General features: G+C 65.7%; 67 protein-coding genes (2 of these 67 running past the window's edge). 29 read left to right on the forward strand and 38 right to left on the reverse strand.

Translation table 11 applies throughout. The features are described from left to right. The 9 genes in view from ACZYZF_RS28535 to ACZYZF_RS28575 are tightly spaced (at most 54 nt apart) and all read right to left on the reverse strand, a layout consistent with a single transcriptional unit that may run on beyond the window. Window positions 1-716 carry the 5' portion of a PIG-L deacetylase family protein gene (locus ACZYZF_RS28535; protein ID WP_463837478.1) on the reverse strand. 64 nt of this gene lie to the left of the window's left edge, so the window shows 716 of its 780 coding nt (coding positions 1-716); it begins with the start codon at window positions 714-716; its stop codon lies beyond the left edge, outside the window. Next, window positions 713-1,666 (reverse strand): acyl-CoA dehydrogenase, encoded by a 954-nt coding sequence (locus tag ACZYZF_RS28540; RefSeq protein WP_463837480.1) that lies wholly within the window; start codon window positions 1,664-1,666, stop codon window positions 713-715. Before ACZYZF_RS28540 ends, ACZYZF_RS28535 begins: the two co-directional genes overlap by 4 nt. Beyond that, window positions 1,663-2,412 (reverse strand): glycosyltransferase family 2 protein, encoded by a 750-nt coding sequence (locus ACZYZF_RS28545; protein WP_463744659.1) that lies wholly within the window; start codon window positions 2,410-2,412, stop codon window positions 1,663-1,665. The genes ACZYZF_RS28540 and ACZYZF_RS28545 overlap by 4 nt, the downstream gene beginning before the upstream one ends. Window positions 2,413-2,466: 54 nt before the next feature. Continuing rightward, entirely contained in the window at window positions 2,467-2,985 is a 519-nt protein-coding gene (locus ACZYZF_RS28550; protein ID WP_463744660.1) for a PH domain-containing protein, read from the reverse strand. Window positions 2,986-2,994: 9 nt separating this feature from the next. Next, window positions 2,995-3,795, reverse strand: a complete 801-nt coding sequence (locus ACZYZF_RS28555; RefSeq protein ID WP_463744661.1) for a biotin--[acetyl-CoA-carboxylase] ligase — start codon at window positions 3,793-3,795, stop codon at window positions 2,995-2,997. Between the two features lie 39 nt (window positions 3,796-3,834). Next, entirely contained in the window at window positions 3,835-4,965 is a 1,131-nt protein-coding gene (locus ACZYZF_RS28560) for a Rieske 2Fe-2S domain-containing protein (RefSeq protein WP_463744662.1), read from the reverse strand. Beyond that, a complete protein-coding gene (locus tag ACZYZF_RS28565) occupies window positions 4,962-6,551 on the reverse strand; it encodes an FAD-binding protein (protein ID WP_463837481.1) in 1,590 nt (529 codons plus the stop codon). Before ACZYZF_RS28565 ends, ACZYZF_RS28560 begins: the two co-directional genes overlap by 4 nt. Next, window positions 6,548-8,206, reverse strand: coding sequence for a steroid-22-oyl-CoA synthetase (casI, locus tag ACZYZF_RS28570; protein WP_463837483.1), 1,659 nt, complete (start codon window positions 8,204-8,206; stop codon window positions 6,548-6,550). Before casI ends, ACZYZF_RS28565 begins: the two co-directional genes overlap by 4 nt. After that, on the reverse strand, window positions 8,199-8,759 hold the full coding sequence (locus ACZYZF_RS28575) for a nuclear transport factor 2 family protein (RefSeq protein WP_463837484.1): 561 nt from the start codon (window positions 8,757-8,759) through the stop codon (window positions 8,199-8,201). The genes casI and ACZYZF_RS28575 overlap by 8 nt, the downstream gene beginning before the upstream one ends. Window positions 8,760-8,988: 229 nt before the next feature. Between ACZYZF_RS28575 and ACZYZF_RS28580 the strand changes: the two genes are divergently transcribed. Then, on the forward strand, window positions 8,989-9,870 hold the full coding sequence (locus tag ACZYZF_RS28580) for a hypothetical protein (RefSeq protein WP_463744666.1): 882 nt from the start codon (window positions 8,989-8,991) through the stop codon (window positions 9,868-9,870). Window positions 9,871-9,901: 31 nt separating this feature from the next. Here the strand turns inward: ACZYZF_RS28580 and ACZYZF_RS28585 are convergent, their stop codons facing one another. The 4 genes from ACZYZF_RS28585 to ACZYZF_RS28600 form a co-directional block, all read right to left on the reverse strand. After that, a complete protein-coding gene (locus ACZYZF_RS28585) occupies window positions 9,902-11,044 on the reverse strand; it encodes a PucR family transcriptional regulator (protein WP_463744667.1) in 1,143 nt (380 codons plus the stop codon). Window positions 11,045-11,078: 34 nt separating this feature from the next. After that, window positions 11,079-12,068 carry a GDP-L-fucose synthase family protein gene (locus tag ACZYZF_RS28590; RefSeq protein WP_463837485.1) on the reverse strand — a complete coding sequence of 330 codons (990 nt, stop codon included), beginning with the start codon at window positions 12,066-12,068 and terminating at the stop codon, window positions 11,079-11,081. Window positions 12,069-12,070: 2 nt separating this feature from the next. Further along, window positions 12,071-13,096, reverse strand: coding sequence for a GDP-mannose 4,6-dehydratase (gene gmd, locus ACZYZF_RS28595; RefSeq protein WP_463745275.1), 1,026 nt, complete (start codon window positions 13,094-13,096; stop codon window positions 12,071-12,073). A 68-nt stretch (window positions 13,097-13,164) separates the two neighbouring features. After that, window positions 13,165-14,625: a sugar transferase gene (locus ACZYZF_RS28600; RefSeq protein WP_463744669.1), complete on the reverse strand. Its 1,461-nt coding sequence runs from the start codon at window positions 14,623-14,625 to the stop codon at window positions 13,165-13,167. 309 nt (window positions 14,626-14,934) lie between these two features. Here ACZYZF_RS28600 and ACZYZF_RS28605 point away from each other — a divergent pair, with 309 nt between their 5' ends. Both ACZYZF_RS28605 and ACZYZF_RS28610 read left to right on the forward strand, forming a co-directional pair. Next, window positions 14,935-15,327: a hypothetical protein gene (locus tag ACZYZF_RS28605; RefSeq protein ID WP_463837487.1), complete on the forward strand. Its 393-nt coding sequence runs from the start codon at window positions 14,935-14,937 to the stop codon at window positions 15,325-15,327. Next, complete coding sequence (locus ACZYZF_RS28610) at window positions 15,324-15,713, forward strand: hypothetical protein (RefSeq protein ID WP_463837488.1); 390 nt, start codon at window positions 15,324-15,326, stop codon at window positions 15,711-15,713. The genes ACZYZF_RS28605 and ACZYZF_RS28610 overlap by 4 nt, the downstream gene beginning before the upstream one ends. A 9-nt stretch (window positions 15,714-15,722) precedes the next feature. Here the strand turns inward: ACZYZF_RS28610 and ACZYZF_RS28615 are convergent, their stop codons facing one another. Genes ACZYZF_RS28615 through ACZYZF_RS28640 form a run of 6 tightly spaced genes read right to left on the reverse strand, consistent with a single transcriptional unit; the run spans window position 15,723 to window position 21,859 of the window. Next, window positions 15,723-16,286: a YdcF family protein gene (locus ACZYZF_RS28615; protein ID WP_463837490.1), complete on the reverse strand. Its 564-nt coding sequence runs from the start codon at window positions 16,284-16,286 to the stop codon at window positions 15,723-15,725. An 8-nt stretch (window positions 16,287-16,294) separates the two neighbouring features. Continuing rightward, window positions 16,295-17,461 (reverse strand): glycosyltransferase, encoded by a 1,167-nt coding sequence (locus tag ACZYZF_RS28620; RefSeq protein ID WP_463837491.1) that lies wholly within the window; start codon window positions 17,459-17,461, stop codon window positions 16,295-16,297. Then, complete coding sequence (locus ACZYZF_RS28625; protein WP_463837492.1) at window positions 17,454-18,830, reverse strand: MATE family efflux transporter; 1,377 nt, start codon at window positions 18,828-18,830, stop codon at window positions 17,454-17,456. Before ACZYZF_RS28625 ends, ACZYZF_RS28620 begins: the two co-directional genes overlap by 8 nt. A gap of 1 nt (window position 18,831) precedes the next feature. After that, on the reverse strand, window positions 18,832-20,079 hold the full coding sequence (locus tag ACZYZF_RS28630) for a hypothetical protein (protein ID WP_463837494.1): 1,248 nt from the start codon (window positions 20,077-20,079) through the stop codon (window positions 18,832-18,834). After that, window positions 20,076-21,320 (reverse strand): WcaI family glycosyltransferase, encoded by a 1,245-nt coding sequence (locus ACZYZF_RS28635; RefSeq protein WP_463837496.1) that lies wholly within the window; start codon window positions 21,318-21,320, stop codon window positions 20,076-20,078. Before ACZYZF_RS28635 ends, ACZYZF_RS28630 begins: the two co-directional genes overlap by 4 nt. Beyond that, window positions 21,311-21,859, reverse strand: a complete 549-nt coding sequence (locus ACZYZF_RS28640; RefSeq protein ID WP_463837497.1) for an LbetaH domain-containing protein — start codon at window positions 21,857-21,859, stop codon at window positions 21,311-21,313. Before ACZYZF_RS28640 ends, ACZYZF_RS28635 begins: the two co-directional genes overlap by 10 nt. A gap of 439 nt (window positions 21,860-22,298) precedes the next feature. Here ACZYZF_RS28640 and ACZYZF_RS28645 point away from each other — a divergent pair, with 439 nt between their 5' ends. From ACZYZF_RS28645 to ACZYZF_RS28670, 6 genes are all read left to right on the forward strand, one after another. Continuing rightward, window positions 22,299-23,057 (forward strand): acyltransferase, encoded by a 759-nt coding sequence (locus tag ACZYZF_RS28645; protein ID WP_463837499.1) that lies wholly within the window; start codon window positions 22,299-22,301, stop codon window positions 23,055-23,057. 127 nt (window positions 23,058-23,184) lie between these two features. Further along, window positions 23,185-24,813, forward strand: a complete 1,629-nt coding sequence (locus ACZYZF_RS28650) for an acyl-CoA carboxylase subunit beta (RefSeq protein WP_463744679.1) — start codon at window positions 23,185-23,187, stop codon at window positions 24,811-24,813. Next, window positions 24,810-25,079, forward strand: coding sequence for an acyl-CoA carboxylase subunit epsilon (locus tag ACZYZF_RS28655; protein WP_463744680.1), 270 nt, complete (start codon window positions 24,810-24,812; stop codon window positions 25,077-25,079). Before ACZYZF_RS28650 ends, ACZYZF_RS28655 begins: the two co-directional genes overlap by 4 nt. 32 nt (window positions 25,080-25,111) lie before the next feature. Next, complete coding sequence (locus ACZYZF_RS28660; protein ID WP_463837500.1) at window positions 25,112-25,750, forward strand: Maf family protein; 639 nt, start codon at window positions 25,112-25,114, stop codon at window positions 25,748-25,750. 93 nt (window positions 25,751-25,843) lie between these two features. Next, window positions 25,844-25,990, forward strand: coding sequence for a hypothetical protein (locus ACZYZF_RS28665; protein WP_463744682.1), 147 nt, complete (start codon window positions 25,844-25,846; stop codon window positions 25,988-25,990). A gap of 192 nt (window positions 25,991-26,182) precedes the next feature. Further along, a complete protein-coding gene (locus ACZYZF_RS28670) occupies window positions 26,183-26,410 on the forward strand; it encodes a hypothetical protein (RefSeq protein WP_234927067.1) in 228 nt (75 codons plus the stop codon). Window position 26,411: 1 nt separating this feature from the next. Here ACZYZF_RS28670 and ACZYZF_RS28675 read toward each other — a convergent pair whose 3' ends face one another. Continuing rightward, window positions 26,412-27,152 (reverse strand): DUF6199 family natural product biosynthesis protein, encoded by a 741-nt coding sequence (locus ACZYZF_RS28675; protein WP_463837501.1) that lies wholly within the window; start codon window positions 27,150-27,152, stop codon window positions 26,412-26,414. Window positions 27,153-27,255: 103 nt separating this feature from the next. Here ACZYZF_RS28675 and ACZYZF_RS28680 point away from each other — a divergent pair, with 103 nt between their 5' ends. From ACZYZF_RS28680 to ACZYZF_RS28700, 5 genes are all read left to right on the forward strand, one after another. Beyond that, window positions 27,256-28,152: a sulfurtransferase gene (locus ACZYZF_RS28680; RefSeq protein WP_463744684.1), complete on the forward strand. Its 897-nt coding sequence runs from the start codon at window positions 27,256-27,258 to the stop codon at window positions 28,150-28,152. Beyond that, window positions 28,149-28,568, forward strand: a complete 420-nt coding sequence (locus ACZYZF_RS28685) for a SufE family protein (protein ID WP_463744685.1) — start codon at window positions 28,149-28,151, stop codon at window positions 28,566-28,568. The genes ACZYZF_RS28680 and ACZYZF_RS28685 overlap by 4 nt, the downstream gene beginning before the upstream one ends. A gap of 529 nt (window positions 28,569-29,097) precedes the next feature. Beyond that, window positions 29,098-30,894: an acetyl/propionyl/methylcrotonyl-CoA carboxylase subunit alpha gene (locus tag ACZYZF_RS28690; RefSeq protein ID WP_463744686.1), complete on the forward strand. Its 1,797-nt coding sequence runs from the start codon at window positions 29,098-29,100 to the stop codon at window positions 30,892-30,894. A 91-nt stretch (window positions 30,895-30,985) separates the two neighbouring features. After that, window positions 30,986-31,318, forward strand: a complete 333-nt coding sequence (locus ACZYZF_RS28695; RefSeq protein ID WP_166903207.1) for a hypothetical protein — start codon at window positions 30,986-30,988, stop codon at window positions 31,316-31,318. Beyond that, the gene (locus ACZYZF_RS28700) at window positions 31,315-32,304 is read left to right on the forward strand and encodes a malate dehydrogenase (protein WP_463837503.1); all 990 of its coding nucleotides are present in this window, start codon (window positions 31,315-31,317) and stop codon (window positions 32,302-32,304) included. Before ACZYZF_RS28695 ends, ACZYZF_RS28700 begins: the two co-directional genes overlap by 4 nt. A 3-nt stretch (window positions 32,305-32,307) precedes the next feature. Here ACZYZF_RS28700 and ACZYZF_RS28705 read toward each other — a convergent pair whose 3' ends face one another. Continuing rightward, the gene (locus ACZYZF_RS28705) at window positions 32,308-32,853 is read right to left on the reverse strand and encodes a nucleotidyltransferase family protein (protein ID WP_463744688.1); all 546 of its coding nucleotides are present in this window, start codon (window positions 32,851-32,853) and stop codon (window positions 32,308-32,310) included. Window positions 32,854-33,049: 196 nt separating this feature from the next. Here ACZYZF_RS28705 and ACZYZF_RS28710 point away from each other — a divergent pair, with 196 nt between their 5' ends. Beyond that, entirely contained in the window at window positions 33,050-33,472 is a 423-nt protein-coding gene (locus tag ACZYZF_RS28710) for an STAS domain-containing protein (protein WP_463837505.1), read from the forward strand. On the opposite strand, the gene ACZYZF_RS28715 is transcribed toward ACZYZF_RS28710, so the two are convergent. Both ACZYZF_RS28715 and ACZYZF_RS28720 read right to left on the reverse strand, forming a co-directional pair. Beyond that, window positions 33,443-34,165: an RNA polymerase sigma factor SigF gene (locus ACZYZF_RS28715; RefSeq protein ID WP_463745276.1), complete on the reverse strand. Its 723-nt coding sequence runs from the start codon at window positions 34,163-34,165 to the stop codon at window positions 33,443-33,445. The genes ACZYZF_RS28710 and ACZYZF_RS28715 overlap by 30 nt on opposite strands. 26 nt (window positions 34,166-34,191) lie before the next feature. Next, window positions 34,192-34,626: an ATP-binding protein gene (locus tag ACZYZF_RS28720; RefSeq protein WP_463744690.1), complete on the reverse strand. Its 435-nt coding sequence runs from the start codon at window positions 34,624-34,626 to the stop codon at window positions 34,192-34,194. Between the two features lie 215 nt (window positions 34,627-34,841). On the opposite strand from ACZYZF_RS28720, the gene ACZYZF_RS28725 reads away from it, so the two are divergent. Further along, on the forward strand, window positions 34,842-35,387 hold the full coding sequence (locus tag ACZYZF_RS28725) for a DUF6328 family protein (RefSeq protein ID WP_463837506.1): 546 nt from the start codon (window positions 34,842-34,844) through the stop codon (window positions 35,385-35,387). Here ACZYZF_RS28725 and ACZYZF_RS28730 read toward each other — a convergent pair. After that, entirely contained in the window at window positions 35,355-36,341 is a 987-nt protein-coding gene (locus ACZYZF_RS28730; RefSeq protein ID WP_463744692.1) for an LLM class F420-dependent oxidoreductase, read from the reverse strand. The genes ACZYZF_RS28725 and ACZYZF_RS28730 overlap by 33 nt on opposite strands. Before the next feature lie 97 nt (window positions 36,342-36,438). Here ACZYZF_RS28730 and ACZYZF_RS28735 point away from each other — a divergent pair, with 97 nt between their 5' ends. Further along, window positions 36,439-36,735 carry a hypothetical protein gene (locus ACZYZF_RS28735; RefSeq protein ID WP_463837507.1) on the forward strand — a complete coding sequence of 99 codons (297 nt, stop codon included), beginning with the start codon at window positions 36,439-36,441 and terminating at the stop codon, window positions 36,733-36,735. A 30-nt stretch (window positions 36,736-36,765) separates the two neighbouring features. Here the strand turns inward: ACZYZF_RS28735 and usfY (ACZYZF_RS28740) are convergent, their stop codons facing one another. From usfY (ACZYZF_RS28740) to ACZYZF_RS28755, 4 genes are all read right to left on the reverse strand, one after another. Beyond that, window positions 36,766-37,074, reverse strand: coding sequence for a protein UsfY (gene usfY, locus ACZYZF_RS28740; RefSeq protein ID WP_463744694.1), 309 nt, complete (start codon window positions 37,072-37,074; stop codon window positions 36,766-36,768). A 188-nt stretch (window positions 37,075-37,262) separates the two neighbouring features. Then, the gene (locus ACZYZF_RS28745; protein ID WP_463744695.1) at window positions 37,263-37,520 is read right to left on the reverse strand and encodes a DUF7218 family protein; all 258 of its coding nucleotides are present in this window, start codon (window positions 37,518-37,520) and stop codon (window positions 37,263-37,265) included. 44 nt (window positions 37,521-37,564) lie between these two features. Then, a complete protein-coding gene (locus tag ACZYZF_RS28750; protein WP_463744696.1) occupies window positions 37,565-37,720 on the reverse strand; it encodes a hypothetical protein in 156 nt (51 codons plus the stop codon). A 7-nt stretch (window positions 37,721-37,727) separates the two neighbouring features. Further along, window positions 37,728-37,961 carry a hypothetical protein gene (locus tag ACZYZF_RS28755; RefSeq protein ID WP_463837509.1) on the reverse strand — a complete coding sequence of 78 codons (234 nt, stop codon included), beginning with the start codon at window positions 37,959-37,961 and terminating at the stop codon, window positions 37,728-37,730. 134 nt (window positions 37,962-38,095) lie between these two features. Between ACZYZF_RS28755 and ACZYZF_RS28760 the strand changes: the two genes are divergently transcribed. Continuing rightward, the gene (locus ACZYZF_RS28760) at window positions 38,096-38,719 is read left to right on the forward strand and encodes a maleylpyruvate isomerase family mycothiol-dependent enzyme (RefSeq protein WP_463837511.1); all 624 of its coding nucleotides are present in this window, start codon (window positions 38,096-38,098) and stop codon (window positions 38,717-38,719) included. A gap of 185 nt (window positions 38,720-38,904) precedes the next feature. After that, the gene (locus tag ACZYZF_RS28765) at window positions 38,905-39,333 is read left to right on the forward strand and encodes an STAS domain-containing protein (RefSeq protein WP_463744699.1); all 429 of its coding nucleotides are present in this window, start codon (window positions 38,905-38,907) and stop codon (window positions 39,331-39,333) included. Here ACZYZF_RS28765 and ACZYZF_RS28770 read toward each other — a convergent pair. Continuing rightward, window positions 39,330-39,692, reverse strand: a complete 363-nt coding sequence (locus ACZYZF_RS28770; protein ID WP_463837512.1) for an anti-sigma factor — start codon at window positions 39,690-39,692, stop codon at window positions 39,330-39,332. The two genes, ACZYZF_RS28765 and ACZYZF_RS28770, sit on opposite strands and share 4 nt — an antisense overlap. A 199-nt stretch (window positions 39,693-39,891) precedes the next feature. Between ACZYZF_RS28770 and ACZYZF_RS28775 the strand changes: the two genes are divergently transcribed. The 7 genes from ACZYZF_RS28775 to ACZYZF_RS28805 all read left to right on the forward strand — a co-directional run bounded on the left by ACZYZF_RS28775 (window position 39,892) and on the right by ACZYZF_RS28805 (window position 44,829). After that, window positions 39,892-40,932: a DNA topoisomerase IB gene (locus tag ACZYZF_RS28775; protein ID WP_463837513.1), complete on the forward strand. Its 1,041-nt coding sequence runs from the start codon at window positions 39,892-39,894 to the stop codon at window positions 40,930-40,932. Between the two features lie 28 nt (window positions 40,933-40,960). Then, complete coding sequence (locus tag ACZYZF_RS28780) at window positions 40,961-41,185, forward strand: hypothetical protein (protein WP_463744702.1); 225 nt, start codon at window positions 40,961-40,963, stop codon at window positions 41,183-41,185. 11 nt (window positions 41,186-41,196) lie between these two features. After that, complete coding sequence (locus ACZYZF_RS28785) at window positions 41,197-41,670, forward strand: hypothetical protein (RefSeq protein WP_463744703.1); 474 nt, start codon at window positions 41,197-41,199, stop codon at window positions 41,668-41,670. Next, window positions 41,670-42,899: an Nramp family divalent metal transporter gene (locus tag ACZYZF_RS28790; RefSeq protein ID WP_463744704.1), complete on the forward strand. Its 1,230-nt coding sequence runs from the start codon at window positions 41,670-41,672 to the stop codon at window positions 42,897-42,899. Before ACZYZF_RS28785 ends, ACZYZF_RS28790 begins: the two co-directional genes overlap by 1 nt. Further along, a complete protein-coding gene (locus tag ACZYZF_RS28795; protein WP_463744705.1) occupies window positions 42,896-43,261 on the forward strand; it encodes a PRC-barrel domain-containing protein in 366 nt (121 codons plus the stop codon). The genes ACZYZF_RS28790 and ACZYZF_RS28795 overlap by 4 nt, the downstream gene beginning before the upstream one ends. Then, a complete protein-coding gene (locus tag ACZYZF_RS28800) occupies window positions 43,248-43,586 on the forward strand; it encodes a hypothetical protein (protein WP_463744706.1) in 339 nt (112 codons plus the stop codon). The genes ACZYZF_RS28795 and ACZYZF_RS28800 overlap by 14 nt, the downstream gene beginning before the upstream one ends. Window positions 43,587-43,809: 223 nt before the next feature. Next, window positions 43,810-44,829, forward strand: a complete 1,020-nt coding sequence (locus ACZYZF_RS28805) for an iron-containing redox enzyme family protein (protein WP_463745277.1) — start codon at window positions 43,810-43,812, stop codon at window positions 44,827-44,829. Here ACZYZF_RS28805 and ACZYZF_RS28810 read toward each other — a convergent pair. Then, on the reverse strand, window positions 44,809-45,015 hold the full coding sequence (locus ACZYZF_RS28810) for a CDGSH iron-sulfur domain-containing protein (RefSeq protein ID WP_463744707.1): 207 nt from the start codon (window positions 45,013-45,015) through the stop codon (window positions 44,809-44,811). The genes ACZYZF_RS28805 and ACZYZF_RS28810 overlap by 21 nt on opposite strands. Further along, entirely contained in the window at window positions 45,012-45,689 is a 678-nt protein-coding gene (locus tag ACZYZF_RS28815; protein WP_463744708.1) for a HemK2/MTQ2 family protein methyltransferase, read from the reverse strand. The genes ACZYZF_RS28810 and ACZYZF_RS28815 overlap by 4 nt, the downstream gene beginning before the upstream one ends. Before the next feature lie 129 nt (window positions 45,690-45,818). Here ACZYZF_RS28815 and mbp1 point away from each other — a divergent pair, with 129 nt between their 5' ends. After that, window positions 45,819-46,061, forward strand: coding sequence for a microaggregate-binding protein 1 (gene mbp1, locus ACZYZF_RS28820; protein ID WP_064928832.1), 243 nt, complete (start codon window positions 45,819-45,821; stop codon window positions 46,059-46,061). 87 nt (window positions 46,062-46,148) lie between these two features. Here the strand turns inward: mbp1 and usfY (ACZYZF_RS28825) are convergent, their stop codons facing one another. The 4 genes from usfY (ACZYZF_RS28825) to ACZYZF_RS28840 are packed head-to-tail and all read right to left on the reverse strand — an operon-like array spanning window position 46,149 to window position 48,089. Next, on the reverse strand, window positions 46,149-46,457 hold the full coding sequence (gene usfY / locus ACZYZF_RS28825; protein ID WP_463744709.1) for a protein UsfY: 309 nt from the start codon (window positions 46,455-46,457) through the stop codon (window positions 46,149-46,151). Window positions 46,458-46,469: 12 nt separating this feature from the next. Beyond that, window positions 46,470-47,087, reverse strand: coding sequence for a flavodoxin family protein (locus tag ACZYZF_RS28830; protein ID WP_463837514.1), 618 nt, complete (start codon window positions 47,085-47,087; stop codon window positions 46,470-46,472). Window positions 47,088-47,100: 13 nt separating this feature from the next. Continuing rightward, window positions 47,101-47,343 (reverse strand): hypothetical protein, encoded by a 243-nt coding sequence (locus ACZYZF_RS28835; protein ID WP_463744711.1) that lies wholly within the window; start codon window positions 47,341-47,343, stop codon window positions 47,101-47,103. Window positions 47,344-47,402: 59 nt separating this feature from the next. Further along, complete coding sequence (locus ACZYZF_RS28840; protein WP_463744712.1) at window positions 47,403-48,089, reverse strand: PAS and ANTAR domain-containing protein; 687 nt, start codon at window positions 48,087-48,089, stop codon at window positions 47,403-47,405. Between the two features lie 72 nt (window positions 48,090-48,161). On the opposite strand from ACZYZF_RS28840, the gene ACZYZF_RS28845 reads away from it, so the two are divergent. Next, complete coding sequence (locus ACZYZF_RS28845; protein WP_463744713.1) at window positions 48,162-48,749, forward strand: restriction endonuclease; 588 nt, start codon at window positions 48,162-48,164, stop codon at window positions 48,747-48,749. Here the strand turns inward: ACZYZF_RS28845 and lat are convergent. Together lat and ACZYZF_RS28855 are read right to left on the reverse strand one after the other, a co-directional pair. Further along, window positions 48,746-50,080: an L-lysine 6-transaminase gene (gene lat, locus ACZYZF_RS28850; protein WP_463837515.1), complete on the reverse strand. Its 1,335-nt coding sequence runs from the start codon at window positions 50,078-50,080 to the stop codon at window positions 48,746-48,748. The two genes, ACZYZF_RS28845 and lat, sit on opposite strands and share 4 nt — an antisense overlap. 52 nt (window positions 50,081-50,132) lie before the next feature. Then, entirely contained in the window at window positions 50,133-50,597 is a 465-nt protein-coding gene (locus ACZYZF_RS28855; protein WP_463744715.1) for an Lrp/AsnC family transcriptional regulator, read from the reverse strand. Window positions 50,598-50,639: 42 nt separating this feature from the next. Between ACZYZF_RS28855 and amaB the strand changes: the two genes are divergently transcribed. Continuing rightward, complete coding sequence (amaB, locus tag ACZYZF_RS28860; RefSeq protein WP_463744716.1) at window positions 50,640-52,190, forward strand: L-piperidine-6-carboxylate dehydrogenase; 1,551 nt, start codon at window positions 50,640-50,642, stop codon at window positions 52,188-52,190. On the opposite strand, the gene ACZYZF_RS28865 is transcribed toward amaB, so the two are convergent. Further along, a protein-coding gene (locus ACZYZF_RS28865; protein ID WP_463837516.1) for an amidohydrolase family protein crosses the window boundary here: on the reverse strand, window positions 52,158-52,916 show its 3' portion. 504 nt of this gene lie beyond the right edge of the window; only the last 759 of its 1,263 coding nucleotides appear in the window; its start codon lies beyond the right edge, outside the window; it ends in the stop codon at window positions 52,158-52,160. The genes amaB and ACZYZF_RS28865 overlap by 33 nt on opposite strands.

The raw sequence follows: 52,916 nt of genomic DNA on the forward strand, positions 1-52,916 counted from the left end.
TCCGCACCAGGTGCCGACGGGTGGAACTGACTGCGGAAGCATTGCGCGGCAACCTGCTTACGCCCCACAGCGGAGGCCGTCAATGGCACCGTAAGCGCCCGATTCCAGGGCACCGCGGGGTCTCCGGGCTCGGCCCAGTGCCACATCCACACCGGGTACTCGAGCAGGACCGCCGCGGTGCGCTGTACAGCCGTGGCGGCGGCCCGCCCGACGGCCTCGTGATCGGGATGCCCGTCGCCGCGCCACGTCGTTGCACACCAGGTGCCGGCCGGGCAAGCCTGGAGTGTCCCGGTCAGCAGATCGGTGATCGAGTCCTGGTGGTCGGCAAGTTCGCCGTCGGGTAATGCGAGGCTGGTCGGCTCGCCTACACCGAGAACCCTTGCCGCCTTTCTCAATTCGGTGCTCCTGGTGCGTTCCAATCGGAATCTGTCGAATGGGGTGAGATCGCCTTGAGCGGCCCCGCCGTCACTGACCGACACCACCTGGACATCGATACCCCACTCCGCCAGCAGCGCCATGGTCGCCCCGAAGCCAAGGGTCTCGTCGTCGGGATGCGGTGCGACCACCACCAGCGCCGGACACGTCGTCAGATCCAGTTCACCGAAGGAGCGGCCCCAGCTGGTCCAGACGTGACCGGGGGTGCCGCCGCAGCTCAGCGGCCGCGACCCGAACCGTGGTGCGTTGCCGCACGGTTCAGCGGACTCGGCGGCGGTCATTGACGCTCCCCCGCCAGCCTCCCGAGCACGGCGAGGTCACGCTCGGCGTGGCTCTGCCGCACGTAGATCGTCAGATCCGCGACGCAACGTGCGTGTCGGGCATCCTGACACAGCGACGCGGGCCCGAGTGCGCGGCCAGTACGGGTAATCGCCGCGTCGACAGCGGTTTCGACGACCGCGCGGGTTCTCCTCGCCAGCAACTGGGCGGACCCGAACCGGTCGAACGGGTCAGCGTCGATCGCGGCAGCCGCCGCGGCCAGCATCGCTTCGGCGGCCGCGATCGCAGCGTCGACAGCACCGAGGTGGGCGAGCGCGTGCTCGTCGGCATCGCCGCGGGCGACGCGGCTGTACAGGGGTGCGGCGACCGCGCGGGCGGCACCGAGCCAACACGCCGCGACGCCGATCGCACCATGCCAGAAGCCGGGACGATCCAGATAGTCGCCCGGATTGCCGACCGGTACCGCGTGCGCGCCGCTGAATTGGACTGCGCGGGTGTCACTGCCCGCCATGCCGGGATTCCTCCAGATACTGGGCAACGGCTGTACCCCGGCGCTGTCGGTCACCACCGCGTACAGCCCACGTCGGCCGTCGTCGCGGTGGGCCGTCACCAACGCGTGTGTGCAAAGCCCTGCCCCCGAGCACCACGGTTTGGTGCCCGACAGCCTCACCGTGTCCGTTTCGGGTTCTCCAGTGGTGTGCGCGTTGAGCACAGCGTCCGGGTCTTCGGCGGCCCACACCGCCCACAGCTCGCCGGGCGCAGGCGGTTTCGCACCAAGCTCGTCGAGGATCGCGGTTGCGTCGACGTGAGCCTCTGCGAGTCGCCCGGCTACGACGTCGATCTCCGTCAGCTCCGCAAGCCGCTGCCAGCGCCGCGCTGTCGCACCGGAGCCCGGCAGCGGCAACTCCAACCGGCCTGCCTCCAACCAGCTCCTAACCAAGGACGCCGTCATGCGGAATCCCGTTCGGCCGAAGGAAATACGGACCGCGACAAATCACGCAGGTAGCCGGCGAAGCCGCCGGGAGCCCGGCCGTTCCGGCGCGCTGAGGTGGTGACCGACAGCGTCGGGTCCCGTTGTATCCGGTAGCCGGCGGTCTCGAACCGTTCGACCAATTCGACATCCTCGCCGGTGGTCAGTGGGTGGAAGCCGCCAAGCCGCCAGTACGCGTCGGCACGGAAACCCATGTTGGCGCCGTGGATGTGGTTGTGACCGTTGGCGCCCCGCGTACCGGACTCGTACGCGTGCAGGTAGCGCTGGACCAGCGCGGCTGGGTGATGCCGCCAGTCGGCCACCCGCACCACGCCCAGCACCATATCGGCAGCGGCCGCGGTTTGGCGCAGCAGCCAGTCGGGGTCCACCCGGCTGTCGGCGTCGGTGGTGGCGTACCAGGCGCGGGAGTCGTCGACGTGGTTGCTCAGCGAGCGGGCATAGGTGAAACCGGCGGCCCGGCTCGCGCCTACGTTGCCCTCCTCGACGCTGACCAAGTGAACGTCGTGGCCGAACTGACCCGCCAACTCGGCACTGCCGTCGTCGCAGGAATCAAGGACGACGACGGTCAGCACCGGCATCGGCCAACAGGCCGCGGCGGCGGTGACCCCACGCAGGCAGCGAGGCAAGGATGCGGCTTCGTTGTGGGCCGGTATCACCACTATGGCGTGATCGAAGGCAGTCGCCAAGTGGTTCACCCGTGCGGTCATGGCTGATAGATAGCCAGTTTCACCGAATTCCACACCCGGCCGCGCGAAGGCGCGTCAGCTCGGTGACTCCTCGGACCCCAGCGTGTCGAAGACTTCGTGGTACAGAAGTGAATGCACCTGTTCCACGCGCGGAATGTCGTGGAATTCCAGGGGATCCTGTGATGCCGATTCGATGATCAAGGTGCCGGTGCGCATCAGCCGGTCGGTCAGCCCATGGCGGAATTCGACGCTGTTGATCCGCGCGAGCGGGATGTCGATGCCGGAGCGGGTCAGTAGTCCGTGCCGGAACATCACTCGCCGGTCGGTGATGACGAAATGCGTGGTCCACCAGTTCAGGAACGGCCAGACCGTCAGCCAACCGACCACGATCAGCCAGATCGCGCCGATCACGATGAACAGGACGTTCTTGGCGGTGGCCTGCCAGTCCATCGTGTTGACCACGGCAGCGACGAACGCCGATGCCGCGGTAGCCAGGATGAGAAGGAGGACCGGACCGATCAGGCGTTTCCAGTGCGGGTGCCGGTGCAGGACCACCTGCTCGTCCTTGGCCAGCACATTCTCCGGGTAGCCCACGGCAGCACTCTACGGCGCGTCGGGCCGCAAATGTGTGATGTCACCTGCCGACACCGTGACCTGCTCGGTGCCGGTGTCGATGATCAGGCGCCCGAGTTCGTCGACGTCGACGGCCGTGCCCACCAAGGTGTTGTCGCCCGGCAGGATCGCGCGGACCCGGCTGCCGATGGTGACGCTGCGTGCCCGGTAGTCGTCGGCGAGCGCGGGATCGCCGTTGCGCCAGCCGGTGATCCGGGCATCGAGATGACGCAGCAAGGCCCGCGCCAGCGGTGCACGGTCCGTGGTGGCCGTGCCGAGTTGGGTGAGTGAGGTGGCGCGCGGATCAGGCGCCTCCTCGGCGGTCATCGTCACATTCAGGCCGAGGCCGACGACGATGACCGGGGCGGGCGAGGCCACCTCGGCCAGGATGCCGGCCAGTTTTCCGCCCCCCGGTCCGACGAGAACGTCATTGGGCCATTTCAGGCCGACCCGTGTCCCGGCGACCTCCGCGACCGCGTCGACGATCGCCAGGCCCGTGGCGAGCGGCAGCCACCCCCACCGGTTCGGGGACACGGCGGACCCGTCGACACCGAAGGACACGATCACCTGCGAGCGCGGCGGTGCCGACCACTGCCTACCGTGGCGACCACGGCCGGCGTTCTGATGCTCGGCGAACAGCACCGCGCCGGCGATGTCCTCCCCTGCCGCCGCCCGCGCGAGTAGATCGGCGTTGGTGGATCCGGTCTCCTCGACGACGTCGACGCGCCGCCACGACAGCCCGTCGAGCCTGTCGCGCAAGGTCGTGACGTCCAGGGGTGGCCTTGTGTTCATCGCGGCCAGCTTACGGGTCGGGCTTGGAGGGCCGCCGCGTCAGCGGGCGACTTTGGCCGCGTCGATGGCTGCCAGGTTGTCGGCGACCTCCTGGTGCCAGAGCTCGTTGGCGTGCGTGGTGTCGACCTCTTGCTCGAAACGATCGGTCATGTCGGGGGTGACATCGGCAAGATCCACGTAGAACTGCTCGTACCACCGGCGATGGTGATAGACCGGCCCGTCCTCCTCGGTCAGCAACGGATTGTCGATGCGGGCCTTGTGTTTCCAGATCTCGACGTCCTCCATGAAGCCATCTCCGAAACTGCGACTCATCGTCGCCGCGAGTTTCTCGGCCTTCTCCGCGGGCATCGCCGGATTCTGCTGGACCGCGACTCCCCACTGCAGCACGAACGAGTCGTGGGTCACCGGGTAATGGCAGTTGATCAGCGCGATCTCGACGGTGAAATCCGGAGCGAGGTCGTTGTGCAGCCAGTTGATCATGTATGCGGGGCCGAAATACGTTGCCTCCGAACGCAGATAGGTGCCATCCCAGAGTTCTCTGGTGGCGTAGTCCGGACGCGGCTTGGACTCCATGAACTGGCTCGCGGTGTGGCCTTCGATGACGTTCTTGAAGAACGTCGGGTAGGCGTGGTGGATGTAGAAGAAGTGCGCCATGTCGACGTTGTTGTCGACGATCTCCCGGCAGTGCGATCCCTCGATCAGGATCGAATTCCATTGCCACGGTGACCAGATGCCGTCGTCGTAGCCCTCGATGGTGGGCGGGATCAGCTCAGCCGGTGGGGTCGAGCCTTCCGGGTCATGCCAGAGCAGCAGTTGACCGTTGACCTCACAGGTGTCCCATTTGCGGGTGCGGGCCAGCCGCGGCGTGCGTTTGGCGTACGGGACGAGCTTGCATTTTCCGTCGCCACCCCAGCGCCAGTCATGGAACGGGCAGGCGAGGTTGTCGTCCTTGACCGACCCCATCGACAGGTCGCCACCCATGTGCCTGCAGTACGAATCGAGCACGTGCAGGTCACCGGCGGAGTCTGCGTACACGACGAGCTTCGTACCGAAGGCCTCGATGCCGTGTGGCTGCCCGTCGCGGAACGATTCAGCGAGCCCGATGCAATGCCAGCCGCGTGCGAACCGCGTCATCGCAGTTCCGGCGTCGATTTCCCTTACGTCACTCATGCTTCTCCCCTTGGTTCTTCGCGCGAGCGCTCATCACCCCTGCCTAGCATGTCTTTGACCGCCAGGTGGCTGAACAGCATGCTGGTTCCGATCGGATTTCCGCCGCCCGGATACGCGGTGCCGCTCGGGGCGGCCATGGTGTTGCCCGCGGCGTACAGCCCGGCAATCACTCGACCGTCGGTGTCGAGTACCCGCGCAGCGGTATCGGTACGCAACCCGCCTTTGGTGCCCAGGTCGGAGATGCCGAACGCGGCGGCGTGGAACGGGCCCTTCTCGATCGCGACCAGCGGTGATGCCCCGCCGGAGAAGGCCCGGTCGTACGCCTCGTCGCCCCGTCCGAAATCCGCGTCCGTACCCGCGGTCACGAAGTCGTTGAACCGCTCCACGGTGGCGGCCAGGTTCTCGGCGGGCACGCCGATCTTGGCGGCCAGCTCTTCGAGGGTGTCGGCGGTGTGCCACAACCCGGCATCGATGTATTGCTGCGTGTCGACCATCGAGACGTTGGTGGCTTTGACGGGTGGAACTATTCCTTCTTCGCCGTCCCGATCATTGTCGTAGATCATCCAGTACGGCAACGTCATCGAACCGTCGGCCAGCCGCGGCAGGATGGCCCGGCCGATACGGTCGTAGGCCGCGGACTCGTTGACGAACCGCTGCCCGTTCTGGTCGACGAAGATGCCGCCGGTGAACCACAGTGCGAACGCCGAGCGGCCGTCGGGGTGCGTCAGGCCCGGCGACCACCAGGCCTGCTCCATCAGGTCGACGTCGGCGCCGACTGCCATCGCCGCCTGATGCGCTCGGCCCAGGTTCGCCGGCGGCCCCATGGTGTCGCGGGCGACGCCCGGCACGCCGTATTCACGGCGCATTTCGTCGTTGCCTTCGAAGCCACCCGCGGCGAGCAGTACGCCGCGTCGGGCCCGGATCGCGTGGCGCGCACCGTCGGATTCGACGATCGCACCGGTTACTGCGCCGTCTTCGACGACCAACTCCACGAGCGGGGTGTTGCGGCGCAGCGAGGTATTCGGGTATTGCTCAATGGCTTTCAGGAACCGGGCGATCAGTGCCCGGCCGCCGATGAAGTAGTCCTCGGGCTGTTCGGTGCCGAGCCGGTCGGCGTCGAGCGGCCCGCGCACCAGCTCGCGTAGATGCGGGGCCTTCTCCACCTTGAGCGGCCGGGCCGCGATGTGGCGTTGCCCGTCGGTCCGGGCCTTGGGCGCCTTGCCGAAGTAGTCGGGCCAGGGCATCGGCGCGAACTTCAGATTGTCGTCAGCCTCGAGGTACTCGATCAGACCGGCGCCGCCACGGACGTAGGTGTCCTGCAGTTCCCGCGGGGTCCGGTCGCCGACAACGGCGTGGTAGTACTCCAGCGCGTCCTCGATGGTGTCGTCGGTGCCGGCCCGCCTGAGCACGGGGTTGCACGGGAACCACACCCCGCCGCCACCGGAATACGCTGTGGTGCCGCCGAATTTGTCGCTGGCCTCGACCAGGATCACCGACAGCCCTTCGCGGGCCGCGGTGTAGGCGCCGGCCACGCCGCCACCGCCCGATCCGGCGACCAGGACGTCACACTCGTCATCCCACTTCATAGATAACGCTGCCTCCCGTGCTGCGTGAACTCGGCGTCCAACGACTGCTTGTCATCGTCGCCCATGGCCCGATACACCGGTTCTCCGCGTCCCGCCCACCGGTACACCACCTCGCCGGTGTGCCAGCGTTCCTGTTGCAGTTCACGTTTGAGCACCTTGTTGGAGCCGGTGACCGGCAGATTCTTCGACACCCGCAGGAACCGCGGAATTGCCTTGGCCCCCAGGTCATCCTGGTCGTTCAGGTAGGACACGAACGCCGCCGCGTCGAAGCCTGTGGGATCGGATACCTCGATCGCGGCCATCACCTGATCACCCGAGCGCGGATCGGGCACCGCGTAGACACCGGCGGCCACCACCTCGGGATGGCGGCGCAGGACCCGCTCGATGTTGAGCGCCGAGGTGTTCTCCCCGTCCACCCGGATCCAGTCGCCACGCCGACCGGCGAAGTAGATGAACCCCTGCTGGTCGAGATAGCCGAGATCACCCGTCCAATACCAGCCGTTGCGGATGCGTTCGGCGTTGGCCTCGTCGTTCTTGTAGTACCCCTCGAAGGTGCGGGTACCGAACTTGTCGACAATCTCCCCGACCGCGTCGTCCGGGTTGAGCACCCGGCCGTGCTCATCGAAAACCGCTGGCACACAGTCATTCAGTGACGTAGGGTCGACGATCGCCACCCCGTCGTGCGCTGGGCGGCCGAGCGCGCCCGGCGGCATGTCGGGGGCCAGCACCACTGCCCCACCGCCTTCGCTGGAGCCATAGCCCTCGAACAGTTGGGCGTCGAACCGGCGCCGGAACTCGTTCTGGTCGTCGGGTGAGGCCTCGGTACCGAAGCCGCGGACCAACGGGTTCTCGGCATCGTCGGGTTGTTCGGCGGTGGCCATCAGATAACCGAGCGCCTTGCCCACGTAGGTGAAGAAAGTGGCACCGAAATACCGGACGTCCGGCAGGAATCGGGACGCCGAGAACGACGGCGTCAGGCAGACGGTGGCACCGACCGACAGTGCCGGCGCCCACAACGCCATGATGGCGTTGCCGTGGAACAGCGGCATGCAGCAGTACTCCACGTCGTCGCGCACGTGGCCGAACTTCTCGGCGGCCGCATAGGCGATTCGGGCCAGCCGGCCCTGGCTGCAGATGACCGCCTTGGAGGCTCCCGTCGTTCCCGAGGTGAACAGCAGAAGCATCAGGGAGTCGTCGGTGACCCCGGGCGCGACCGCGGGGATGACGCGATGCGCGTCGAGTTGCGCCGCATAGTCCGGGCCGTCGACCACCAGGAACCGCTCGGGCGCCAGACCGAGGTCGAGGTTGCGCAGACGCTCCGCCCCCGCGGTGTCGGTGACGATCAATTGGCAATCAGCAAGCCGGATTTCGGCCGCCAGCTCAGCGGCACCGCGGGTCGGGTTGATCCCCACGATGGTCGCCCCGGCGAGCGCGGCCCCACCCAGCCAGAACACAAAGTCCGGCACGTTGTCCAGGAGCACGCCGATGTGCAGCGGGCCGTCCACCCGCATCGCCTGCGCCAGCGCGCCGCGCGCGGCGGATTCGGCGACCACCTCATCCCAGGTCCAGTCCCGGTCGCGGGTGCGCAGGCCGACGTGTTGGTCGCCGACCCGGTCGAGCAGCAGCGACGCGATGTCACTCCGAACGTCAGGCATGAGCTTGGGCGGCGCGCTTCTGGTCGACGTAGGCCTGCGGCAGGTCTTGCTGGCTCAACTTGGTCACGCTGACCGGGCCGGTCTGGTAAGCGTCCTCGCCGAGGATCAGCCCGTCGGCGTCGATGGGCCAGTTGATGAGCTGACGGAACAGCAACAGGTAGTCGCCGTCCGGGTCGTCCACCTCGACGCCGATCGCCTGGGCGGCCGCACCCGGATAGATCATCTTCATCCAGCCTTCGGTCATCACCAGATCATCGTCGACGGCGAGGCGATCGATCTCGAAAACGAGGTGGTTGGCGCCGCTGGCCACGAATGCCTCGTAATAGGCGCGCACACCCGCGGTGGTCTTGGGACCCATATCGGCATTGGCGTACCAGAAGTGATAGTCCGGGTTCGGAGCCAAGGTGGCCATCAGGCGTTCCATATCGGGCTCAGCCTCGGCCTTCATGTGCTCGAGAACGACGCTGAGTACCTGACGGTGCCGTTCGTCGGCGGTGACGGCGAGACGCTCTTCCACGGGGACCCAGGTCTTGGTCGGGTCGATGATGGCCATTTCGGCCTCCTTGTGTCGTTTGGGCTGCATCGCAATCTTCGCCAACGGGGCGACCGCCGTCAGCCGACGCGCGTCGGGCGATTCCGCGGATTCTCCCGACACTCGTCGACCCGCCCGGACCCGGATCGCCGAAACCAACGCTATGGTCGTCCATCGGCGCTGCGAACAGCCATAGCGTTGTTTTCGAGCGGCATAGGAGCGGGATCGCGTCGGCATACGTCCAACAGATGTGCGAGTTCCATTCCTCGGGAGCGAGGTCGTGGCGGCCGGCCACCTCACCAGGGCCCAGTTGCGCAGCCGGTATCGGCCGATCTATCGCGACGTCTACGTGCCCCGCGAGCATCGGCTGCGGCTGCGTGACAGGGTCGTCGGCGTTGCTCTCGGATCGCCCGGCGCGGTGATCGCCGGGCTGGCCGCCTCCGCGATGCACGGAGCGAAATGGGTCGACGACACTGTTCCGGTCGAGCTGATCGCAACCGCCCGGTGCCAGCGGGGCTTGATCGTCCGTCGGGAAACCCTGCACGAGGACGAGATCATGACCATCGCAGGCATTCGCGTGACCACGCCCGCTCGCACCATCTTCGACCTCGGCCGTCATCTGTCCAGGGACCGCGCTATCGAGCGAATGGACGCTCTGATGAACGTCTGCTCCGTCGACCTCGAGGACGTCGCGCTCATCGCGAAACGCCATGCAGGTGCGCGCGGCCTGCGACGGCTGAGGGTGGCGCTGCCACTCGCCGATGCGGGGGCCGAGTCGCTGCCGGAGACGCGGCTGCGATTGCTATTCGTCGATGCCGGACTTCCCCGTCCGACAACGCAGTTCGTGATCCTCGACGAATCCGGGCGTTACGTCCGTCGGATCGACATGTGCTGGGAGGAGTTCAAGGTCGGGGCCGAGTACGACGGGGAGCAGCACCTCACCAGCCGGCACCAGTATGTGCTCGATGTCCGGGTGAACCGAGTGCTGCAGCGGCTCGGCTGGCACGTCATCCACGTCATTAAAGAAGACCGAGGCGAGGACATCGTCGCCCAGGCGCGCGCCGCCCTGGTGTCTCGGGGCTGGCAGCCCGGTCCGCGAAAGCAACGCCATGGTCGTTCACGTGCCGCGTGAGCATCCATAGCGTTGTTCTGGGCGAGCACCCTTACAGCAGGTCCGCGTCGGCGAGCTCCGCCGATGACATCGCGATCCGCCGGACCATGAGCACCAGCGTGCCCAGAAAGCGATCCACCGGGTTCTCGAAATCCCACCCCATCGCGGCCTCCACGCGCTCCAACCGGGCGGCCACCGTGCTGTGGTGCACGTGCAGTTCAGCGGCGGTCCGTCGCAACGAGCCATAGACGAAGAACGCCTCGGCGGTCTGCACGTCGACATCCCCGGCAGGAGTTGACGCAATCTCGTTGATACGGGCCACATCTCGATTCCGTCGTACCCGGTCGATCGGCAGGTCGGCCAGCAGTTCCAGTGAGCTCAGCCGCTCGTATGCCACCACTCGCCTGCCGAATCCGGTCGATGAGGCAAACCGCAGCGCGCGGACGGCTTCATGCCATGAGGTCGACGCGCTGAATGCGTTGCCCACGGTCCCGATTCCGACCCACGGTCCCGACGCGGTGCCGATGTTCACGACTGTCGGGAACTGTTCGACGATGATGCGCTCGAGACGGTCCGAGAACTCGCGCATGTCGAACGACCCTTGGCACACAATGGCAGTCGCGTTGCCGATGACGGCGGACCGCACGGCCGGTGCGGGCAGTTCGCCGGTGATGAGGCGCACCGTCTCGCGGGGCGAATGCCCGGATGCCGCCAGCACGCATGTCGGCCTGGTCTCGTCGAGCCCCAACAGCCGGATGGCCCGGGCCCGGTCTTCGCGATGCTCCTTGGCCGACAGCACGACCTCGAGCAGTGCGGGGTCGCCGAGGTGCGGAGTCCCGCTCACGCCGGTCCGCGCCGCGACCCGACCCAGTACCCGTCGCAGCCGGTCCAGCAGCACTTCGTCCAGTGGATGTCCGGATCCGTCACGCTCCACCCAGACCACCGTCTCGTTGCGATCGGATGTCGGCACAGCCCTGTCGTCGACCGGATCGAGGTGCCCGGACGCGTCGTACCGGACGACGGTGCCCCCGGGCCATCGGACACCTACCGGGCACCCCGCTGTCAACGCGGCAAACCGCACGGCGGCGTCGGCGTTGACTTCCTGCTCCTCCAGCGCATCGAATTGCGCGATGAGCCGCAGCACCGATGCGGGATCGGTGCCCAGTTCGGACAGCACCAGCGGCCCGGTGGTCATGGTCGAGAGCGTATGCCCAGAGTTCGTCGGGCTCTCACGCGAGTGCCACCCGTCTGAGGTCCGCCCGATTCTGCCGGTACCACGCCAGGGTCTGCTCGATCCCGTCATGCAGCGAAATCGACGGTTGCCAACCGCTGTCCCGCAAGGTGCTGATGTCCAGCAGCTTGCGGGGCGTGCCGTCGGGCTTGCTGGTGTCCCAGGCTGTCTCGCCCTCGTATCCCACTGCGGCGGCGACGATCTGCGCCGTTTCTCGGATCGAATGGTCTATCCCGGTGCCCACGTTGACCTGCTGCGGCCCGTCGAACTGCTGAAGCAGATGTAAACAGGCGGACGCCATGTCGTCGACGTGCATGAACTCACGGCGCACGGTGCCGGTGCCCCAGTTCGTCACCTGGGACTCGCCCTTCTCGTGCGCTTCTTCGTACCGGTGGATCAAGGCCGGCAGGACGTGCGAGGTCGTCGGGGAGAAATTGTCCCCTGGCCCGTACAAATTCGTCGGCATCGCCGATATCCACGGCAAGCCGTACTGCCGCCGCACCGCCTGGACCGCCACGATTCCGGCGATCTTCGCGATCGCGTAGGCATCGTTGGTCTCCTCGAGGGAACCGGTCAGCAATGCATCCTCGGTAATCGGCTGTGCTGCCATCTTCGGGTAGATGCATGACGAGCCGAGAAAGAGCAGACGCTGGGTGCCGTATTTGAGCGCCGCGTCCATCACGTTGGTCTGGATCCGCAGATTCTCGGAGATGAAGTCAACCGGGTAGGTCTTGTTCGCCAGGATTCCACCGACCCGCGCAGCCGCCAAAATCACAACCGGTGGTTGCGTTTTCGCGAAGAACTCGAATGTCGCCGCCCGGTCGGTCAGGTCCAACTCGCTGTGCGACCGGCCGATGAGATCGGTAAATCCCTCCGATCGCAGCTTCCGGTGAATCGCCGACCCGACCATTCCCCGATGGCCGGCGATGTACGTCGGCGCCGCGGGGTCGAGCGGGTGTGTCGTGTTGACGCTGTCGTTCCCTAGCAATTTCAGCCCCACCCCGCCAAGACCGGCGTGTCGATCCACGGCTTGCCGAGGCATTCGAGCTGCGCGATGTCGGCCTCCACCATGATCTGCGCGAGTTGTGGCGTGCGGACCGTGGGGCTCCAGCCGAGCAGCCGGTCGGCCCTGGCGGCGTCGCCGACGAGCGCATCGACTTCAGTGGGACGAAGGTAGCGTTCGTCGAAACGGACGTGCCGTTCCCAGTCCAGACCCGCATGTTCGAATGCGGCGACGAGAAAGTCGCGCACGGTGTACCGGTCGCCGGTGGCGAGCACGTAGTCTTCGGGCTCATCGACCTGCAGCGTCCGCCACATCCCCTCGACGTATTCCGGTGCGTAACCCCAATCGCGGATCGCGTCCAGGTTGCCGAGATAGAGGTGCTCATCGATACCGGCTTTGATCCGCGCGGCGGCTCGGGTGATCTTCCTCGTCACGAAAGTCTCACCGCGGCGCGGTGACTCGTGGTTGAACAGGATGCCGTTGACGGCGAACATCCCGTAGGCCTCGCGGTAATTCCGGGTCATCCAGTAGGAGTAGACCTTGGCTGCGCCGTACGGCGAGCGCGGATAGAAGCTTGTCTGCTCGTTCTGCGGAGGGGGTGAGCCACCGAACATCTCCGAACTGGACGCCTGATAGAAGCGGCACGGAACCTTCGAGATCCGCACCGCCTCCAGCAATCGCGCAGAACCGATACCAGTGGTGTCACCGGTGTGTTCGGGTTCGTCGAAGCTGACCCGCACATGCGATTGTGCGGCCAGGTTGTACACCTCGTCCGGCTCGATGGTGCTCAACAGAGTCACCAGACGTGCGCCATCGCTGAGATCGCCGTAGTGCAAGAACAGTTGCGCGTGCGGATCGTGTGGATCGACGTACAGATGATCGATCCGGGCGGTGTTGAAGGACGAAGACCGACGAATCAGCCCATGCACCTCGTAGCCCTTGTTGAGCAGGAACTCGGTCAGGTAAGAACCGTCCTGACCGGTGATTCCGGTGATCAGGGCTTTCTTCTTCACCTGATTCACTGCGTCTTCTCCTTAATCTCGTACACCCGTAAAGCACTGGGTGGATTTGCTTTTGGAGATCAGTACGCTCCTTGGCTGAGCAGCACTGCCCGCACGGTCTTGGCGATGATGACCAGGTCGGCCACCATCGACCAGTTCTCGACATAGGAAAGATCTAGTCGCACCGATTCCTGCCAAGACAGGTCCGCCCGTCCACTGACCTGCCACAGGCCGGTGATACCCGGTTTGACCAGCAATCTGCGCTGGACGTCGCCATCGTAGGTTTCCACCTCCTGTCGCAGCGGTGGGCGGGGACCGACGACGCTCATTTCCTGCCGGAGCACGTTGACGAACTGTGGCAGCTCATCGATGCTGAACCGGCGGAGAACCTTGCCCACCGATGTGACGCGCGGATCGTCCTTGATCTTGAAGAGAACTCCGCCGGAGCTCTCGTTCAGGGTTTGCAGGCTCTCCAGTTGACGATCGGCATCCGTGACCATGGTACGGAACTTCAGCATTGCGAACGGCCGGCCGTCGATGCCGATGCGTTCGGCCGTATAGAACACCGGTCCCCGGCTGTCGAGCTTGATTGCGATCGCAGTAACCAGCAGGACCGGGGAGGCGACGACGAGTGCGGCCGCCGCGAAAACGAAGTCAAATGCCCGTTTCTCGAATCGTTTCGCGCCGTCGTACTGCGGCTTCTCGACATGTACCAGCGGGAACCCGGCTACCGGCCGCATCTCCAGACGCGCCCCGGAAACGTCCATCACGCCCGGCGACACCACGAGGTCGACACCCATCGCCTCCAGGTCCCACATCAGTTTCCGGATCCCCTCGTAGCCGAGATGTTCGACGCCCGTTACGGCTACCGTGTCGGCGCCGCATTCTCGTATGGCGTCCAGGACATACTCCTCACCACCCATGATCGGGATTTCCTGGTCGCCCACGGTGAGACGCTCGCCCGCGGGGGCGCCATAGCCGGGAATCCCCACTGCGACAACGTCGTATCCGGCGCGAGGATCACGGGTCAGCTCCTGCGCGAGATAGGTGACCGCGTCGGCGTCACCGATCGCCATCACCGCCGTCTGATAGCGCCCCTCCGCCCGCTTCTTGGCGAGATACCGACGCCACACCCATCTGGTCAGGCACAAGGCGACGGTGCCGGTGGGCAGCGCCACCGCAAGATAGCCCCGCGCAATCTCAAGCTGAAGCAGGAACGTGATTATCGCGATGCCCCCGAAGGTCCAGAACGACGCAGACGCAACGCGTTTGTACTCTTCGGCGCCCGCCCCGGTCACCCGCGGCGACCTGGTCCGACACAACGAGAGCGCACCCAACCAGATGGCGCCGAACAGAATCGAGACGGACGTGATGTAGCCGTCGGTGCCGGAAAGGTCCGGGGCCTGTCCGAAACGGACGTACTGCGCCAGCACCACCGCCGCGCACACCACGAGGACGTCGGTGATCAAAATGTTGACCAGGTACTGCCGTTGCCATCGAGTGCGCTTGAACACTTCGCGCGGCATCGTCACGACGGTCATTTTTTGTCGTGCACCTCCCCGGCCCATGGCCGGCGGGAATGCCTCGCAATCCGCTCAACGCGGCAACTGCGACAATCTTTGCAACAAAAACCGCGCGACCCTGGGCGTCGTACATCGATTATGCGGTCCGTCTGCAATCTAACAGCTCATCGACGTGGTCGGCCGGGCAGGTTTGGGCCAGACCCGCACGAAACGCGCACGATTCAGCTTGCTTTTCGATCGCACGCTGCGAAAACGCACACAGTGGCAACCGATGCTGTGACAACCCACACCGCGACGTTCGGCCAACCCCGGTTAACCTGATCAGCGATGGTGACCTCGAGTTCTGCCGGCAGTTGGCAGCTGCGCTGGATCATTGTGGGCGCCGCAGCCGGAGCCGTTGTGCGCCATCTCATAATCGGGAACTGGGGCACGCCCGCCGATCTGCTCGTGATCACCCTGATCGTAATGACCATCTCAGGGTCCGCGATGGGCACCGTCCTCACTTGGCCCGTGCGCCAACAGTTTCGGTCCGTCATCTGGGGCGCGGCCGGCGCAGCGGCCAGCCTCAGCGGCTATAGCGCGCTCGCGATCGACCAGCCCGCGCTGGGCGCACTCGCGATCCTGCTGCTGGCACCCGTGTGCGCGTTGGCGGGTCTGTGCGGCGGAGCAGCAGTGGGGTCCAGAATCGCCGCCGAGCGAGGCGAGGACACCCTGCCGTGATCACCGATCTGCTGCTGGTCGCGGCGGGGGCTGCGGTGGGCGCCCCGACCGCGGTCTACCTGTATCGCAATGCCGACAGATGGCGCATCATCGCGATCAACTCGGTGGTGTGTGCCCTGCTGGGCTGTCTCACCGCCCTGCAGTCCACAGTGGATTCGCCGCCGCCGGTCCTGCTCGTCGGTGAGGGACTGCTTGTGACGGCGGCGCCCATCACCACAGTGTTGCTCCCGCTGGCCGCGATCGACCCCCGCGAGTACCCCTGGCAGACGATCCGGCGGGCTGCGCGCACACTCGCGTTGACTGCCATGTACTGCAGCGCATTTGCCATGATCGGATATCTCAGTGTCTATGTATTCGCGGGTGTCCAGTACAAGCTGAAGTGGTGACTCACCGGCTCAGTCACACTTCTTCGACTCCATGACCGCCTTGCCCAACGCGAAGAACTGGTACAGGTAGGTGTACTCCCACGAGCCGGCAGACAGGCGGTATTCGCGCGGCACTGCGCGCATCACGGTGGAGTCTGCCGAGGGTGAAAAACAATGCTCGAAGATGAAGCGGGCCCGGGGCAGATGGTACTGCCAGGAGGCAACCACCACGGTGGTCCAACCCCTTTCGCGGGCCAACTGCCGAATCAGCTTCGCCTCACCGAGGGTGGTGGAGGGCTTGGGCGGCACGCACAGAACTTCGACACCTGGCGGATGCCGATTGCACGCTTTTTTCATCACCGGATCTGACGACCGATACGGGTTGGACAGCACCAACACTGGGGCGACGCCGTCGCGAACGAGTTGAAAGCCGTAATCCTCGCGGCCATCGTGCTCACCACCGAGCACGAATACTGCGTCGGCTTTACGCAAGTCGTCTTCCGGTGCGTAACGGAACACGACCGTGCCGACGGCAGCTACGAGCAGCAGGACCATCACCACGGCGGTGGCCACGATGGTCACGGCGCTACGCACATGCCGATTCAATCGTCCTCCGAACCCGCGTAGACGGCAGCGAGGTCGCGCGCGACGGCTTCCATGCTGAAGGCCGCGGCTGCCGTCTGCCGCGCGGCAGCGCTCATCTGCTCCCGCAGCCGTTGGTCGGTGATCAACGTGCGCATCGCCTCGATCAGAGCTTCCTCCGATTCGTCCACCACTATTCCGCTGCCAGACGCACGCACCGTTTCCGCGAGTCCACAGCTCTCGGTGATCACAACAGGCAGTCCAACCGACATCGCCTCGAGTACCGACATCGGGAAGGGTTCGTCGACTGACGGCAGTACGTAGATTGACGCGGCAGCCATCCGCGCCACAGTATGGTCCGGCGGCAATGCTCCCTCCCAACGGATCTCGTCGGACCGGGTATCGGATCCCATGATGGTATCGAGAACCTCGGCCCCCTCACCTTCGTCGGGACCGACCAGGGTGAACCGCGCATCGCACCCCGCGACCAGCAGGCGGGTGGCCGCTTTCGCGAAGAGGACGGGACGTTTTCGTGCCTGCAGCCGCGCCAGGTACAGCACCTCGACGCGTCCGGACGTCTGTTCGGCACGGGCCGCCGTGACTGCCCCTTCGTACCCGGGAACGCCGTTGCGAAGATGTCGCAGCGCGGCCTCGGGTTGCACCCGTCGCAGCGCGGCCCGCTCATCTTCGGTCAGATACAGAACAGCGGCTGCTCTGCGCAGAATCGGCCTGGTCAGAAGGCGATCCAGGATCGGCGCAATCGGATGGCTGCTGTCGGCGATCATTCCGTGGGTTTGCACGATCAGTCGCTTCCGCAGTATCAGCGCCATCACGGCCGCCGGCAGCGTGATCAGATCGCGCGCCAGGTGCACGTGGATCGCGTCGAAGGACTTGCGATTCCGCACGATCCAGCCGAGCAGTGCGGGAGCGACCAATCCGGAGAATCCCAGCCTGGGAATGATGCTGCGCGCCTTCGTGAGTCGGACTGGAACCCCGTCGAGCACGGTGGGGATCTCCCGATAGCCGCGTACCGCACCGGCGACCAGCGTTTGATGACCGTCCGCACGCAGTTGTCGGGATTGGTTGAACGCCACCCTGACCGGCCCGCCGTAGGCACCATCCGGCGTGATCAGCGTGACGACGTGAAGCACCGCCGGCTGAACCGCACGGCCGAACTCGTCACTCATCAGACCTGTGGCCTCTCATCTCAGCTTCGAGGACATCGACCTTCGGCCATGCAAACCCGGTCTCTTCCAACGGCTTTTGCAGCTCGACGGTATCGCCGCACCCCTCGGCAGCAGGGGGCACCTCAGTCGCGCCGTCCCGCACAACGCGCCGGGCGAGCACAACACCGACCAGAGCGGCGATAACGCCCGCCACGGCCAGGGAGATGGCGATGGCGACCGCTGTGCCCACTGCCAGTCCGGCGCACAGGCACAGACCTAGCTGCAGACAGATCTGAAACAGCTTGACCCGCAACACCGTCCTGCTCATGCCCCGCGCCTGGAAGAAGCTGTACACGCTGACCATCCAGCACATCGCCGCGCATTCGATCCCGAGATAGACGACGAGCGCCGAGGCATACGTCCAGGTGTCACCCAGGACGGCTGTGCCGAGCCGACTCGGGAGGACGGCCAGGCACAGGCCGGCCACCACGGTCAACCCCGACGTCGCGATGGATGTGTTGACGAGTACCCGCCACTGCTCACCGATCGATGACGCAGCACGGCGAACATGCGGAACGAACACCAACGGCAATGCTGACACCAGCATCGCAATCGGTCCGAACAGTGTCGCCGCACCGCGCAGCCCAGCCGCCGCGGTGCCGCTGATGACTACTGTCACGGTCAGCGTCACGAGGGTGGCACCAACCTGGTTGAGCGCATAGACAATTCCGAATCTCAGCCGGGCACGGTCATACGTGCGCCACCACCCGACGAGGCGATCGCCCCGTGGCGTGGTCCGCAGCACACGCATCAGCACCAGCGCAGAAACAAGTCCGCCCGCGCCCCACAGATACACCGTGCCCACTGCCGATATCCCGGAACCGATCAGGTTGATCAGGTAGACGGCCAGGATCCACGCCACCCAGAACCCATCGCAGATGGCCGCGACGAGTGGCCTGCCCCGTGCGATGGCGACGAATCGCAGCACATCCTGGGCCAGCACGGCGACCATGCTCACGGCGAACGCCACACCGATCCAGAACTGGCCGAAAACGCAGGACAGGACCAGCAATACGGCACCCGCGACGGCCGATGTCACCAACGACCAGCTGATCGCATACCCGCCTTCGGCCGATATCTCGCGTCGGTGCATGTTGCTGGTCAACAGCAGCGCGGTGCCCAGCGCCCCCCTGTTGAAGCCGATCCAGGTGGTGGCCACCGTGACGAGCAGAGCGACGATCCCGAACTGCTCGGCCGGTGAAACTTGGGCCACTGCAAAGACCATCAGCGCATTGCTGGCGCTCGACAACACCTGGTCGGCGGTGGTGATCACCCCGATCGAGCGTCCTTGGGGGCCGCGCTGCATCGACGATGTCGGTATCCGAGCCATCTCACCGCACCGCCCGACTGCTCGGTGACGCAATCTGGCCCATACGCATCAGCGGCGAATCCGCTGCCACGATCCGGTCGAGAACGGCGGTGACCTTTTCCGGGTCGAAGGTGCCGGCGTAGTACGACGCGGTGAGATGCAGCTCGGAGCCGACGCGGTTGATGGCCAACGAGATCTGGTTGGAGTAGCGCACCGGCGCCTTACGGACGAAGTGATGGCCGTCCGGTGTCTGAGCCCAGGAAATCTTGCTGCCGGCAGCCGAGTTGGCGTGGTCCGTCACCACAATCCGGGCCCGTCGGCTGTCCGTCTGCCAACGGGGAAGCTCAGCCGGGCGGGACCGGAGCCGCGCTGCATATGACATGCCGTACCGGACCAGTGCCCGGCCCCCGTGCGTGTACTCGCCTATCGCACCGGCCACCAGGGCCGGATCGTAGGGCGGCGCAACCCGTATGGGCGCGATGCCGACGAAGTTCGCCAGGGTGCCCGCCCCGGGCGGAAGGTACCGGCCCAGATCGACCAGGAGGCCGACCTCGTCTTCGGGTGTTATTCCGTGGCTGTGCAGTCCGTCCAGGAAGGCCGAGAGGATGATCGCCGCCAACGGCGCACGCGGCAGGCATCTGTCGCGGTTCGCCCGCACCGTTTCGAGGAAGCCGGGTCGGCTTCGGGCGTATGCCAACGATTCCCGCTCATCGAGTTGCCCGGTGGGAACGACGGCGGCGCCACGGCGCAGCGGTTCATCCAGGGCGCGCAGCAGACGCGTCGGTTCTTTGCGCACGGTGTGGGCAAACGCACGCAGGCCGGGATTGCCGGTCGTCGCAACGGGTGCGGGTGCGCTGAACCCCTGACCTTCGGCGCCGGCCGCCGCGATCACCTCACTGAACAGCCGTCCGCCACCGAGACCGTGGTCGAAATTCAAGAACAGCCAACGGTCGGCGACGTGGACGTGCAGGGTGGCCGGTGGAAGCGCCGGGCCACCCGCCAGCAGATCCAACATGGTCCCGGCAGGGACGGTCATGTCGGGGGCCGGGCCGCTGGTCACCACCACACCACCGCACGACGGGTCCCATTCCCAGTGCCGTGATGTGCGGCTCGGGCGCAGACCGAGGCGGTTCTGAGGCCCCGCCGCCGCGATGGTCCGCAGCCGCGCCTTGAGCAGGTCCGGCGGGAGCACCCGCTCCAGCGGGCCGACCAGATAGGTGACCGGCTGCCCGGCGTAGAAACAGTCGTTGCGACTTACCCGAGTATTCATGCCGGTAGCCCACGGGAGGCGGATGCCAACTCGCTGACCCACTTCTCATACTGCGCAACCGCGTTGGCCGCACCGAGGCGCTCGCGGGCATACCGCGCACCGCAGGAGCCGAATCGCTGCCGGCGCTCCTCGTCGGCAGCCAGCTGCCGCACTGACGCAACGAGGGCCTTTGGATCGCCCGGCGGAATGACAAGTCCGGCTCCGGATGCGCGTAGTTCTTCGGCACTCCCGCTGGTCGGCTCCGTGGCAGCGAGAATCGGCTTGGTCGCAACGAAGTACGACGTCAGCTTGCTCGGAACGGCCATCTCCCCCACACCGGGACGCTCGTTGACGAGCAGGATGTCGGCGGCCGCCAGCGCCGCGCGGAACTCGACATCGGGCAACGGGTCGATCAGTTGCACCGCTTCGGCATCCCGGGCGAGAGAGTCGAGCATGCGACGCTGGTTACCGTCGCCGATCAGGACAAAACGGATGTCTCGGTCGTCCTCGCCCGCTCCGCCGACGAGTTTCCCTGCGGCAACGACGTTTTCAAGACCTTGCTTGACACCCATATTGCCGGTGTGCAGCACGATGGTTTCGTTCGGCCGCCAACCGTACTTCTCTCGAACTGCCGCCGATCCGCTCGCCGGAGCATCACCGTCGATATGGGTCCAGTTTCGAATGACGGTCAGATCGTCGTTGTTCACGCCGATCTCGGCCAGCGAGTCGGCAAAGCGGGGATGAATCACCGCGACGCCGGTCGCCAACCGGAGGACCGTCGATTCCAGCCGTGCGGTCGCCGCGGCGGAGCGCCCCCCGACCGCCCCGGTTTCCACCACACCCTTGCTGTAGATGTCCTGCACGATGATCCCGACCGGGATTTTCGACAATCGGGCCCGCGCCACCGCCAGCGCGGCCGACAGCAGCGTCGGACTCACCGTGATGACGACGTCGGGATCATCCCAGGAGTGGGCGGCCGCGACAGATCCGAAGCTGGCCTCCATCCGGATTCGCCCCAGTGCGCTCTGTTCGTCGGGCACGTAGTGGCCGACGCGGTGCACAGTCACACCTCGCACCACCTCGGTACAGCGGCGTACGCCGCGGTACTCCTCGGCGATACGCCACTGGGGATAGTGCGGCAATCCGGTGATCACCGTGACGTCATGCCCACGCTCGGCCAGACCTTCGGCAATCCCGGTGGTGTATGGGGCTATTCCGGTCACTTCCGGCGCGTAGTTGATGCCGATGATCGTCACCCGCATGCGGCCCCCTTCGTCGGCCGCGGCGGAAACAGCGTGCCAGCTGCCGGAACATCCCGGGAGACAAGAGTGGTCGCGGCGATGGTCGCGCCGTCACCGATCCGCACTCCCCGCAACACAGTTGCGCGGGCAGCCACCCAGACCCGGTCACCTATCACGATGGGCCCGTTGTCGAACTCAAATGTCGGGCTGGACCGGTCGTGACCGCCGGCGCACAGCAGAACATCTTGGGAAACACACGAATTCGACCCGATCGTCACCGCCTCCAGGTTGAGAATCCACGCGCGTTCACCAATCCACGAACACTCACCCACTTCGAGCTTCCACGGCCAGTGGATCCTGACATCGTGGCGGATCAGCGCACCGGCACCGATCCTGGCGCCGAATGCGCGCAGTACGGCGATCCGTATCCGGTTCGGCATCCACCACCGGAACAGAACGGACCGCGAGACCGCCAGCCAAATGATCTGCAATGGCAGACTCCGACCACGGTCGTAGCCCTGCCCGGTGAAGCCGGAGAGCGAAAACTGATTGCCGGTCAATGGTGGTTCGCTCGATGACATTGATGACATTGGCGCGATCAGGTGAAAGCTCCCGTCCCCTTGGCGGCACATGGAGGTCCACAACAACAATTGCGCAATTACGCGACGTCACAATGTTCGCTTGTCGGACGTCCCCCGGCGCCGTACCGGCATTTTCATCACGATCCTGGTCACTGATCCAGGTCATGGGCACCCAGTGTTCGCAACACCGGCGTGACGTCCCGACCATACGCAACGACAAGCGATCTCGCACCCGCCACCTGTCAGAGCGTGGATCGACGCCTTCAGATCATCGCCCTGACCTACCGAATCAGCTGTGCCCACACGGATATCCGGCATGTACGTCATCTCGCGGCCTCCGTGATACGCCCCACAAACTGTCGTAGCGGTAAACGCGTGAGCGGTCCGGCGTCAGTAGATTCGGCAGTACCGACCGACGATGTCCGCCATGGGACCCCTGGTGGAGAAAGGCGTATCGATGCTGGAAATGCTTTGCTGGCTTCTACTTCCGCCGTCATCGTTCAAGAACCGTGTACTGAGGTTGTTCGGTCATCGAATCGCCGGCACCGCCAGAATCGGACCGACCGTCGTCCGCAACGTGGGGCGTTTCGAGCTTGGCGAAGGCGCGCGGATCGGAGCATTCAATGTGGTGCGTGGGCTGGGTTTGGTCCGTTTCGACGACTACGCAGCGATGGAGTCATGGAATTGGATTTCTGCGCACCCCGCCTTCCAGCGACTTGACACACAAGCCGGGACCTTGTTCCTCGGCTACGGCGCGAAGCTGGGCAGCAGACACTACGCGGACTGCTCCGGCACCATCGTCCTCCGCGCGTACGCCGCGGTCGGCGGAAACCGGTGCCTCCTGCAGACCCACGAGCCCGATTTCGCCCACAAGCGACAAACGGTGGGCCGAATAACCGTCGGACATCACTCGCTGGTCGGCAGCAGAGCCGTGATGCTGAAGGACAGTCACCTTCCCGATCAGTCGCTTCTGGCCGCCAATTCGACCATGACCCGCGGATCGACACCCGAGTCGAAGCGCGGGCTGTACGCCGGGTCGCCGGCCACCTGGAAGCGGGAGACACGAGGCGAGTACTTCGACCGCAACACACTCAGCATGACCGAACATGTGATCGACAGCCCCATGGGAGTGCTGCCCGAGGACCGTGCGCTCGACACCGGACTGTTCGGTCGCTGACCGGCCCGCACGCACCGCGAACTCATTTGCCCCACGCGTGGACACGTCTCAGTCCGGGCAGAACGTGACGCGCGCCACGCCCACCACTCTTAGACCAGTCTTAGGGTTACCGATAGCATCGTGACCCATGACGAGCGTTACCGAGCCGTCCGCCGAGCACCAGGTGGACATCCACACCACTGCAGGCAAGCTGGCTGATCTCAAGAGGCGGGCCGAGGAGACTCTGCATCCCGTCGGCGAGGACGCCGTTGAGAAGGTGCACGCCAAGGGCAAGCTGACCGCCCGCGAGCGCATCCTGGCCCTGCTCGACGAGGGTTCGTTCGTCGAACTCGACGCGCTGGCCAAGCACCGCAGCACCAACTTCGGCCTGGAGAACAACCGGCCGCTGGGCGACGGTGTGATCACCGGCTACGGGACGATCGACGGACGCGACGTCTGCATCTTCAGCCAGGACGCCACCGTGTTCGGCGGCAGCCTCGGCGAGGTGTACGGCGAGAAGATCGTCAAGGTCCAGGAGCTGGCGATCAAGACCGGGCGCCCGCTGATCGGCATCAACGACGGCGCCGGCGCCCGCATCCAGGAGGGTGTGGTCTCGCTCGGCCTGTACAGCCGGATCTTCCACAACAACATCAAGGCCTCGGGTGTCATCCCGCAGATCTCGCTGATCATGGGCGCCGCGGCCGGTGGACACGTCTACTCCCCCGCCCTGACCGACTTCATCGTGATGGTCGACCAGACCAGCCAGATGTTCATCACCGGCCCGGACGTCATCAAGACGGTCACCGGTGAGGACGTCACCATGGAGGAACTGGGCGGCGCCCACACTCACATGTCCAAGTCCGGCACCGCGCACTACGTCGCCTCCGGCGAGCAGGACGCCTTCGAGTACGTCCGCGATCTGCTGAGCTTCCTGCCCCCGAACAACTACGCCGAGCCGCCGCACTACCCGGTGGCCCCGACGCAGGGCTCGATCGAGGAGACCCTGACCGATGAGGACATCGAGCTCGACACGCTGATCCCGGATTCCCCGAATCAGCCGTACGACATGCACGAGGTCATCACCCGCCTCCTCGATGACGATGAGTTCCTCGAGGTGCAGGCCGGGTACGCCGGCAACATTCTGGTCGGCTTCGGCCGGGTCGACGGCCGTCCGGTCGGCATCGTGGCCAACCAGCCCACCCAGTTCGCCGGCTGCCTCGACATCAATGCGTCTGAGAAGGCCGCCCGGTTCATCCGGACCTGCGACTGCTTCAACATCCCGATCGTGCTGCTGGTCGACGTGCCCGGCTTCCTGCCCGGCACCGATCAGGAGTTCAACGGCATCATCCGCCGCGGCGCCAAGCTGCTGTACGCCTACGGTGAGGCCACGGTCGCCAAGATCACCGTCATCACCCGGAAGTCCTACGGTGGTGCGTACTGCGTGATGGGGTCCAAGGACATGGGCGCCGACGTGGTGGTCGCCTGGCCGACGGCCCAGATCGCCGTGATGGGCGCCTCGGGCGCAGTGGGCTTCGTCTACCGTTCGCAGCTCAAGGAAGCCGCCAAGAACGGCGAAGACGTCGATGCGCTGCGTCTGGAGCTGCAGCAGACCTACGAGGACACTCTGGTCAATCCCTACATCGCGGCTGAGCGCGGATACGTCGACGCGGTCATCCCGCCGTCGCACACCCGCGGCTATGTGGCCAATGCGCTGCGGCTGCTGGAGCGCAAGATCATTCAGATGCCGCCGAAGAAGCACGGGAACATTCCACTGTGAGCGAGGCGACTGTGGCCGAACAGACCGAAGATGCGCAGGGCCAGCAGCAAGCCGACCACGAGGCACACATCAAGGTGCTGCGTGGTCAGCCCACCGATGCGGAGATGGCCGCGCTGATGGCGATCCTCGGCACCGCCGGTGGCGGCGACGCCGACCCGGTGGTGCGCGATCGCAACCTGTGGGGACACCCCGTGGACAAGCTGCGCTACTCGATCTACAGCTGGCAGCGCATCACGCTGTGGGAGCGCACCCACATGCGGCGCTGATGAGCGCTCGCGCGAAGAAGAGACAGCACTAAATGACCCGGGTCGTTCTGGGTTCGGCATCGACAGGCCGGCTTGGCGTTCTACGCCAGGCCGGCCTCGATCCGTTGGTGGTGGTGTCCGGCGTCGACGAGGACGCCGTCATGGCGTCGTTGGCCGGCGCCCCGCCCGAGGATGTGGTGAGCGGACTGGCCGCAGCCAAGGCAGACGAGGTGTTCACCCACCTGCCCCCTGCGGTCGCCGGAGACTGCGTCGTCATCGGTTGCGACTCGATGCTGTTTCTCGACGGACGGTTGTGCGGCAAACCCGGAGACGTCGACACCGCACGGCGGCAATGGCAGGCCATGTCGGGCCGGACAGCCCAGCTGTATTCCGGTCATGCCGTGCTCGTCGTTCGTGACGGGTCGGTCACCCACCGCATCGTCGACACCGGTGTCACCGCAGTGCATTTCGGGTCGCCCATCGAAGCAGATCTGGACGCGTATCTGCGCAGTGGGGAACCACTCGGTGTCGCAGGCGGATTCACGCTCGACGGGCTCGGCGGCTGGTTCGTCGACGGCATCGACGGTGACCCGTCCAATGTGATCGGGCTGAGCCTGCCGCTGCTGCGTCGGATGCTTGCCGTGGCCGGAGTGTCGATCGCCGAACTCTGGAAAAGTTCCGCGCCGACCTGACCGTTCACCCACAGCTACGATTGCGGCCGGCGACAACCGCTGGCTCACCGAAAGTTTCGCGGGTCGCGCCCGATGGCGAGCCCGGGTCAACTCATGGCATTCCCGCTCGATCGCGCACTGGTTCCCGGCTGCCAGGTCCTCTGGCATCAGCCCGTCGGCTACACCGGGGTTTTCCAGGTCGGCGACGCGCTCGTCTGGTACCGCTTCGATCAGCTCACTGGACTGCGGGCACCGACATAAAGACCTGAACAAGCCAATGCCACAACGCCTTTCACACCATCACTTCTGATCGCCTCAGGCCTGCCGACGTGATGACGACACCACCGCGGTGAATTCCCCCGACCCGGCAGTGACCAAATTGCAACCTTCTCAATGGGCGGCACGCCGTGTCGACGTCCCGAATAGTCTCAACCACGGGTTGACACTGGGCCGATGCCAGTCGAAGAAACAATGTGGGATGTTCGCGTGGCACGCGACTTCGAAACATGCGACCTGGAGCGGCTCCGCGCCGCATTCGCCGACATCATCTCCAAGCGCTTGTCTCCGGGCAAGCGATTGCTGCGCGTGGTGACCTGGTCTCAGAACGGTGGCTCACTCTTCCGCGCCAACAATGGCGCCCGCCGCTTCGCGGTGGCCTACGAGGTGGCGTTCACCGCGTAACTCAGCGCCTGGGCGGTGCGTCGAGTTTCGGCACCGTGTTACCCGCTTCGGCGGGCACAAGGACCGTCCCGTGCGCGTCGACGATAGGCGAGTCGGTGACCAACTGCACCCCTGGATCCATGTAGAAGGGTTGCGTCTTCATCTCGTTCGACTGCGCGATATCGCGGGTGGTGCATCGGTCGGAACCGGAACTGTCGACTTGCGGCACATCAGGCGCCCAGCTCAGACGGGCCGTCACCGGCGCCGGATTGGCGCCTCTAGGAGCAGATCGGCTCACATGAGTCACGCACTGGTAACGACCCTTTGGGTTGTGCATGAAGTCTTTGAAGCCGGCTTCAAACACGTTCGGCGGTTGCAGGTAGTACACCTCGTATTCGATCCGGGGTGACGATCCCCGCGGCTTCTCCACGTAGCCGATGATCGGAAGGGCGCCGCGGTCCTCGGGCTTCGGTGGCTTGTACGCCGCCACCGCTGCGTCCCATTCGTCTTTCTTCTTCTGCTCGGCTTCGGCCGCCGTCCTGTCGCGCTCCGTCGACCAGGCCAACCCGGCGAGAATGACCGCCGCGACGATGACGAACACGCCGCCGAGGGCCTGCATGCCGTAGGCCGCCTCGCTGGGTTCGTTGGCTTCGGGGTTCTTGTACTTCCACGACTCTGTCGCCCACCAGATCTTCCTGGGCCGCAGCAGCATGAACAGTCCGAGCGGTATGCCGATGACCAGGCACAGGATGGCGACTCCCACCGCAGCAGCCTAAGGCCGCAGAACGGCCCCCCAATGCGGCAATATGCGCCGGTCGTCGGCACTGCCGCAGCGCGGATAATCGGCCCGACGGTACGCTCGTGGTGTGCCGCTGCCTGCTGATCCCAGCCCAACTCTCGCCGAGTACGCCCATCCGGAGCGCCTGGTCACCGCCGACTGGCTGGCCAGCAATCTGGGCCGGCCCGGTTTGGCCATCGTCGAGTCGGACGAAGATGTCCTGCTCTACGACACCGGCCACATCCCGGGTGCGGTCAAGATCGACTGGCATCTCGACCTCAACGACCCCAATGTGCGTGACTACATCGACGGTGAGCAGTTCGCCGAACTGATGGATCGCAAGGGCATCAGCCGCGACGACACCGTCGTCATCTACGGCGACAAGAGCAACTGGTGGGCGGCCTACGCGCTGTGGGTGTTCACCCTGTTCGGTCATCCCGACGTACGCCTGCTCGACGGCGGCCGCGACCTGTGGGTTTCCCACGGCCGCGACACCACCCTCGAAGTACCCACCAGACAGACCAGCGGCTACCCGATCGTGGAACGCAACGACGCCCCGATCCGGGCCTACCGCAACGACGTGCTGGACATTCTCGGCAAGCAACCGTTGATCGACGTCCGCTCGCCCCAGGAATACACCGGCGAACGCACCCATATGCCGGACTACCCGGAGGAGGGCGCGCTGCGCGGTGGGCACATCCCCACGGCCAAGTCGATCCCCTGGGCCAAGGCAGCCCGGGACAGCGGCCAGTTCCGCAGCCGCGCCGAGCTCGAGGAGCTCTACGGCTTTCTCAACCCCGACGACAAGACGGTGGTGTACTGCCGCATCGGTGAGCGTTCCAGCCATACCTGGTTCGTGCTCACCCACCTGCTCGGGCTGCCCGGTGTGCGCAATTACGACGGCTCGTGGACTGAGTGGGGCAATGCCGTGCGGGTCCCTGTCGCCGTCGGCCCCGATGCAGGTGAGGCTCCGGGCGCCTCATGAGTTCGATGCCGGCCACCCTGGCAGAGGTTGTCTCCGACTTCCAGGAGGTGGCCGGCCAGGACAAGTTGCAGCTGTTGTTGGAGTTCGCCAACGAGCTGCCACCCCTGCCGGCTCATCTTGAGGAAGCGGCAATGGAGCCGGTGCCCGAATGCCAGTCACCGTTGTTCCTCGACGTCGATGCGTCCGATCGGGGCAAGGTGCGGCTGTTCTTCAGCGCACCCCCGGAGGCCCCGACGACGCGGGGCTTCGCCGCCATCTTGGCGACGGGCCTGGACGGCCAGTCGGCCGACGACATCCTGGCGGTGCCCGACGACTTCTACACCGCGCTGGGCCTGGCCGCATTGATCAGCCCACTGCGGCTGCGCGGGATGTCGGCGATGCTGACCCGGATCAAGCGGCGGCTGCGCGCGGCCTGAGTCTCGACCGCTACGGGTCCGTCCGAACGGTGGTTGCCGTAGCGCCGTTCAACGACACCTGTGAAGGTTGCGACCGATGCCGACGTGGCATTGATCGTTCTGCTTCATGACGCCGAGTTGTTCAGGCGCCCAAGTGAGTTCAGGGCTCACGCTCATTCGGTCGCCATCGGCTTTGACCACTTGGGCCGAGGTGTGGCACGGATAGCTGAACACTCCTCGGCGAAGTACCAGATCAGGACCGGGTGGCCCACCAGATGCCCCTCGGCGCCGCCACCATCACGCCGCCCACCAACACGCCGATGCCCACGACCAATATCCCCGGACCCACGGGCCAACGGTAATAGCGTCGGACTACCCGTTGAGACGGGAATTTCGCACCTCAACAGGAGCGATGTTCCCGCGGCCGGATTTCGGCGAAAAGCTACCCGTCGGTAACCGATACCGGATTGGGAAGCCTCAAGGTGCGGCGCATAAACTGCCCGCGATAGATTCTTAAAGACGTTTCTTAGAGAACTGCCGAGGAGGCACCGTGGCCAACCACGCCAGCTCAAAGATCTCCAAGGTGCTGGTCGCCAATCGCGGGGAGATCGCGGTCCGGGTGATCCGCGCCGCCAAGGACGCGGGATTGGCCAGCGTGGCCGTATACGCCGAGCCCGACGCCGATGCACCGCACGTACGCCTCGCCGATGAGGCTTTCGCCCTGGGGGGCCAGACCTCAGCCGAGTCCTACCTGGTCTTCGAGAAGATCCTGGACGCCGCCGCGAAGTCTGGCGCCAACGCCATCCACCCGGGGTACGGCTTCCTGTCGGAGAACGCCGATTTCGCCCAGGCCGTACTCGACGCCGGACTGATCTGGATCGGGCCGAGCCCGCAGTCGATCCGCGATCTGGGTGACAAGGTCACCGCACGCCACATCGCCGCCAAGGCCAAGGCGCCGCTGGTTCCGGGTACCCCGGACCCGGTGAAGAACGCCGACGAGGTCGTCGCGTTCGCCAAGGAGTTCGGCGTGCCGGTCGCGATCAAGGCCGCATTCGGCGGTGGCGGTCGCGGCATGAAGGTCGCCCGCACCATCGAGGAGATCCCCGAGCTTTTCGAGTCGGCGACTCGTGAGGCTGTCGCCGCGTTCGGTCGCGGCGAGTGCTTCGTCGAGCGCTACCTGGACAAGCCACGCCACGTCGAGGCCCAGGTGATCGCCGATACGCACGGCAACGTCGTCGTCGCCGGCACCCGCGACTGCTCGCTGCAGCGCCGCTTCCAGAAGCTGGTCGAGGAGGCCCCGGCCCCGTACCTGACCGACGCGCAGCGCAAGGAGATCCACGAGTCCGCCAAGCGCATCTGCAAGGAGGCCGGGTACTACGGTGCCGGCACCGTGGAGTACCTGGTCGGCCAGGACGGCCTGATCTCCTTCCTGGAGGTCAACACCCGCCTGCAGGTCGAGCATCCGGTGACCGAGGAGACCTCGGGCATCGACCTGGTACGCCAGCAGTTCAAGATCGCCAACGGCGAGGCCCTGGACATCACCGACGATCCGACGCCGCGCGGCCACTCGTTCGAGTTCCGCATCAACGGTGAGGACGCCGGCCGCGGCTTCCTGCCCGCCCCCGGCCCCGTCACCAAGTTCGAGGCCCCCACGGGCCCGGGTGTCCGGATGGACTCCGGGGTGGAGTCCGGATCTGTTATCGGCGGTCAGTTCGATTCGATGCTGGCCAAGCTGATCGTCACCGGTGCCACCCGTGAGGAGGCACTGGACCGGTCCCGCCGTGCCCTTGCCGAGTTCAACGTCGAGGGTCTTGCGACCGTCATCCCGTTCCACCGTGCCGTGGTCTCCGACCCCGCCTTCATCGGCGACGAGGACGGTTTCACCGTGCACACCCGCTGGATCGAGACCGAGTGGGACAACACCGTCGAGCCGTTCACCGGTGGCGCCCCGATCGAGGAAGAGGACACCATTCCTCGCCAGACCGTGGTCGTCGAGGTCGGTGGGCGTCGCCTCGAGGTGTCGCTGCCCGGTGATCTGGCGCTCGGCGGCGGAGCCGGCGCCGGCGCGAGCGGTGTGCTTCGCAAGAAGCCCAAGGCCCGCAAGCGCGGCGCCAGCGGCGGTGCGGCCGCATCGGGTGACTCGGTGACCGCGCCGATGCAGGGCACCGTGGTCAAGGTGGCCGTCGAGGAGGGCCAGGAGGTGGCCGCAGGCGACCTCGTCGTGGTTCTGGAGGCCATGAAGATGGAGAACCCGGTGACGGCCCACAAGGACGGCGTCATCACAGGGTTGGCCGTCGAGGCCGGTGCCGCAATCACCCAGGGCACCGTGATCGCCGAGATCAAGTAGCGCCCAATCTTTTCCGCGAGGCTGTAGTCACCGCACCCGGTGGCTGCAGCCTCGCGGCGTTTCACGCGGCCGCCTATGGAACGCTGGTCCTGTGGAACCCGTAGAGATCAACAACGGCCAGTGGTATCTGCGCGGGCTGCGCGCCGATGACCGCGTCGACGACCGGCACGCGCTCGCCGATCTGGGCGAGTCAGACCTGGACTACGTACACGACGCCGAAGATGGCTGGGCCGACGACACGCGATACACCTGGGCCGTATGCGAGCCGACCACCGGCGAACTGCTCGCCGAGGTCGTCCTGGATCCCGTCACCGGATTCCTGAGCAGCCGGGGCCGTCCCGGCTTCGAGGACGCCGCCGCCATCTCGGAGGACACCGTGCGGCGGTACGCCACGGAAATCCTCGGGTTGGAGGTGCACACGTGACCACGTCACCGAAAGTCGTCACGGTCACCGGCGCGGCCGGCCAGATCGGCTACGCCGCCCTCTTCCGCATCGGAGCCGGTGCCCTGCTGGGACGCGACGTGCCGGTGAAGCTGAGGCTGCTGGAACTGCCTGCGGCCATCCGCGCGGCCGAAGGCGTGGTCATGGAGTTGGTCGACAGCGCCTTCGATGGGCTGGTCGATATCGAGATTCACGACGATCCGGTGCGGGCCTTCGACGGTGTTGATGTTGCGCTGCTGGTCGGGGCCAGGCCCCGCAGTAAGGGCATGGAACGCGCCGACCTGTTGGCGGCCAATGCCGCGATCTTCGCCGAGTCGGGCAAAGCCCTGAACGCCGGCGCGGCCGGCGATGTCCGCGTCGTCGTGGTCGGCAACCCGGCCAACACCAACGCGCTGGTGGCCGCGGCCCACGCACCCGACATCCCGTCGGAGCGATTCACCGCCCTGACCCGGCTGGACCACAACCGGGCGGTCGCGGCCCTGGCCACCCACGCCGGTGTGCACGTCACCGACGTGTCCCGGGTGACTGTGTGGGGCAACCACTCCCCGAGCATGTACCCCGACATCTTCCATGCGGTGGTCGACGGGCGGCCGGGCTCCGAGTACGCCTCGGACACCGACTGGCTGACAAGAGATTTCATCCCGTCCGTGGCCACCCGTGGCACCGCGATCATCGAGGCCCGCGGCACTTCGTCGGCGGCGTCGGCCGCCAACGCCGCCATCGATCACGTGCGGGACTGGGTGGACGGTACCGACCCCGCCGACTGGACATCGGTGGCGCTTCCCTCCCCCGGCGTCTACGGGGTGCCCGAGGGTGTGGTCGCCTCACTGCCGGTTCGCGCGGTCGACGGCAGGTGGGAAATCGTCGAAGGCCTGGAGATCAGTGAGTTCTCCAGGGCCCGGATCGATGCGTCGGTGGCCGAACTGCTCGAGGAGCGCCGAGCGGTCGAACAACTCGGCCTGCTGTAGCGGTCAACGCTCGTCGATATCGAGACCGGTGGCGAGATCACCGCAATCCACGGCGACGACGTCGTCACGACCGCCGAGAAACGCCCGGGCCCCCTGGTCGCCGCGCAACCCGGCGATCAGGGCGCGGTAGTGCCTGCGGGCCACGACGACGGGGTGCCCGGGCCGGCCGTGATAGCGGGCGCGGGCCAGGCCGGATCGGGAGCCGCGTGCCGCGGCCAGGACCCGGGCCACGACATCGGCAGCGACGTCCGGGGTGTCGACGGTATGCAGGACGACCCATTCGGCGCCGCCGACGGCCTCGAGCCCTTCGCGCACCGACGCGCTCATGCCGTCGGCCCAGCGGGTGGCCACCACAGCCCGAGCCGGCGCGGGCACGTCGACCACAGCGGCACCGAGCACCACGATCACCTCGTCACAACCGCCACGGTCGAGCGCGGTTACCGCCCGACGGAGCCAGTCACCGCCGTCGGCAAGAACTTTCGGCATTCCGAATCGGCTGCCGGCACCGGCTGCCAGCACCACCCCGGCAACTGCGTCGGCGTTCGGCATGCGAACAGTCTGACCTGGGACTCTAAGAATCCACTCAGACAAATTGTCCGACGACCTTGATCGCGGTAGGGTCCTTAACAGGTTGAGTTCACAGCCGCAGCGAGCGTCGATCGACATACGCGCGGGAACTCGCATTCGTGTCGATTGGCGCCGCACCACAGTACGAATACGTGTATTACGACTGATGGAGCTACCAATGACTGTCTTTTCGACGAGCGCACTGATCGACCGGACCGACGAATCGCCAGCCACATTTGCCACACGCTGGCTGCCGCCGTCAACGGCGGTGATCAGCGCTAAGGGCGAGATCGATGCCACGAACGCGACCGAATTCGCCGACTACGCGTTACGGCACATCGGTCAGGCCGAGCGGGTCGCCGTCGACCTCACCGATGTCGAGTTCTTCGGCACCGCAGGTCTTTCCACTCTCAAGGCGATCGAAGCGCGGTGCTCTGTCGGCAACATCGACTGGGTGTTGGTGCCCAGCAAGGCAGTGAACCGGCTGCTCCGCATCTGCGACCTCGATTCGGACTTGCACACGTGCTACAGCGTGGCCGCGGCCCTGTCGACGTTGAACGGCAAAACGCCGCTACTGCAGCTGGTCACGAAGTCGCGCTAGCGATTTCGCCAGCAGTCTCGATACGTGCATCTGCGAGACACCGACCCGCTCGGCGATCTGCGTCTGCGTCATGGACTCGAAGAATCGCAGCAACAGTACCGTTCGTTCCCGCTCAGGTAACTGAGCGAGTAACGGCCGCAACGTTTCTCGATTATCGATCTGATCCAATCCGTCGTCCACATCGCCGAGCGTGTCGACTATTGCCGGCGCGTCCTCGTCGCCGCCGCCACCACTGTCGATCGAGAGGGTGTTGTACGAGCTGCCCGCCACCAGACCTTCGATCACCTGTTCGCGGTCCATGTCGAGTTCTTCGGCGAGCTCGGAGGCCGTCGGGGCACGGCCCAATCGCTGAGACAGTTCCGCAGTCGCCGCGCCGAGGCGCAGGTGCAGTTCCTTCAACCGCCGCGGCACCTTCACCGACCAGCTGTTGTCCCGAAAGTGGCGCCGGACCTCCCCCATGATCGTCGGCACCGCGAATGACACGAAGTCCGATCCGGCCTCGACATCGAATCGGTTGACCGCGTTGACCAGGCCGACTCTCGCCACCTGGATCAGATCTTCACGGGGTTCACCCCGGCCGTCGAACCGCCTTGCGATGTGATCGGCAAGCGGCAGGCACCGCTCGACAATCCGCTCACGTTGGCGTTCGTAGGCCGGCGAGTCCTCGGACAATCCGCCGAGTTCGCGGAACATGTCGCGGACGTCCGCATATTCCGACGTCACCGCAGCAGGCTCGCTCGTCTCGTCGTCAGGGTGATGCCGAATACCTGACCGGTGTCGGATCTGTCGCCATTGATGAACGTCTTGACGTCGTCTGTCAGGGAACTCAACACGTGCCAGCTGAAGCTGCCCGGCTCGACCACCGCAGCACCCGTACAGGTAGTAGAGGCCGTGATCACCAGCGCCTCGTCACCCGGGTCGACGGTCAGATGCAGGCTCGAATCAGGCACTGCGGCCCGGATCAAGGCAGTGCAGGCCTCGTCAACGGCCAGCCGCAAGTCGGCGACCACATCGAAATCAAGGTCTTCGAATGCTGCTACCGCAGCGACCAGTGTGCGCACTACGGCCAGGTTCTCCAACCTGGCAGCGACCCGGATCTCCACCGACCGCTCCGCGCGGTTCAGCGGCTTGGATTGGCCATGTTCGTCGGCCATCTCACCTCCCGACATCTCGGATCGACAGTATGCCAGGTTGTGAGCCTCGCCTCATGAAGCCACTCTGCTGACCACAACGCGCTCCGATGTCGGTCTCGACTTCGACACTGCCATCCCTTTCCGCATCCTCACGCAGCCCCGCGTGGGGCCTTCGGCCAGGAATGCCCATCGCGGCGCAACCCGAAACCTATGACCGACGTGGGATTATCGACAGCATGGATGCGGATCGCCCCGAGCTGGATCAGCCCTGGGATCACACCGCCCGGCATGAAACGGAAGCCGAACGGCTGGACCGCAACTGGAGCAGCCTCCTGCAGGAGCTGCGGGTCGTGCAGACCGGCGTTCAGTTGCTCACCGGCTTGCTGCTGACTTTGCCGTTCCAAGAACGGTTTTCGATGCTCGACGAGCCCATGCGGGTCCTCTATCTCGTCACGGTCGCATGTTCGGCCGCTGCCACCGCGCTGTTGGTCGCCCCCGTTGGGATGCACCGCATCCTGTTCCGCAGACACCGGTTGAACCTGCTGGTCTCCGCCGCACACAGGTGCGCATTCATCGGGTTGGTCTTGCTCGGACTCGCGATGACCGGCGTGACCGAGTTGATCTTCGACACGGTTGCCGGGCGCGAGGCCGGAGTGGTCGCCGGGGCCGTAGCGCTGCTGACGTTCGTCGGGATCTGGCTGGTGCTGCCGCTTGCGATGCGTCTGGGTCATCCGATGTCGGCCGAGCCCTCAGTCGAACTCGGCGCGCAGCGCGGCCAGTAGGGGTTTTGCCGCCTCGTCGAGGAACCTCTGCTGGCCCTGGTCACCTATCTGGACCAATGCGACATCAGTGAATCCCGCTTCGAGATAGGGCGCGACGGCGGCGACGATCCCGTCCAGGTCTGGTCCACACGGAATGGCCGCGGACACATCCTCTTGACGCACGTAGCGGGTTGCCGCGGCGAATCCCGCCGGGGTCGGCAGGTCCGCGTTGACCGCCCAGCCACCGCCGAACCAGCGGAACTGGTCATGGGCCCGTTCCACCGCCGCATCGCGGTCGGGGTCCCAGCACACCGGAATTTGTCCGATCACCCGGCCCTCGGGCAGCGCGCCGGTGGCGTGGCGACGCTGGTGCCAGTCCTCGACAATCGCGTGGTCGGGTGCGACGTTGATCAGGTGATCGGCGGCCACGGCGAGCTTCTCGACGGCTTTCTCACCGGTCATCGATACGGCGATGGTCACCGGGACTTCGGGTACATCCCAGATGCGCGCGGAGTCCACCTCGTAGAACTCGCCTCGGAAATCGATCAAGTCCCCGGTGAAGAGTTCGCGAATCAGCTTGATCGCCTCGGCCAGCATGTCGAGGCGACGCTCGACGGTGGGCCACCCCTGACCCACCACGTGTTCGTTGAGGTTCTCCCCGCTGCCGACACCGAGGGTGAAGCGGCCGTCGGCCAGGATCTGCACGGTGGCAGCCTGCTGGGCGATGATCGCCGGGTGATATCTGATCGTCGGACAGGTCACGTACGAGTACAGCTGCACGGTGTCCGTTGAGTGGGCCACCGCGCCCAGTACCGGCCATGCGTTGGGAGCGTGGCCCTGACTGGCCAGCCACGGACTGTAGTGGTCGCTGATCACTTCGAAATCGAATCCGGCCTGCTCCGCCGACACCGCATAGCCGACAAGCTGTTGCGGACCGCTCTGCTCGCACATCAACGTGTATCCGAATCTGGCCATGGCGCAGGAATACCCGTGCAGAAGTTCATGAAACTGGGTATGCGGACACCATGACCGAATACAGACTCTGCGAACTGAGCGCACCGGCGAGCGGCGGATGCGAATTTCGCTCACCTGGGTGCTGGCGGTGTTGACCGTTCCTGCGGCGGTCCTGGTGTTCCTGTACGGCATGGGTGCGGTGATGAGCATGGCTGGGTGCACCGGTGACGTGTGCGCGAGCAAGGGCCCAGGCGAATTCTGGTTCGGGATCCTGTTCTACGGGGCGCCGGTGGTGCCGGTGGTCGTTATCGCTGTATCGATATTCACCTCGCGACTGTGGTACGGAGTTCTGGTTCCCCTGGCCGGATTGGCACTGCTGGCCATCGATTTCGCGGTGCTGGCACTCACCTTCTGAGCCGCCCTTCTGAGCCGCCCGCGCACAGGCTCAGCTGCTGGGGCGCTGCCTCATCACACCGGGGTGGTCGGTGTACCAGCGTTCTTCGATGCGACGCACCCGCATGTGCTCGAGTGCCAGCCACATCGATCCGATGACAAATCCGGCGGCAGACAACGTGCCCACCATCAGACCGACATCGGAATGACCGGTGGCGAACGCCGCCAGGGTGCCGACGAACAGGACCAGACCCACCAGGATCAGTACCAGTGCCGGCATGATGACGTTGTCCTTCATCGACTCGCCGGCATGCGGCCGGGTTGTCCGGGCGTGGTCAACAGGATCTTTTGGACCGTGCATGGCTGCTCCTTCCGCCATTTCTCGCCCCACCTGCCTACATGGGCTGCCTCCACGGTAGATCTCCTGAGCAGGTCTCGCGAGCAAAACATCATGATCACCCCGAGTCGCTGCGCAAAAGGCTCGCACGCCGACACCACGGCCCCGCTGGGGGTAGCGGGGCCGTGGGTCGGACCTCTCGATCCGGGGAATCAGTGATTGCGGAGCATTCCGATCAGCTCGCGCTTGTTCTTGTCGGAATATCCCTTGATGCCAAGCTCTTTCGCTCGCTTACGCAAATGATCGACCGTCCAGTCGTCATAGGAACCGGACTCGCCACCCGAGCGGCCGACACTCGAACGACCTCTGTTGGCAGCGGCGTTGGAGATCCGCGCCGCTTTCTCCTTCGAGTTGCCCTCGTCTCGCAGTTCCTCGTAGAGCTTCTCGTCCTTGATTGACGGATTGGGCATCAGGCACCTCCCTTGTCGTTGATGGCCGCCCTTGTCGCCTGCACTCAGTACCAGGTCCGCCTGCCCGCCACCGGCCGTCCGATGGCCCCGAGCAGCCAGAACACGCCGCCGATGACCAGGAGGATCACCCCGATCACCCAGAGCAGGTACACGTTGAAGATCAAACCGAGGATGAGCAGAATTGCCCCGAGCAGAATCATGGCGACCTCAATTCACTGCCGCGACGGAACCCGTCGCGCTGGGTTGCGGCAAACGGCACTCGTCCACCTTCGGGTTGACGCCCGCATAGTTCAGCGGACCGGCAATGACCGTCAGTGCGATGGCGCCGGCGGTCGCGCAGTTCGTTGATCCGCCATGGAAATAGTCGCGCTGCCAGGCCGCCACCACGCCGATGATCAACCAGACAAGCACGAGTGTTCCGAACAATCCACCAAGTCTCATGGCAGGCGATGTACCCCGCTGACGCGTGAGTCAAACATTCGGCAAGCGTAAACTTCTCGCAGCATCTGAAGGTAGTGAAATGCGCTGGGCTGGTGCGTGATCACAAAGGACATCGTCGAGCAGGAGGCATCGTGATGAGCACCGAACCATCACTGATGGACCTGGCCCGCGACGAGCGGGCCGATCTTGCCGAATTTCTGGCCACCTTGACTCCCGACGAATGGCAGACCGAGTCACTGTGCACCGGTTGGACCGTGAAAGACGTGGTGGCACACGTCGTCAGCTATGACGAGCTGAATCTCGCCGGGTTGTTCAAGCGCTTCGCGAGGGGGCGGGTGGTGCGGGCCAACGAGGTCGGGGTTGCCGAATACACGACCATGTCGACCGACGAGCTGCTCCATTTCCTCAACCACCATCTACGGCCATGTGGTCTTCCCGCGGGATTCGGCGGCATGATCGGCCTGGTCGACGGCACCGTCCACCACCAGGACATTCGCCGCGCACTCCGACGCCCCCGCGTGGTACCGGCGCAGCGTTTGCAGCGAATCTTGCCTCTGGTGCCGGGCAACCCACGGCTGGGGGCAGGGCGCCGGATCAGAGGACTCCGGTTGCGGGCCAACGACATCGATTGGGAGCACGGTGACGGGCCGGAAGTCACCGGCACCGGCGAGGCGCTACTGCTGGCCATGACCGGCCGAAGACAAGCCGCCCGAGAACTCACGGGCTCCGGCGCAGCAACACTGCTCGAGAGGCTCTGACGAGAACCGAAATTGATTGTTCGACGCCGTCTCGGGGCGTAGAGTCCAATGCAGGTTGAGTTCACAGCCGCCCCGAACGTCATCGGGTGCAGGGCGGTACAGACTCCCTGTATCCAATGGCTTTGAGCCCACAGAGCCTGGAATGTGACGTCACCACAGTATTTCTTTCTGCTGAGGAGTCACCGATGTCCTCCATGAACGCCGCGAAAGCGGTGATACCGTCCGGCAACGACCGCAGGCCCGCGCGATTCTGTGCCCAGTGGTTGTGGCCGGCGACCGCAGTGATCAGCGTCCACGGCGAGCTGGATGCGTCCAACGCCGCTGAACTCACCGAATGGGGAATGCGGCACAGCAGGCCCAGCGGACAACTTGTCCTGGACCTCGGTTCCGTCCCGTTCTTCGGGGCGTGCTGCTTCGCCTGCTTGCACACCTTGAACGTGCGTTTTGCCGGCGAAAATATCGACTGGACCCTGATCCCCAGCCCTGCCGTTTCCCGCGTGCTCGGCATCTGCGACCCCGTCAAGGCACTACCGGTCTCTGTCGATCTCCCAGCTGCCTTGTCCACGCTGCGCGACCGGCCACCGCAGCTGAAGTTGGTAGATGTGGACCGCTAGCCGGGTGCCGCGGCCCAACGCCGCCGGATGGTCAGCGAGATGCCGAGCGTCGGCCGACTGTTGCTTTGCTGTTCGAATCCAGTGTCCTCGACAAAGGTTTCGACCTTTTCGGTGAGGGCTTCGAGCACTCGGCGGCTGAAACCACTCAGTACGAGGCTGTCCAGGTCATCGTGGGCGGTGTTGCAGTCCGTCGAAACCCGAACGACGAGTTCCTGTGCGCGCGGGTCTTCCACCAGCACGAGAGTGGCTGTGGCCGAAGCCATGCCGATCAGCACCGTGCACGCTTCGTCAACCGCAAGGGCCAGGTCCCCGGCGGTGTCGAGGTCCAGTTCTTCGTAGTCGGCAAGGCAACCCGTCATGGCCCTCAGCACTGCCAGCGCTTCGACTCGGGCCGGCACCCTGAGTTCCACAGCGCGCGGCCCGCTGGTGTGGCCGGATCCCCAGCGGGGTATTCGCCGTCCGTGCAGCACAGTGAGCCGAGGTCTCGATGCACGGTCAGATGACATACCCCTCGCGTACCCACACTCGTGTCGTCGCAAAACGAAGCGCGCGGGCGCGATGAGGCTGCGCCGCAGCGTGGTCGGCGGACCGGGGCTTCACCGGGTACGCCGCGGCCGGGGATTCGGTTACCGGGATGACGACGGCGCCGCGGTCACCGACGCGGCAACGCTGAAGCGCATCGAGGACCTGGTGATACCACCGGCATGGAAGAAAGTCTGGATATGTCCCTACCCCAACGGACACATCCAGGCCGTCGGGACCGACGCCGCGGGACGGCGCCAGTACCTGTATCACGCGCAATGGCAGCAGGAACGCGGCGAGGAGAAGTTCGACCGGGTGCTGGAACTCTCGGCCGGCCTGGCCGATTGGCGCAACGCCATCGCGACGGACCTGAGGCGACGCGGGTTGACCCGCGACCGCGTGCTGGCGCTCGGGCTACGACTGCTGGACCTCGGTTACTTCCGCGCCGGTGGGGACCAGTACGCCGAGGAGAACAACTCGTTCGGTGTCGCGACGCTGCTACGTGAACACATCACGCTGCGGTCCGATGCGGTGGAGTTCGATTATCCGGCGAAGAGCGGCGTGCGCCGCACGCTGCTGGTCGAAGATCCAGCGGTGGTACGGGCAGTCCGGTCCCTACAGCGCAGCCGGAGCAACGGCGATCGCTTGCTGGCATTTCGAAATTCGGCCGAATGGACGGAGGTGCATGCGGAAGATCTCAACGCCCGATTCAAAGAGATGGTCGGCGATGACTACACCGTGAAAGATCTACGCACGTGGCAAGGCACGGTACTGGCTGCCGAGGCCTTCGTCGACGCGGATCCTCCTGTCGACGGCAAGGTGATCAAACGCGTCGAGTCCGCGGTGATGCGCGAGGTCGCCGAGGCTCTCGGAAATACTCCCGCGGTCGCCCGCAGCGCCTACGTCGATCCTCGAGTGGTCGATGCATACCGGGGCGGACTGACCATCGCGGCCGGCGCCCGTCGCGCTGCCCGCATCCGCAACAGCGATAGGCGTCAGGGGATCTTGGAGAGCAGCACAGCCCGGCTGATCCGAAAGGTGAGCAGGCAGACGCGATCGAGCACGCGAAGCGTTTGATCAAGCGGCGACGGGGTATTCCGGCCGCATGACACGCGACGACGTGCCCGACGAGGTGCCGGTTGCCGATGCGCTCGAGCAGCAACGCGAGCAGAACGAGGTGGTCCCCGACGCCGAGGCCCCGGCCTCCGGCCTGGACAGTCCGCCCCTGGAGGCGACCGACCCCGACTGGCAGGAACAACGTGAGGTGGTCGCGGAGGACGCCGGCCGCGACGAGTTCGACCGCGAAGACGGCGAAACGCTGCCCGGGTGAGGGAGCGCACCGTGGCCGACGAAGGAGATGCCGAAGACAAACCGCGACGAATACGGGCGGCGCTGCTTGCCGCCCTTCTGGTGGTCTCGCTGGGTCTGCTGCTGACCCGGTGCCCGGCCAACCGCGACGGCATGCCCGGCCAGCTCGCCCAGAGCATGGAAGAGACGGTGGCCGCGGCTCGTAGCGGCGCCTACGCACTGGACCTCCGGATGCGTGACCGGTCCACGCCGCAACTGGTCAGCGTCCAGATCTCCGATGCCCGGGACGAGATCGCCAAGGCTTACAAGGGAATTGCCGATCTCAAGGCCGACGATCCGGTCGACCTCGACCGCCAGCGGATGCTCACCGAAGCCCAGACCACGTTGATCGGCCAACTCAACACCGCCTCGGCCCGGGTCCGCGAGGTGGCCGCCGAGCCCGAGCTGTCCGCGCTGCGCGGCCAACTGCTGACGTCGGCCGCCGCTCTGGAAAACGGCTACCGCTGATGAAGAAGTTTTTTGCGGTAGCGCTGGGAATTCTGACCGCGATCGGCGGGTTCCTCGACATCGGCGATCTGGTGATGAATGCGGTGGTCGGTTCCCGCTTCGGGTTGGCACTGGTCTGGGTGGTGCTCGTCGGCGTGATCGGGATCTGCCTGTTCGCCCAGATGGCGGGCCGGGTAGCAGCGGTGAGCGGGCGCGCCACCTTCGAGATCATCCGGGAACGATTGGGGCCGCGGACCGCGGCGGCGAACCTGACGGCCTCGTTCCTGATCAATCTGATGACCTTGACAGCCGAGATCGGCGGCGTCGCCCTGGCGCTGCAACTGGCGACGGACGTCGGGCGGATGATGTGGATACCGGTGGCGGCTTTCGCGGTGTGGCTGGTGATCTGGCGGGTCAAGTTCTCGGTGATGGAGAACACCGCCGGTCTGGCCGGGCTGTGCCTGATTGTCTTCGCCGTGGCCGTCTTTGCCCTGCAACCACATTGGGGCGCGCTGGCCCAGCAGGCGACGCAACCGGTGATTCCCGAGTCCGAGTCCTCGGCGACCTACTGGTACTACGCGATCGCGTTGTTCGGGGCCGCGATGACTCCGTACGAGGTGTTCTTCTTCTCCTCCGGTGCCGTTGAAGAGCATTGGAAGACAAAAGATCTCGGAGTGTCACGGCTCAACGTCCTCATCGGGTTTCCGCTCGGCGGCATCCTATCGGTGTCCATCGCCGCCTGTGCCACCTTGGTGCTGTTACCGAAGCAGATCGAGGTGACGTCACTGTCTCAGGTGGTGATGCCTGTCGTGGAGGCCGGCGGCAAGCTGGCGCTGGCGTTCGCGATCGTGGGCATCGTGGCTGCCACATTCGGTGCGGCCCTTGAGACCACGCTGTCCAGTGGCTACACCCTGGCGCAGTTCTTCGGGTGGCCGTGGGGCAAGTTTCGTCGTCCGGCCGAAGCGTCGCGCTTCCACGTGGTGATGTTCGTGAGCATCGTCGTGGGTGCTGCCGTCCTGTTCACCGGCGTCGACCCCGTGATGGTCACCGAGTATTCCGTGGTGTTCTCGGCCATCGCACTCCCGCTGACCTACCTGCCCATCCTCATCGTGGCCAACGATCCGGAGTACATGGGCGACAAGACGAACGGAAGGCTGCTCAACATGTTCGGTTCCGTGTACCTGGTGATCATCGTGGCCGCATCGCTGGCTGCCATACCGCTGATGATCGTGACGGGGGCGGGCCAATGAGCATTGTCGACGCGCGCCTGCACCTGTTGGATCGGCAGCTGCTCGATGATGACGGTGCCCCGGTCGGCATCGTCGACGATCTGGAACTCGACGGCGTCGAGGCCGATGTGGACATCGAACCGGACAGCCCGCCGCCGCGCGTCACCGCGATACTTACCGGGCAAGTGGTGATGACCCGCATCCTCGGTGGCGCCCCGCCGCGAACGCTGTTGCACGAAATCCCTTGGAAACAAGTCGCTTCGATCGGCGTGACCGTGCAGGTGACGGCTCCCGAACTGCCGTCGGACACCGTCTGGGTAGAGCGTTGGCTGCGCGACCACATCGTCGCCCGCATCCCGGGAGGGCGTCATGCAGCTGAGTAACCTGCTCGGGCTCCGCGTGCTGGACGCCGGGCACCACCCGGTCGGAACCGTCATCGATGTCCGGCTCAGGATCGCCGACGACGGCGCGGATCATCCGGGCAGTCCAGAACTGACCGGCCTGGTGATCAGTCCCCGTACCCGCTCGTCCTACCTGGGTTACGAGCGCACCGGCCTCGACGCGCCCTGGCTCATCGCGACCATCGCCGCATGGCGCCATCGCGGGACCTTCCTGGCAGCCTGGAACGATGTGGGCAGAGTCGGATCCGACCACATCACGCTGCGTGTTGGGTATACCCGGCGCTCGCCGGCCCTGTCGAGTCGGTAACCGCATCGCTGTGGCGCTGCCACAGCCATTCGGTCAGCGCGTACTCGCTGAGGGCCTGCCGGTGCTGACGCTCGATGGCGTCGCCGATCCGCTCGAAAAGGTGCGCTGGTCCGGCCATGTTTCTCACCTCGACTCCAACAGCTTGTTGGATACCCCGGCAGGTACCCGGACAAACCGACAGACGGGTTTACCCCACGCCGCCGACGGGCATACCTCTTGCGCCATGACGACGCCTCCACCCCTCTTACAGCCAGGGCTTCCGCTCGCGAAGGGACCGATCTCTGCCGCCCTGATCGAGCGGCTCGGCGATCGGGCACCGTACAACCACCTCGAACCGGTGTGGATCCCCCTGCGCGATTCCGATCCTCTGGGCCTGGATGTGCAACTCGCGCTGTACATCTGCTACGAACTGCACTATCGAGGCTTCGTCGGCGTCGATCAGGACTGGGAATGGAACGCGGGCCTGTTGCACCTACGCTCGCAGTTCGAACGAATATTTCTCGCGGCGGTCCGGCGCGAGGTCGGCGGAATCGATCCTGACGACACCGCCGAACGCGAGATGGCGCGCTTGTCGGTCGAACCCGTCGACGGAACGGGTCCGTCTCATCACCTGAGCGGCGAGGGCACCTGGGACCAGATGCGCGAGTACTTCGTGCACCGGTCGTTGTACCACCTCAAAGAGGGTGACCCGCACGCCTGGCTGATCCCACGCCTTTGCGGCCAGGCGAAAGCCTCCTTCGTCGCCGTCGAGTACGACGAATACGGGGCAGGGTCGTCCGATCGCCTTCATCAGAACCTCTTCGCCGACCTCATGCGCGAGGCCGAGCTGGACGACCGCTATCTCGGCTATCTGGACGCGGTACCGGCTGAAAGCCTCGCGTTGGTCAATCTCATGTCCATGTTCGGCTTGCACCGACGGTTGCGCGGCGCCGCCGCTGGCCATTTCGCGGCAACCGAGATCACGTCCTCGCCTGGATCGCAGCGCATGGTGGCAGCCCTGGAACGAATGGACGCGCCCGAGGCATGCGTTCGGTTCTACCGCGAGCACGTCGAAGCCGACGCGGTACACGAGCAGGTCGTCCGGCACGACGTGGTGGGCGACCTCGTGCGGCGCGAACCGGCGCTCGACTCCGACGTGGTGTTCGGGATACGGGCCTTTGCCGCCATGGAGGACAGGTTGGCCGATCACCTGATGAAATGCTGGCTCGCGGAGCGTAGTTCGCTATGTCGGCCGCTGGCTTGACGTCCGCTTGACCTTGCGGTGGCTGGTGTCACACAACGGATAGGTCTTGGACCGGCGACAGGTACAGATGGCCACCATGAACCGATCTGATTCGACGGTGCTCCCGTCGGGCAGTTCGATCCGCACCGGCCCCTCGACGAGGATCGGCCCGCCCTGGATCACGCGTACTGCCCGCTGCTCGGTCATGGCTTGTCCGCCCGGATGACGACCAGGTCCTCTTCTGTCCTGTCATCGGTCAAACGCCCGGTATCGCGCAGCCAAGGAGTTTGTAGGTGCAGCACGGGGCCGAACGGAATCCGTTGGGTGACATAGACGTCCGCATCGAGGCCGCCCGCACGTAACAGCCTCACCGACTCGGCGACGTCGGCGAACTCGGATTGGACCAGAAACAAGGACCCGCCCTCGGCCATGATCCCAGCGGCCGAGCGGCACAGCGGGTCGAGTACCAGCCGGCCGTCCGGGCCACCGTTCCAGGAGTCCATCGGACCGGTCGACACGACCACTTCGGCAGAGGTCTCCGGCCCTACCGGAACGTAGGGCGGGTTGCAGACCACGATGTCGAACGGTTCGTGTTCCAGCGCCTGGGTCCACGAGCCGAGTCTGGCATCGACGTCCACCTGTGCGGCCAGCGCGTTGGCCTGCGTACAGTGCACCGCGCTGGGCGAAATATCCAGCGCGGTAACCTTACTGGCGCCCATCTCGGCGGCGGCCACGGCGACGACTCCGCTCCCGGCGCACAGATCCACCACCCGGCGGCCTGCCACCGCACCGTCGCGCATGAGCGCATCAATCAGCAGCCATGAGTCCTGCTGCGGTCGGTAAACGTTCTCAGCGCCAACGGCGATGCTTCCGGAAATCACCTCTATTCGATACCCAACCGAGCGGTCTGCAAACGTCACGTTTAGCCCCGCCGCATCCGGGAAATCCAGGGGGTGCGTGGAGAAGCCGCGTGGAATGACCAATCCACTCCAGTAGCGGAAAGGTAAAGCATGACCGAGAAGAACTCAGGACCTGAAGAAGGCATCAAGGGCGTCGTCGAGGACGTCAAGGGCAAGGCCAAGGAAGCTGTCGGTACCGTCACCGGCCGCGAGGACCTCGTGCGCGAGGGCAAAGCCCAGCAGGACAAGGCCGACGCCCAACAGGATGCCGCCAAAAAGGAAGCCGAAGCCGAATCGGCTCGGGCAGGTGCCAAGGCCGCCGAAAAGCGTGAGCAGGCGAACCAGCGGCCCTAGTCCGAACTTGATTGAAGAGATGGCCCCGCCAATGGTGGCGGGGCCATCTCGCGTTCTCGTGTTGTGACGATTTTGACGGTTTTGACGTCAGCTGTTGGGCGCTTGCCTGATCACATCGGGATGTTCTGCGTACCAACGTTCTTCGAGGCGCCGCACACGTAGGTGCGCGATCGCGAGCCACAGGCCGCCGGCCAGCAGACCCACCGCCGCCAGAATCGCCAGCACCACCCCTACCCCGGTGTTGCCCGTTGCGAAGCCGAACAGACACGCGACGAACATCACGACACCGAAGCCGATCAGGACCAGTGCAGGCATGTTGCGGTTGTCCTTCATCGCCTCACCGGCATGCGGCCGGGTCGTCCTGGTGTGGTCGACAGGGTCGTCAGGACCTTTCATCGTTTCTCCCTCTCACTCGTAGCGCGGGTACTGGCCCACCTTGAGCAATCCGGCCAGGTGCGCGGCGTTGCGGGCCGCCGCGCCGGTTGCATCGGCGACGGGACTGGGCACTTCGTCGAGATCCAGATAATCGGTGCCGTGCATGGCCTCGCCGTTCCAATACGTACAGCCCTGCGCCGGGATCGTGTAGCCGATGTCGTTTAGCGCCTGGAAGAGATCGGCCACGGTCTTGTGTGCACCGTCTTCGTTTCCGACAACCGACACGAGCGCCACCTTGCCCGCCACCACCGGACGACCGGCGTCGTCGGTGTTCGACAGTTCGGCGTCGAGCCGCTCCAGGACGCGCTGCGCGATGCTCGACGGGTGGCCGAGCCACACCGGGGTCGACAACAGCAGGATGTCGGCGTCGAGAATTTTCTTCCGAATTTCGGGCCACTGGTCATCGCCGCCCATGTCGGTTTCGACCCCGGGTGCGATGACGAAGTCGGCACACCGCAGCGACTCGGTGCCGACCCCGAGTACGCCGAGATTGTCGCAGACCTGCTCGGCGATCAGTTCGCTGCTGGACTCGGCCGGCCGACGCTTGAGGCTGCAGACGAGGGCCAGTGCGGACAGCGCCGGGGCCGTCATCGCTCAACTCCCCTCAGCCGGCGCGCTGACGGTCGACAAGCTCAGAATGTCCGGATTCTCTAGCGCAGTGAGCGCAGCAGTACACCGATTTGCCCGCCTCAACCCCGTGGCCCAGGATCCGGCAGCCGCAGTGCGCGCACTCAGGGGCGACCCGAACCGCCGCGCACTCGACGCTGTCGAACGTCTCGGTGTGACCGTCCCAGCTCACAGTGAAGGCTTTGTCGTAGTCATTCCCACAGGTAGCACATGTCGCCATCGCTCAACTCCCCGCTCGCTTTACATCAGCGACGGAAGTCTTCCCGGGACCGGGAGGTGCTAAACCTCCGGGCTGACCCGGCGGTGAGCGGTGAGCAGTAACCGGTCGAACACCACGCGGTCCGGAAGTGTCTCGGTGTAATCGAGATTCAGGAAATCCTGTGCCAGCTGCTCGGCCAGCAGGCGCAGCTTGGTGTTGGTTTCCTGTGAACGCCATTTCAACAGCTCGAACGCCGCGTCTTCATCGATCCGGTAGATCAGCATCAGCATGCCTTTGGCCTGCTCGATCGCGCTGCGGGCCTCGGCGATCTCGGCCACCACTTCGCTGACGGCCTGCTGTTGTGCCTGCGCCAGCGCCGGCGAGACGTCGACGTAGAAGCCGTGCGTTCCGATCACCGCACCGGTGTCGTCGAAGATCTGATCGCCGACCACCACGACGTGGTGGACATCGCCGGCGACATCGACGATCCGGTGCCGGGTGCTGAACGCGCCCGAGGTACGCCGGATCTCCAGCAGTGTCGCGGCCACCTGCCCGTAGTCGTCGGGGTGCTTGTGTGAGAGCACCAGTTCGGTGGTCGGATTCGCGGTGCCCGGCTCGTAGCCGTGCATCCGCTCCACCTGGGGCGACCATTCCCAGCGCTCGTCGGCGAAGTAGAACCGGAACCAACCGACGCGCTGCGGCTCGCCCCCGGCGAGCGCGTGCTCGATCGGTGACTCGGGGGTCCACGCTGCCGAATCACTCGTCACCGAGTGAGCCTATCGCGCCGACCTGGCAGCGACTCACCGTATTTGTCACACGTGACATTTACATTCGACCTCGTGAGACGGCTCAGGATCAAACTCTTCATCGCAGCCGGCGCGGCGGCCGCGGTCGCAAGTCACCTGGCCGGGGTCGACACGGCCTGGAGCCTGGCGATCGGCGGCGCGGTGCCGCTGGCGCTGGCGGGCACTCCGAGGTTCCTGCTGGGCGCATTCCACGGCACCCGCACCCCCGGTGCTCGCGAGCAATCGGCGACCGAGATGACCGGGCTGGAGTTCGAAGATCACGTGGCCCACGTGGCACGGAAATCTGGGCTGCCGGTGATCATGACCCCGCTCACCGGGGACTGGGGCGTGGATCTGATCGTCGGACACCGGCCTCACCGTATTGCCGTGCAGTGCAAACGACTGTCACGGCCGGTCGGCGCGGGTGCCGTGCAGGAGGTGGTCGCGGGAGCGCCGATGCAGGATTGCGCCAGGACCATGGTGGTCACCAACAACGAATTCACGCCGGCCGCACGGAAACTCGCCCAGCTTCACGGCTGCGAGTTGGTGGGCGGGGCCGACCTGCCCAGACTCAAATCGATTCTGCGCCGCGCGGCAGCTCCAGAACCGGCGATGGACCCGGCCGCGGACAGCGGGCCCTAACCCGCCAGCGGCGATCTCAGCGCCGCGCGAACGGCTTCCAGGCACGCGTCGATCTCCTGGCGGGTCACGGTCAGCGCCGGGCGGAACCGCACCGAGTCGGTGCCGCTCGGCAGCATGATGACGTGGCTGTGCCACAGCCGGCGGATCAGCTCGTCGCGCGCGGCGGACGTGGGCAGACTGAAGGCACACATCAGGCCACGGCCACGGGGGTCGAGTACGGTGTCGGCGAAGTCCGCTGCCAGCCTGTGTAACTGATCGCGGAGATAGTCACCGGTCACAGCGGCGTTGCGCAACAAATCGTCCGATTCGATGACCTCGAGGATTCGACGCGAACGCACCATGTCCACCAGGTTGCCGCCCCACGTCGAGTTGATCCGCGAGCTCACGGTGAACACGTTGTCGGCGACCTCGTCGACTCGCCGGCCGGCCATCAACCCACACACCTGAGTTTTCTTCCCAAATGCGACCACGTCCGGGGCGACCCCCAATTGCTGATAGGCCCAGGCAGTTCCGGTGATGCCGCACCCGGTCTGGACTTCGTCGAAGATCAGCAGGGCGTCGAACTCGTCGCACAGTTCCCGCATCGCCGCGAAGAACTGCGGTCGCATGTGCCGGTCACCACCCTCGCCCTGGATCGGCTCGGCGATGAAGCAGGCGATGTCGTGCGGGTTGGCCTCGAATGCGGCCCTTGCCTGACGTAGCGAATCAGCTTCGAGCGCAGCGCTGTCCACACCCGGACGCAGGTACGGCGCATCGATGCGTGGCCAGTCGAACTTCGGGAAACGGGCCACCTTGACGGGATCGGTGTTGGTCAGCGACATCGTGTATCCGCTGCGGCCATGGAACGCTCCGCGCAGATGCAGCACCTTGGTACCGAGGTCGGGGTCGATCCCGCGGGCCTCGTTGTGGCGGCTCTTCCAGTCGAATGCCACTTTGAGTGCATTCTCGACCGCCAACGCCCCGCCGTCGACGAAGAACAGATGCGGCAGGTCCGGATCGCCGAGCACCCGGCGGAAAGCCTCGACGAAGCGGGCCAACGGCACGCTGTAGATGTCGGAATTGCTCGGCTTGTTCACCGCGACCCGGGCCAGCTCGGCACGGAAGTCTCCGTCGTCGGCCAACGCCGGATGGTTCATCCCCAGTGCGGATGAGGCGAAGAAGGTGAACATGTCCAGGAACCGGGCGCCGGTGCGCGCATCCACCAGATGCGACCCACGGGAACGGTCCAGGTCGAGGACGAAATCGAAGCCGTCGGTCAGGATGCTGCGCGCGAGGACGGCCCGCACCCGGTCAGGAGTTACGCGTGGCGTGGACGTCAGCACTGCGGTCATGGCGCCATCTTAACGGAATTTTTATGGCCACATCCCACTGCAACCGTAACGGTTACGGAACATAGTCTCGTCCACTGTAAAATGTCTGCAAAATGATCGTGCTTCGAGTGCGGACGTTGGCCGCGGTCCTGATCCGCTGGAGCAGGTCCTCCAAGGCCCGGGCCGAGGCGACCCGGACCAGCAGGACGTAGCTCTCCTCACCGGCCACCGAGTGGCACGATTCTATTTCGGGGATGCCCTGCAAGCGGGCAGGCGCATCATCGGGTTGGGACGGGTCGAGAGGAGTGATGGCGACGAACGCGGAGAGCATGTTGCCCAGCGCTTCGGGATTGAGCCGCGCCGCATATCCGGTGACCACTCCGCGCGACTCCAGGCGGCGCACGCGCGCCTGCACCGCCGACACCGACAACCCGGCCGCGGATGCAAGGTGCGCCAGCGTGGCCCTGCCGTCGGCGGCGAGCGCGCGGACCAGGATCCGGTCGGTGTCGTCCAGCACGTGTTCGTCGGCTTCACCCATGGCCCGCACTGTAACTCCTCGGCAACCCCAGAAAGGCACACGATGACCACCACCGAACGGACCGATCTCCCCACCGCAGAGGAGCTGCGCAGGCGGGTACGGCTGGCCCTGTCGGCCATCGGCTCGGACATCGCACTGGGCGAACCGAGCACTCCGGGCCCCGGCCTGCATGCCAGCACACCGATCAGCGGGGACGTGCTGTTCACCCTTTTCGAGGACAGTAGTGAGCAGGCCGATGCCGCGATCACCGCTGCCGCACAAGCCTTCTCGACGTGGCGAACCACTCCGGCACCGGTCCGCGGCGCGTTGGTGGCACGCCTTGGTGAGTTGCTCATCGAGCACAAGGACGATCTGGCGACGCTGGTGACGGTGGAGGCAGGCAAGATCACCTCCGAGGCGCGGGGCGAGGTGCAGGAGATGATCGACATCTGCCAGTTCGCAGTCGGCCTGTCGCGCCAGTTGTACGGCCGCACCATCGCTTCCGAACGCCCCGGGCACCGCCTGATGGAGACCTGGCACCCGCTGGGCGTCGTGGGCGTGATCACCGCGTTCAACTTTCCGGTCGCGGTGTGGTCGTGGAACACCGCGATCGCTCTGGTCTGCGGCGACACCGTGGTGTGGAAACCGTCGGAGCTCACTCCTCTGACCGCGATCGCATGTCAGGCCCTGATCGAGCGCGCCGCATCGGACGTGGGCGCACCACCGACGGTGAGCCGGCTCATCCTCGGCGGGCGCGAGTTGGGTGAACAACTGGTCGACGATGCACGGGTGTCGCTGGTCAGCGCGACCGGGTCGGTGCGGATGGGTCAGCAGGTCGGACCACGTGTCGCAGCGCGGTTCGGCAAGGTGCTGCTTGAGCTGGGCGGCAACAACGCCGCGATCGTGACGCCCTCGGCCGATCCGGACCTCGCGGTGCGGGCCATCGTGTTCTCGGCCGCGGGTACCGCCGGTCAACGCTGCACGACGCTGCGCCGGTTGATCGTGCACTCGTCGGTCGCCGATGACCTGGTGTCCCGGATCGTCTCGGCCTACCGGAGCCTTCCCGTGGGCGATCCGAGCGTGGACGGCACCCTGGTCGGCCCACTCATCCACACCAGGGCCTACCGGGACATGGTCGGGGCGCTGGAGCAGGCCCGCGCCGATGGTGGCGAGGTTTTCGGCGGTGAGCGTCATGACCTCGGCGACGAGGGCGCGTTCTACGTCTCGCCCGCGGTGGTGCGGATGCCGGCACAGACCGACATCGTGCACACCGAGACCTTCGCGCCGATCCTCTACGTCATGACCTACGACGATATCGACGATGCGATCGCCCTGAACAACGCAGTACCACAGGGACTTTCGTCGGCGATCTTCACCACCGACGTGCGCGAGGCCGAGCGGTTCATGGCGGCCGACGGATCCGACTGCGGCATCGCCAACGTCAACATCGGTACCTCGGGAGCCGAGATCGGCGGTGCGTTCGGCGGCGAGAAGCACACCGGCGGTGGCCGCGAGTCCGGGTCAGATGCGTGGAAGGCGTACATGCGCCGGGCCACCAACACCGTCAACTACTCCTCGGAGCTACCGCTGGCCCAGGGCGTCCATTTCGGCTGAGCGGCCGACGTGCGTCACAGCACAGGATCGGCTGGTGCGACTGATCGACACGAGGCGGCCCCGGCTCAGCACCATTCGATCCTGCGGGGCGCCGGCCACCGCCTCCTCCAAGCTCGATGCCCGGATGGCCAGCAGCTCCGCGGACAGGCCGGCAGCCACCCCCGCCACCGGCAGACCCATGATGTCGCGTGCCCCCGCACTGACAGCGTGGTAAGCCTCACTGACCGACAAGTGCCCCGCCGCCACCAGCAGCATCGCGGTCTCGAGTGCGTCGCTGCGGCCCAGCGGGTTGTAGGGGTCGCGGACGTTGTCCGCGCCGCCCGCAACGCGCACACCGGCGTCCAACAACGCCCGAACGGCGGTCAGTCCGCGCGGCGTGGCGACCGGATCGGCCCAGCCTTGCAGGTACAGATTGGTGATCGGGAGGCTGACGATGCCGACGTCACTGAGTTTCACCGCACGGATCACCCGATCGAGCACGTCGGCTTGCACCATCCCCAGACTGACGCAATGCCCGGCCGTCACCGGCATCGACTTCGGCCAGTCCCGTACCGAATGGGCGAGTTCTTCCAGCGTCAGCATCATCGGGTTGAGCTGTTCGTCGGTATGCATGTCGACGCCGACATTGCGGGCCCGCGCAATCGCCAACAACCGCTGCAGGTTTCCGCTCGGATCCGGGGTCTGGTGCGGATGGCCGCCGACGAATTCGGCGCCGAGATCCAGGGC

Source organism: Mycobacterium sp. IDUB_24 (assembly GCF_055419385.1).

What these genes read in the sequence shown, in the direction of transcription:
- ACZYZF_RS28540 (WP_463837480.1), bottom strand. Translation starts at nt 1,666, where the DNA reads ATGACGGCGTCCTTGGTTAGGAGCTGGTTGGAGGCAGGCCGGTTGGAG.
- ACZYZF_RS28545 (WP_463744659.1), bottom strand. Translation starts at nt 2,412, where the DNA reads ATGACCGCACGGGTGAACCACTTGGCGACTGCCTTCGATCACGCCATA.
- ACZYZF_RS28555 (WP_463744661.1), bottom strand. Translation starts at nt 3,795, where the DNA reads ATGAACACAAGGCCACCCCTGGACGTCACGACCTTGCGCGACAGGCTC.
- ACZYZF_RS28560 (WP_463744662.1), bottom strand. Translation starts at nt 4,965, where the DNA reads ATGAGTGACGTAAGGGAAATCGACGCCGGAACTGCGATGACGCGGTTC.
- ACZYZF_RS28565 (WP_463837481.1), bottom strand. Translation starts at nt 6,551, where the DNA reads ATGAAGTGGGATGACGAGTGTGACGTCCTGGTCGCCGGATCGGGCGGT.
- casI (WP_463837483.1), bottom strand. Translation starts at nt 8,206, where the DNA reads ATGCCTGACGTTCGGAGTGACATCGCGTCGCTGCTGCTCGACCGGGTC.
- ACZYZF_RS28575 (WP_463837484.1), bottom strand. Translation starts at nt 8,759, where the DNA reads ATGGCCATCATCGACCCGACCAAGACCTGGGTCCCCGTGGAAGAGCGT.
- ACZYZF_RS28585 (WP_463744667.1), bottom strand. Translation starts at nt 11,044, where the DNA reads ATGACCACCGGGCCGCTGGTGCTGTCCGAACTGGGCACCGATCCCGCA.
- ACZYZF_RS28600 (WP_463744669.1), bottom strand. Translation starts at nt 14,625, where the DNA reads ATGACCGTCGTGACGATGCCGCGCGAAGTGTTCAAGCGCACTCGATGG.
- ACZYZF_RS28605 (WP_463837487.1), top strand. Translation starts at nt 14,935, where the DNA reads ATGGTGACCTCGAGTTCTGCCGGCAGTTGGCAGCTGCGCTGGATCATT.
- ACZYZF_RS28620 (WP_463837491.1), bottom strand. Translation starts at nt 17,461, where the DNA reads ATGAGTGACGAGTTCGGCCGTGCGGTTCAGCCGGCGGTGCTTCACGTC.
- ACZYZF_RS28625 (WP_463837492.1), bottom strand. Translation starts at nt 18,830, where the DNA reads ATGGCTCGGATACCGACATCGTCGATGCAGCGCGGCCCCCAAGGACGC.
- ACZYZF_RS28630 (WP_463837494.1), bottom strand. Translation starts at nt 20,079, where the DNA reads ATGAATACTCGGGTAAGTCGCAACGACTGTTTCTACGCCGGGCAGCCG.
- ACZYZF_RS28635 (WP_463837496.1), bottom strand. Translation starts at nt 21,320, where the DNA reads ATGCGGGTGACGATCATCGGCATCAACTACGCGCCGGAAGTGACCGGA.
- ACZYZF_RS28645 (WP_463837499.1), top strand. Translation starts at nt 22,299, where the DNA reads ATGTCCGCCATGGGACCCCTGGTGGAGAAAGGCGTATCGATGCTGGAA.
- ACZYZF_RS28650 (WP_463744679.1), top strand. Translation starts at nt 23,185, where the DNA reads ATGACGAGCGTTACCGAGCCGTCCGCCGAGCACCAGGTGGACATCCAC.
- ACZYZF_RS28660 (WP_463837500.1), top strand. Translation starts at nt 25,112, where the DNA reads ATGACCCGGGTCGTTCTGGGTTCGGCATCGACAGGCCGGCTTGGCGTT.
- ACZYZF_RS28665 (WP_463744682.1), top strand. Translation starts at nt 25,844, where the DNA reads ATGGCATTCCCGCTCGATCGCGCACTGGTTCCCGGCTGCCAGGTCCTC.
- ACZYZF_RS28670 (WP_234927067.1), top strand. Translation starts at nt 26,183, where the DNA reads ATGCCAGTCGAAGAAACAATGTGGGATGTTCGCGTGGCACGCGACTTC.
- ACZYZF_RS28685 (WP_463744685.1), top strand. Translation starts at nt 28,149, where the DNA reads ATGAGTTCGATGCCGGCCACCCTGGCAGAGGTTGTCTCCGACTTCCAG.
- ACZYZF_RS28705 (WP_463744688.1), bottom strand. Translation starts at nt 32,853, where the DNA reads ATGCCGAACGCCGACGCAGTTGCCGGGGTGGTGCTGGCAGCCGGTGCC.
- ACZYZF_RS28710 (WP_463837505.1), top strand. Translation starts at nt 33,050, where the DNA reads ATGACTGTCTTTTCGACGAGCGCACTGATCGACCGGACCGACGAATCG.
- ACZYZF_RS28715 (WP_463745276.1), bottom strand. Translation starts at nt 34,165, where the DNA reads ATGTTCCGCGAACTCGGCGGATTGTCCGAGGACTCGCCGGCCTACGAA.
- ACZYZF_RS28720 (WP_463744690.1), bottom strand. Translation starts at nt 34,626, where the DNA reads ATGGCCGACGAACATGGCCAATCCAAGCCGCTGAACCGCGCGGAGCGG.
- ACZYZF_RS28725 (WP_463837506.1), top strand. Translation starts at nt 34,842, where the DNA reads ATGGATGCGGATCGCCCCGAGCTGGATCAGCCCTGGGATCACACCGCC.
- ACZYZF_RS28730 (WP_463744692.1), bottom strand. Translation starts at nt 36,341, where the DNA reads ATGGCCAGATTCGGATACACGTTGATGTGCGAGCAGAGCGGTCCGCAA.
- ACZYZF_RS28735 (WP_463837507.1), top strand. Translation starts at nt 36,439, where the DNA reads ATGCGAATTTCGCTCACCTGGGTGCTGGCGGTGTTGACCGTTCCTGCG.
- usfY (WP_463744694.1), bottom strand. Translation starts at nt 37,074, where the DNA reads ATGCACGGTCCAAAAGATCCTGTTGACCACGCCCGGACAACCCGGCCG.
- ACZYZF_RS28745 (WP_463744695.1), bottom strand. Translation starts at nt 37,520, where the DNA reads ATGCCCAATCCGTCAATCAAGGACGAGAAGCTCTACGAGGAACTGCGA.
- ACZYZF_RS28750 (WP_463744696.1), bottom strand. Translation starts at nt 37,720, where the DNA reads ATGATTCTGCTCGGGGCAATTCTGCTCATCCTCGGTTTGATCTTCAAC.
- ACZYZF_RS28755 (WP_463837509.1), bottom strand. Translation starts at nt 37,961, where the DNA reads ATGAGACTTGGTGGATTGTTCGGAACACTCGTGCTTGTCTGGTTGATC.
- ACZYZF_RS28760 (WP_463837511.1), top strand. Translation starts at nt 38,096, where the DNA reads ATGAGCACCGAACCATCACTGATGGACCTGGCCCGCGACGAGCGGGCC.
- ACZYZF_RS28765 (WP_463744699.1), top strand. Translation starts at nt 38,905, where the DNA reads ATGTCCTCCATGAACGCCGCGAAAGCGGTGATACCGTCCGGCAACGAC.
- ACZYZF_RS28770 (WP_463837512.1), bottom strand. Translation starts at nt 39,692, where the DNA reads ATGACGGGTTGCCTTGCCGACTACGAAGAACTGGACCTCGACACCGCC.
- ACZYZF_RS28775 (WP_463837513.1), top strand. Translation starts at nt 39,892, where the DNA reads ATGAGGCTGCGCCGCAGCGTGGTCGGCGGACCGGGGCTTCACCGGGTA.
- ACZYZF_RS28780 (WP_463744702.1), top strand. Translation starts at nt 40,961, where the DNA reads ATGACACGCGACGACGTGCCCGACGAGGTGCCGGTTGCCGATGCGCTC.
- ACZYZF_RS28790 (WP_463744704.1), top strand. Translation starts at nt 41,670, where the DNA reads ATGAAGAAGTTTTTTGCGGTAGCGCTGGGAATTCTGACCGCGATCGGC.
- ACZYZF_RS28795 (WP_463744705.1), top strand. Translation starts at nt 42,896, where the DNA reads ATGAGCATTGTCGACGCGCGCCTGCACCTGTTGGATCGGCAGCTGCTC.
- ACZYZF_RS28800 (WP_463744706.1), top strand. Translation starts at nt 43,248, where the DNA reads ATGCAGCTGAGTAACCTGCTCGGGCTCCGCGTGCTGGACGCCGGGCAC.
- ACZYZF_RS28805 (WP_463745277.1), top strand. Translation starts at nt 43,810, where the DNA reads ATGACGACGCCTCCACCCCTCTTACAGCCAGGGCTTCCGCTCGCGAAG.
- ACZYZF_RS28810 (WP_463744707.1), bottom strand. Translation starts at nt 45,015, where the DNA reads ATGACCGAGCAGCGGGCAGTACGCGTGATCCAGGGCGGGCCGATCCTC.
- mbp1 (WP_064928832.1), top strand. Translation starts at nt 45,819, where the DNA reads ATGACCGAGAAGAACTCAGGACCTGAAGAAGGCATCAAGGGCGTCGTC.
- usfY (WP_463744709.1), bottom strand. Translation starts at nt 46,457, where the DNA reads ATGAAAGGTCCTGACGACCCTGTCGACCACACCAGGACGACCCGGCCG.
- ACZYZF_RS28830 (WP_463837514.1), bottom strand. Translation starts at nt 47,087, where the DNA reads ATGACGGCCCCGGCGCTGTCCGCACTGGCCCTCGTCTGCAGCCTCAAG.
- ACZYZF_RS28835 (WP_463744711.1), bottom strand. Translation starts at nt 47,343, where the DNA reads ATGGCGACATGTGCTACCTGTGGGAATGACTACGACAAAGCCTTCACT.
- lat (WP_463837515.1), bottom strand. Translation starts at nt 50,080, where the DNA reads ATGACCGCAGTGCTGACGTCCACGCCACGCGTAACTCCTGACCGGGTG.
- ACZYZF_RS28855 (WP_463744715.1), bottom strand. Translation starts at nt 50,597, where the DNA reads ATGGGTGAAGCCGACGAACACGTGCTGGACGACACCGACCGGATCCTG.
- amaB (WP_463744716.1), top strand. Translation starts at nt 50,640, where the DNA reads ATGACCACCACCGAACGGACCGATCTCCCCACCGCAGAGGAGCTGCGC.